This is a genomic window from Pseudoxanthomonas sp. J31 (assembly GCF_000510725.1).
Classification (GTDB): Bacteria; Pseudomonadota; Gammaproteobacteria; order Xanthomonadales; family Xanthomonadaceae; genus Pseudoxanthomonas.
This window is the reverse complement of sequence record NZ_KI783312.1, coordinates 238,961-285,253: the sequence shown is the minus strand read 5'-3', so window position 1 is coordinate 285,253 and position 46,293 is coordinate 238,961. Positions and strand designations below refer to the sequence as shown.

Genomic DNA, 46,293 nt, shown 5'->3' with positions numbered 1-46,293 from the left:
TTCTTCACCCGCGAGGTGCCGTGGCGGCCGATGTAGCGCGCGACCTCGCCACCGCCGGTGGAGAAGCCGACCAGGGTGGCGTCGCGCAGGTCCAGGGCCTCGATCACCGCGGCCAGGTCGTCGGCGTAGTGGTCCATGTCGTTGCCGTCCCACGGCTGGCTGGAACGGCCGTGGCCGCGGCGGTCATGGGCGACGACGCGGAAGCCGTGGTCGGCNAGGAACAGCATCTGCGCTTCCCAGCTNTCCGAACTCAGCGGCCAGCCGTGGCTGAAGGTGACGACCGGGCCGTCCTTCGGGCCCCAGTCCTTGTAGTAAAGGCGCACGCCGTCGGCGGTGACGACGTGGCTGCCCTCCACGGTCGCCTGGGGCGCGGGCACCGTGGCGGGGGTGGCGGCCTGGGCCGGGAGCGCGGCGTGGACGGCCAGGGCCAGCAGGCCGGCGGCAATCGGGCGGGTAATGGCATTCATGATCGTTCTCTCCTCTTCGGGGGATGGGGGGGTACCGCTGGGAGTAATGTGGATCCGCGGCTGCTACGATCGGCCGCGTAAAGTCCGGAAAATTTGACTGGGAGTACGAGATGGGCGACCGACTCGCCGTCCTGCTGGAGCGCTTCCCGGTAAGCGCACAGGTCTTCCACGCCGGCGCGCTGTGCGGCATCAACACCCTCGACGCCATTGACGGCATGGGCCAGCTGCACCTGATCCGGCGCGGTCCGCTGGACGTCAGCCATGGCGGCAGCACCGTGCAGGTCAGCGAGCCGAGCCTGCTGCTGTACCCGCGGCCGCTGCCGCACCGCTTTTCCAGCGATCCCCAGCGCGGCGCCGACATGGCCTGCGCCAACCTGCGCTTCGAGGGCGGCGCCGGCAATCCGCTGGTGGCGGCGCTGCCGTCCTTCGTGTGCCTGCCGCTGCAGTCGCTGCCGGGCGCGGGTCCGGTGCTGGACCTGCTGTTCGAGGAGGCGTTCGACCAGCGCTGCGGCCGCCAGGCCATGGTCGACCGCCTGTTCGAGGTGGTGATGATCCAGCTGTTGCGGCACCTGATGGAGCAGGGCGAGGTGCGCGGCGGGCTGCTGGCCGGCCTGGCGCACGCGCGCCTGCGCCATGCCCTGGTGGCGATGCACGAGGCGCCGGCGCGGGAATGGACCCTGGAGGAACTGGCCGCGGTGGCCGGCATGTCGCGCAGCGTGTTCGCCGAGACCTTCCGCGAAACGGTGGGGCTGACCCCGGGGCAGTACCTGCAGGGCTGGCGCGTGCGCCTGGCGCAGCAGGCGCTGCGCCGCGGGCGGCCGCTGAAGGTGGTCGCCTCGGAGGTCGGCTACGCCAGCGAGGCGGCGCTGTCGCGCGCGTTCAAGTCGCACGCCGGGGTCTCGCCCCGGGCGTGGAAGCGGCAGCAGGAGGTCGCGGCCTGATGCCGCCGGCCGCGACCGGGCCCCGCGAGCGGGTGCTGCTGGTGCACGGCCTCTGGAACTCGCCGTGGTGGCTGTTGCCGCTGGCACTGCGCCTGCGCCGGCTCGGCTTCGAGGTGGAGGACTTCGGCTATCCCAGCATCGTCGGCGGGCCGGAGCCGGCGATCGCCAACCTGGTCGAACGCCTGCGCGCCGGGCCGCCTTGCCATCTGGCCGGGCACAGCCTCGGTGGGCTGGTCGCGCTGGAGGCCCTGCGCCGGGCACCGGACCTGCCGGTGCGGCGCGTGGTCTGCCTGGGCTCGCCGCTGTGCGGCAGCGCCACCGCACGCCTGCTTGCCGCGCACCGGCGCCTGGCCTGGCTGCTGGGACGCAGCGCGCCGCTGCTGCTGTGCGGCTGCCAGCCCTGGTCCGGGCGGGCCGAACTGGGGGTGATCGCCGGCGAGGTGCCGCGCGGGGTGGGGCGCCTGCTGGCCGCGGTGGGGACTGATTCGGACGGCACCGTGGCCCTGGCCGAGACCCGCCTGCCCGGCGCCAGCGCCTACTGCCGGGTGCGCGCCAGCCATACCGGGCTGGTGTTCTCGGCCGAGGCCGCGCGGCAGGTGGCGGCGTTCCTGCGCGCTGGCGCGTTCCTGCCGCCGGCGCGCGCCGGCGGCGGCGCAGGGGAGGGCGGCGGGCCGCTATAATCCACCGCTTCGCAAACGCAGTACGGTACGCCCATGGGTCGTGGTCCCTCGATCGAAGCGCGCAAGAACGCCAGCGATGCCAAGCGCGGCAAGATCTTCACCAAGCTGATCCGCGAGATCAGCGTCGCCGCCCGCGCCGGCGGAGGCGAGCCGGCCAACAACCCGCGCCTGCGCGCGGCGATCGACAAGGCGCTGTCGTCGAACATGTCCAAGGACGTGATCGAGCGCGCGATCAAGAAGGCCACCGGCGAGCTGGAAGGCGTCGAGTACGAGGAAGTGCGCTACGAGGGCTACGCCCCCGGCGGCGTGGCGGTGATCGTCGACTGCCTGACCGACAACCGCGTGCGCACCGTGGCCGACGTGCGCCACGCCTTCTCCAAGTGCGGCGGCAACATGGGCACCGAGGGCTCGGTGGCCTTCATGTTCAAGCGCCTGGGCGTGCTCAGCTACGAGGGCGCCGACGAGGAGAAGGTGACCGAGGCGGCGATCGAGGCCGGTGCCGACGACGTGGTCGTGTACCCGGAGGACGGCGCGATCGACGTGATCACCGCGCCGGAGAACTTCGAGGCGGTGAAGCAGGCGATGGAGGCCGCCGGCCTGGCCCCGGGCTACGCCGAGGTGACGTTCCGCGCTGACAACGACATCGCCGTGTCCGGGGAGACCGCGCAGCAGGTGCAGAGGCTGCTGCACATGCTCGAGGACCTGGACGACGTGCAGAACGTCTATTCCAACGCCGACCTGGGCGAAGCCGGCTGAGCATGCGTCCGGCCCGGGGCGAACAGGCGGCGGGCCGGAAGGCGTGCGCGGTGGGCGCATGAACGCCGCGCGCGCGACCGCCGCCCCGGTGCGCATCCTCGGCATCGATCCGGGTTCGCAGCGTACCGGCGTGGGCATCATTGACGTGGACGGCGGCGGCCGCGTGCGCCACGTCCACCACCAGCCGCTGGTGCTGCTGGGCGAGGGCGGCTTCGCCGAGCGCCTGCGCCGGCTGCTGGACGGCCTGGCCGCGCTGATCGACGAATACCACCCGCAGGAAGTGGCGATCGAGCAGGTGTTCGTGGGCCGCAGCGCCGAATCGGCGCTCAAGCTGGGCCAGGCCCGCGGCGCGGCGATCAGCGCCGTGGTCCTGCGCGACCTGCCGGTAAGCGAGTACGCCGCGCGCGAGGTGAAGCTGGCCGTGGTCGGCACCGGCGCCGCCGACAAGGCCCAAGTCCAGCACATGGTCGCGGCCATGCTCGGCCTGCCCGGCAAGCTGCAGGCCGACGCCGCCGACGCCCTGGCCATCGCCCTGACCCACGCGCATGTACGGGCCACCGCACAGAGGCTGGGCGTCAGCACCAAGCTGGCCTGGAGGAAATAGAGCCGTGATTGGTGATTCGTCATTACCGGACGTGCGTCCGTTGAAAGCCGTGATTCGTGGAAAGCGCGGGCATCTTCCGGCCGTGCCGGCGCTTTCGCCTTTGCTTTCTCGAATCACCAATCACCAATCCCGAATCACGCTCCGTAGGAGCCCCCAATGATTGGAAGACTGCGTGGAACCCTGGTGCTGAAGCAGCCGCCGTGGCTGGTGGTCGACGTCAATGGCGTCGGCTACGAGCTGGAGGCGCCGATGAGCACCTTCTACGACCTGCCCGAGCTGGGCCGGGAAGTCTCGCTGTTCACCCATTACGCGCAGAAGGAGGACAGCGTGGCGCTGTACGGCTTCCTGCGCGAGTCGGAGCGGCGGCTGTTCCGCGACGTGCAGAAGGTCAGTGGCATCGGCGCCAAGATCGCGCTGGCGGTGCTTTCGGGGGTGAGCGTGGAGGAGTTCGCGCGGCTGGTGCAGGCCGGCGACATCACCGCGCTGACCCGGATCCCGGGGATCGGCAAGAAGACCGCCGAGCGCATGGTGGTCGAGCTGCGCGACCGCGCCGCCGACCTGGCCGGCGGCGGCGCCGTGGCCGGGATGACGGCGGTCCCGGGCGATCCGCTGGCCGACGCCGCCACCGCCCTGCAGCAGCTGGGCTACAAGCCGGCCGATGCGCAGCGCATGGCCCGCGACGCCGCCGCGCCCGGCGAGGACGCCGCGGCCATCATCCGCAAGGCCCTGCAGTCGGCCCTGCGCTGAGCGCGCGCTCGCGCCCCGCTCACGCCCGTCCGCGCTAAGGTTCGCCCGCCATGTCCGCAGCGTCATCGCCTTCCCACGCCGGCCACGGGCCCGCCGCCCACGGGCCCGGCGGCTCGCACCTGGCCCTGGTGCTGGGCGCCATCGGCGTGGTCTTCGGCGACATCGGCACCAGCCCGCTGTACACGCTCAAGGAAGCGTTCTCGCCGCACTACGGCCTGTCCAGCGACCACGACACCGTGCTGGGCGTGCTGTCGCTGGCGTTCTGGTCGCTGATGGTGGTGGTCACGCTGAAGTACGTGACCATCATCATGCGCGCCGACAACGACGGCGAGGGCGGCATCATGGCGCTGATGGCCCTGGCCCAGCGCACCCTGCGCAACGGTTCGCGCTCGGCCTACGTGGTCGGCATCCTCGGCATCTTCGGCGCCTCGCTGTTCTTCGGCGATGGCGTGATCACCCCGGCCATCTCCGTGCTCGGCGCGATGGAGGGCCTGGAAGTGGCCGCGCCGGGGCTGCACAACTTCATCGTCCCGCTGACCATCGTGGTGCTGGTGGTGCTGTTCGCCAGCCAGCGCTTCGGCACCGCCAAGGTCGGCAAGGTGTTCGGCCCGGTGACCATGGTCTGGTTCGTGGCCATCGCCGCGATCGGCGCCTGGAACATCATAAAGGCGCCGGAGGTGCTCAAGGCCTTCAATCCGTGGTGGGCGGTGCTGTTCTTCGCCGACCACGGCTGGCACGGCGTGTTCATCCTCGGCGCGGTGGTGCTGGCGGTGACCGGTGGCGAGGCGCTGTACGCGGACATGGGCCACTTCGGCGCGCGCCCGATCCGCCACGGCTGGTACTTCTTCGTCCTGCCCTGCCTGGTGCTCAACTACCTGGGGCAGGGCGCGCTGGTGCTGGAGCACCCGGAGCTGGTGCGCAACCCGTTCTACGAGTCGGTGCCGGGCTGGGCCCTGTACCCGATGATCGTGCTGGCGACGATGGCCGCGGTGATCGCCTCGCAGGCGGTGATCACCGGCGCGTTCTCGATCGGCCGCCAGGCCATGCAGCTGGGCTACATCCCGCGCATGCGCATCAAGCACACCTCCAGCGAGGCGATCGGCCAGATCTACGTGCCCGGCATCAACTGGATGCTGATGGTGATGGTGATCGGCCTGGTGCTGGTGTTCCGCAGTTCCTCCAACCTGGCCGTGGCCTACGGCATCTCGGTCTCGGCCACGATGCTGATCGACACCCTGCTGCTGGCGCTGGTGGCGCGCGCGCTGTGGCCTGCCGGGCGGCGCTGGATCCTGGCGCTGTGCGTGGCGTTCTTCTTCATCGACGTGGCCTTCGTGGTCGCCAACGGCGCCAAGCTGCTGCAGGGCGCCTGGTTCCCGGTGGTGCTGGGCCTGGTGCTGTTCACCCTGATGCGCACCTGGCGCCGCGGCCGCGCGCTGCTGCGCGAGGAGATCCGCAAGGACGGCATCCGGGTGGACACCTTCCTGCCCGGACTGATGCTGGCGCCGCCGGTGCGGGTGCCGGGCACGGCGATCTTCCTCACCGCCGATCCCGGGCTGGTGCCGCACGCGCTGCTGCACAACCTCAAGCACAACAAGGTGCTGCACGAGCGCAACGTGTTCCTGACCGTGGAGACCCTGCCGGTGCCGTACGCGCCGGTGGAGAAGCGGATCCGGGTGGACGCGATCGGCGACGACTTCTACCGGGTGCTGGTCCGCTTCGGCTTCATGGAAACCCCGGACGTGCCGCTGGCGCTGATGCGCGCCTGCGACCGCGACGGCCTGTCCATGGACCCGATGGACACCACCTACTTCGCCAGCCGCGAGAACGTGGTCGCCGGCGCCCGCCGCGGCATGCCGACCTGGCGCGACAAGCTGTTCGCCTTCATGCACCGCAACGCCGCCCCGGCCACCGGCTTCTTCCGCATCCCCGGCAACCGCCTGGTGGAGCTGGGCGCGCAGGTGGAGATCTGAGCCGGCGCGCCGGCGCGGACCGCCCGGGTCTCGGCACGCGCGACCGGCACCGGCCATAATCCCCGCATGAGCGAACACCGCAGCATCCTCGGCGCCGGCGCCACCCGCGAGGACGAGGCCCTTGAGGCCTCGATCCGGCCGCAGCGACTGGACGAATACCTGGGCCAGCAGCCGGTCCGCGAGCAGCTGGGCATCTACATCGAGGCCGCCCGCGCCCGCGGCGAGGCCCTGGACCACGTCCTGATCTTCGGCCCGCCGGGCCTGGGCAAGACCACGCTCAGCCACGTCATCGCCAACGAGCTGGGGGTGAACCTGCGGGTGACCTCCGGCCCGGTGATCGAGAAGGCCGGCGACCTGGCCGCGCTGCTGACCAACCTGCAGCCGCACGACGTGCTGTTCATCGACGAGATCCACCGCATGTCGCCAGTGGTCGAGGAAGTGCTCTATCCGGCGATGGAGGACTTCCAGATCGACATCATGATCGGCGAGGGCCCGGCCGCGCGCTCGATCAAGCTGGACCTGCCGCCGTTCACCCTGATCGGCGCCACCACCCGCGCCGGCCTGCTGACCGCGCCGCTGCGCGACCGCTTCGGCATCGTCCAGCGCCTGGAGTTCTATACGCCCGAGGAGCTGACGAAGATCGTGCGCCGCTCGGCGCGGATCCTGGGCATCGACTGCGAGCCGGAGGGCGCCGGCGAGATCGCGCGCCGCGCCCGCGGCACCCCGCGCATCGCCAACCGCCTGCTGCGCCGCGTGCGCGACTATGCCCAGGTCAAGGCCGGCGGACGCATCGACAAGGAAGTGGCGCAGGCGGCGATGGCCATGCTCAAGGTCGATCCGGAAGGCTTCGACGAGCTGGACCGGCGCCTGCTCAACACCATCATCGGCCACTTCGACGGCGGCCCGGTGGGCGTGGAATCGCTGGCCGCCTCGCTGTCGGAGGAGCGCGGCACCCTGGAGGACGTGATCGAGCCCTACCTGATCCAGCAGGGCTTCCTGGTGCGCACCGCGCGCGGGCGCATGGCCACGCCCAAGGCCTACCGCCACCTCGGGCTGACGGTGCCTGCGCGGGATACCGGCGAGCTGTTCTGACGCTGCGGCGCAAGCCCGTCGCCCGGACACGGGCGCAGGCCGCTTCCGGGACGGGCGCGTGACGCGGTCCGGCGGTGGATCCGCAGCGCGTGGCAATGCGCCGGGCCCGCCAGCGCCCGGGCACTGCCGCCGTGCGGCGCGCCTTGCCTACCCTGGCTACGGACTCTCCCCGGGAAAGGGGGACCTCAGCTTTGCTGCATCCGCTGCGCCGCCATCCGCGCGCAGGTGGCGACCGCGGCTTCCAGGCTGGAGGGATCGGCCAGGCCCTTGCCGGCCAGGTCCAGGGCGGTGCCGTGGTCGACGGCCACGCGCGGGTAGGGCAGGCCCAGGGTCAGGTTCACCGCGCGCTCGAAGCCGCTGTACTTGAGCACCGGCAGGCCCTGGTCGTGGTACATGGCCAGTACCGCGTCGAAGCCGCGCAGCTTGCCGGGCAGGAACGCGGTATCGGCCGGCAGCGGGCCGGCCAGGCGCATGCCCGCGGCGCGCAGCGACTCCAGCACCGGGGTGATGACCTCGATCTCCTCGCGCCCGAGGTGGCCGTCCTCGCCGGCGTGGGGGTTGAGTCCCAGCACCGCGATCACCGGCTCGGCGATGCCGAAATCCTCGCGCAGGGCCCGGTGCAGGATGCCGAGCCCCCGCCGCAGCAGGCCGGCGTCGATCGCGTTGGCGACCTCGCGCAGCGGCAGGTGGGTGGTGGCCAGTGCCACCCGCACGATGTCGTTGGCCAGCATCATCACCACCTCGCGGCCGGCATGGCCGGCCAGCAGCTCGGTGGTGCCGGTGTAGGGGATGCCGCCCTCGTTGATGGTCGCCTTCTGTACCGGCCCGGTGACCATGCCGTGGAAGCCGCCGCGCACGCAGCCTTCGGCGGCGCCCAGCAGGGCGTCGACGACGGCGCGGGCATTGCGCGGATCCGGGTGGCCGAACTGCACGGCAACCGCATTGCGGACCGGGTGCAGCGGCAGGTCGCCCGGGCGGCGGGCGACGGCGTCGGCGGGCAGGAGGTTCAGCGGCAGGCCCAGCGCCGCCGCGGCGGCCTGCAGGAGCCCAGGATCGGCGAGGGCGACCAGGCTGCAGTCGCGGCGCGGGGCCTGGGCCACGCGCACGCACAGTTCCGGGCCAACCCCGGCCGGTTCGCCGGGAACCAGCGCCAGCCGGGGCAGTGCCATGGCTCAGTTGGCGACGGGCTCGGCGCGGTCGCCGGCGCGGAACACGACGTACGCCTCGCCCCGCAGCTCCTGCAGGTAGCGCTCGTATTCCTCTTCCAGCTTGCGGCGGCCGATGGTGTCGCGGACCCGGGCGCGGCGGTTCTCGTCGGTCACGTCGGTCTCGCGCTGGGCCAGGCGCTCGATGATGTGCCAGCCGGCATCGGTGCGGAACGGCTGCGAAACCTGGCCATCCTCCAGCGCGGTCACCTGGCTGCCGAATTCCGGGCCGTAGGCATCGGCCGGGAACCAGCCCAGGTCGCCGCCCTGGCCGCGGGTGTTGTTGTCCTCGGAGGCCTCGCGCGCCACTTCCTGGAAGTCGGCGCCGCCGGCGATGCGCGCGCGCAGGGTGTCGATCTTGGCGCGCGCGGTGGCCTCGTCCTGGCGGTCGTTGACCCGCACCAGGATGTGGCGCACGTGGTACTCGGTGACGGTCTGCGCCGGCGCCTCGCTGCTGTCGCGCACCTCCGACAGGCGCAGCAGCTGGAAGCCGCTGGGGCCGCGGATCGGGCCGAGGATCTGGCCCGGCTGCAGGTTCACGATCTGCTGGGCGAAGGCCGTGGGGATCTCGTCCAGCGAGCGCCAGCCCAGGTCGCCGCCTTCCAGCGCGTTGGGGCTGTCCGAATAGCGCACGGCGGCGGCGGCGAAGTCCATCTCGCCCTTGTTGATGACGTTGAGGATGCCCTCGATCTTGCGCTGGCCGGTGGCGATCTGCTCCGGGGTGGCGCCGTCGGGCAGGGCGACCAGGATGTGCGCCAGGCGGTACTGGCGGCTGTTGCTCGCCTCGCGCTCCAGCGCGGCGTCGACCTCGGCCTCGCTGACGTTGATGCGCGAGATGAAGTTCTGGCGCAGGCGCTGGATGGTGATTTCCTCGGCCAGCGAGCGGCGGAACTCCTCGAAGGACAGGCCGTCGGCGGCCAGGCGCTGGCGCAGGCCGTCCAGGGTCAGGCCGTTCTGCTGGGCGATCGCGGCGACGGTCTGGTTCAGCTCCTGCTCGCTGACGCGCACGCCCTGCTGGCGCGCGCGGGCGACCTGCAGCTTGTTCAGCACCAGCCGCTCCAGCACCTGGCGCTCGAGCACCGGGCGCGGCGGCAGCTGGTTCTCGCGGCCGGCGTACTGCGCCAGGATGTTGCGCACCGCCAGGTCCAGCTCGCTCTGCAGGATCACGTCCTCGTCCACGATCGCGGCGATGCGCTCCACCGGCTGCAGCTGCTGCTGGGCCTCCTGGGCCACGCCGGCGACGGGGAGGGACAGCATGGCGGAAGCCGCCAGGAGAATCGCGGAAAGGCGTCGGCTCATGGACTCACGGGATGAGGTTCGGATCGTAGTCGTCCGGATCGGGCGTGGTGTTGCTGGGCGGGACCAGGTACAGGTCGTCGCGGTGGTAGCCGAGAATAGCACGGCGCAGGGTGCGCTCCGTGTCCTGGCCGGCCGAGCCCAGGCCCTTGAGCACGAATTCCACCTGCAGCGCGTTGTCCAGCTCGCCCTCGCGGTTGCGCACGTAGCGGCGGGCGATGGCGCGCACCGCGAAGCAGCAGCTGTCCCACTGCACGCCGGCGATCGCCTCCAGCAGCTTGTCGCTGGAGATGGAGTGGTAGTAGCGGCCGACCAGGCTCCAGGTCGGGTTGATCGGGTACAGGAACGAGAAGTCGGCCTGCTCCAGCAGCCCGCGGCGGTAGCGGTAGCCGAGGTTGACCACGCCGTCGTCCGGCCACAGGTAGCGGGCGCGGACGCTGGCCAGGTCCTCGCGGCGGAACTTCGGGTCCCACTGGTAGGAAGCGCCGAGGTTCCAGCGGTCGTTGATCATGTAGTTGGCGTCGGCCACCCAGGCCGACTTGCCCTGCGCCACCGGGGTCTCGTTCCTGAGCACCACCCGCGAGTCCTGGAAGTAGCGGATCTGGCCGAGGCTCAGCGACAGCTTCTCGCGGCCGTCGGACTGGCGGATCAGGCGCGAACTGAGGGCGATGGTCAGCTGGTTGGCGTCGGTCTGGCGGTCGGCGCCGGAATAGCGGTTGTCGCGGAACAGCTGGCCCCAGCTGAAGGTGAACGGCCGGGTGTCGAACACCGGCAGGTCGTCCTGGTCGCGGTACGGCGCGTACAGGTAGAACAGGCGCGGCTCCAGGGTGTGCAGGAAGCGCTCGCCGTCCCAGCTGGTCTCGCGGTCGAAGTACATGCCGGCGTCGAAGCTGGCGATGGGCAGGCTGCGGGTGGGGTCCTCCGCGCCGCGGAGGCCCTGGTCGGGGTCCAGCAGCACGCCTTCCTCCAGGCGGTAGGAGGTGTAGCGCCAGGCCAGGGTCGGGGTCGCGTACCAGGCCGGGCCGCCCAGGCGCGCGGACACGAACGGCTTCAGGTCCAGGCGCTCGCCGCCGCTGATCCGCGAGTCCGGGTGCGCGAAGTGCACCGCCTCGGCGTACATGCCCGCGTCGATCCAGCGGCCCAGCGGCTGCTGCCAGGTGCCGTAGATGCGCGGCAGGCGGCTGAAGGGCAGGTCGGCGTCGCGCAGGGTGTAGTCGGTGCGCTGGAAGTGCTCGACCATGGCGCCGGCGTTCCAGTGCTCGGCGGTGCCGAACACGCCGGCGGTGCTCTGCAGGTAGGACGCGGAGACGCCGGCCAGGCGGCTGGAGAAGTCCTCGACGAAGCGGTCGTCGCTGACCCAGGCGAGGTTGGCGCGCGCCTGCCAGTGGCGGTCGATGTTGTGGTAGCCGCTGAAGCGGAAGCGGCCGCGGTCGCGGTCGCGCAGGTCATCGTCGGGCAGGAAGCCGCCCTCGAGGATGCCGCGGCCGCCTTCGTAGAGGTAGCGGAACTCCGCGTCCAGCATCAGGCCGCGCTTGGTCATGATGCGCGGCGACAGGGTCGCGTCGTAGTTCGGCGCCAGGTTGAGGTAGATCGGCTGGCTGTAGTCGAAGCCGTCGCGGCCGGAATTGCTGACCGACGGGTACAGCAGGCCGGTGCGGCGGCGGTCGTCCACCGGGAACTTGATCCACGGCACGTACAGCACCGGGAAGCGGCCCATGCGCAGCACCGCGTTGCGGGCCACGCCGAAGCCCTCGTCGTTGTCCACGTCGATCCGCTGCGCGCGCAGCTCCCAGGCGCGCTGGTCCGGGTCGCAGGTGCTGTAGGTGGAGTGGTACATCTGCCCCACCGGGCCGCGCATGGCGATCGAGTCGGCGCCGCCGTTGCCGCGCCGGTCCACCAGCTGGTAGCGGATGTTGGTGATGACGTGGCTGTCCTCGTCCTGGTTGCCCTCGGCGCGGTCGGCCACGATGCGGATGCCGGAGTCCTGGTAGCGCACGTTGCCCTCGGCCACGTAGCGCCCGGTCTCGGTGTCGAAGCTCAGCTGGTCGGTGCCCAGGAACTGGTCGCCGCGGACCAGGGCGACGTTGCCCTGGTACTTCGGAGTGGTCTCGGTGCCGCTGAGTTCGTCGCCCTCGATGTCGGTCGGCTGCTCGTTGCGGGTCTGCGCCGCGGCCGGGTCCGGCGGCGGCGCCTCGCTGAACGGCGGCAGCACGTCGCCGACCGGGCACAGGCCCCAGTTGAGCGGCTTCTCGTCGGCCATGGCGGGCAGGGCCAGGGCTATGCCCAGGGCCAACGGCAGCAGGCGCAGGGAGGTTCGCAGGGGGCGTCGCACGAGGGAGGGGGCATCCGGGCCGGAAATCGGCGGTAGCTTGCCGGATGCGGGTGCATGCGGGCAATGAACGGCCGTCCCGCGGCCGGCCCGGGTTCAGCCGCCGAGGGCCTTGACATGGGCCACGCAGCACTCGGCCAGGGCGTCGAGGTTGTAGCCGCCCTCCAGCATCGACACCAGCCGGCCCTGGGCATGGCGCAGGGCGATGCCCAGCAGCTCGGTGCTCAGCCAGGCGAAGTCGTCCGCGTCCAGCATCAGGTCCGCCAGCGGGTCGGCCAGGTGCGCGTCGAAGCCGGCGGAGACCAGCAGCAGCTGCGGGCGGAAGTCGTCCAGCATCGGCAGCAGGTGGTCGGCCCAGGTGTTGCGGAAGCGGAAGCCGCCGCTGCCGGGCGGCAGCAGCACGTTGTGCAGGTTGCCGACCCCGCGCTCGCGGTTGTGGCCGGTGTGCGGGTACAGCCCGGACTGGTGGGTGCTGAAGTAGGCCACCGCCGGGTCTTCGCGGAAGATCGCCTGGGTGCCATTGCCGTGGTGCACGTCGAAATCGACGATGGCGATCCGCTCCAGGCCGTGGCGGTCGCGGGCGTAGGCCGCGGCCACGGCGATGTTGTTGAGCAGGCAGAAGCCCATCGGGGTGTCGGCGGTGGCGTGGTGGCCGGGCGGGCGCACCGCGCAGAACGCGACCCGCTCCGGGCCGGCCATCGCCGCGTCCACCGCGGCGATCCCGGCGCCGGCGGCGTGCACGGCCGCGCGCGCCGAGCCGGGCGAGACCACGGTCTCGGCATCGATGTGCTGGATCCCGGACACCACCGGCGCCAGCACCTGGTCGACCATCTCCGCCGCATGCACCCGGCATAGGTCGCCGCGCGCCGCCGCCGGGGCCTCGCGCCAGTCCAGGCCAGGGCAGTGGTGCTGCAGGGCCTCGATCACCACCTGCAGGCGGGCGGGCTGTTCCGGATGGTCCGGGCCGGTGTCGTGGGCCAGGCAGGCGGGATGGGTCCAGGCGAGCATGGGCCCACGCTACCGCGCGCCGCGGGCCGGCGCCATAGAACCTGTGGAGGGGTCAGGCCCCGGGATGGCGCCGCTCATGGCGCCACAGCACCTCGCCCTCGCCGGCGGCGCGCGCCAGCACCCGGGCCAGCACGAACAGCAGGTCGGACAGGCGGTTGAGGTAGCGCAGGGCCTCGCCGCGGACCGCCTCGGCGCGGGACAGCGCAACCGCCTCGCGCTCGGCGCGGCGGACGATGGTGCGGGCCAGGTGGCAGCGCGCCGCGGCCTCGCCGCCGGCCGGGAGGATGAAGTCCTTCAGCGGCGGCAGGGCCTCGTTGTAGCGGTCCAGGGCCTGCTCCAGGCCGGCCACGTCGGACTCGGCGATGGCGGCGTGGCCGGGGATGCACAGCTCGCCGCCGAGGTCGAACAGCTGGTGCTGGACCGTGGTCAGCAGCTGGCGCACGTCGTCCGGCACGTCCGGCGCGGCCAGGACCACGCCAATCGCGGAATTGGCCTCGTCCACGGTGCCGTAGGCGGCGACCCGCAGCGAGTCCTTGCCGGTGCGGCTGCCGTCACCCAGCCCGGTGCTGCCGTCGTCGCCGGTACGGGTGTAGATCTTCGACAGCCGGTTGCCCATGGCGCCTCAGCCGGCGGCCTGGCTGCGGTCCAGGCGCAGCGCCGGGGCGATGCGCTCGGCCGCCACCTGCAGCGCGGCGGCGATGGCGGTGTAGGTGGCGGCGGTGCCCACGTAACCGGGCAGCCAGTCCATGAAGTTCTTCCACCAGCCGGCCACGGTCGGCTCGGCGACCACGCCGCTGTACCAGTAGAAGGTGCCCTGGGCGACCAGCTGGCAGGCGACCACGGCGACCAGGAAGGCGCCGAGCAGGCGCCCGGCCTGGGCCAGGCTGGCCCCGTCGTAGCGGCGGCGCAGCCAGCTGCCGCCGGCCCACAGCGCGCCGTAGGCCGGGATCAGGCCCCAGTAGGCGGCCGAGACGCAGTAGTGGTCCCAGAACGAGGCGGCCTGGCGCGAGATCACCATCCAGTCCACGCCCATGGCCAGCGCCATCAGCACCGGGAAGACCCAGCGTCCCCAGCCGCGCAGGGCGAAGCCGGCCACGAAGAACACCGCCCAGCTGGCGTCCGGCGGCGAGAAGTGGTCGAACACGTGGGCGCGCGAGGCGGCCATCAGCAGGGCCAGGACGGACAGGACGAAGAGGCGTTGGCTGGTGGCGGTCATTGCACGGGGCCTGGTGGATAACGTGGCCGGCATTCTAGCCGAGGGCGTGGCGCCGCGTCGGCCGCCGCCGCGGCGCATGCACGGCGCCGCGTATCATGTGCCGATGATCCGAACGCATGATGTCGTGATCGTCGGTGGCGGCCTGGTCGGCGCCAGCCTGGCGATCGCCCTGGACGGGCTGGCGCTGGACGTGGCCCTGGTCGAGGCCACCCCGGCCGGCGAACTGCCGGCCGTGTTCGACCAGCGCAACCTGAGCCTGGCCCAGGCCTCGGTCAACGCGCTGCAGGCGCTGGGCGTGCTGTCCAGCCTGCAGGCGCCGGCCGGCCCGATCCGCCGCATCCACGTCAGCCGCGCCGGCGACTTCGGCCGGGTGCAGCTGGACGCGGCCGACTACGGACGCGAGGCCTTCGGGCAGGTGGTGGTGGCGCGCGACTTCGGCCAGGCGCTGGAGGCGCGGCTGTCCCGGGTCCAGGGCCTGGTGCGCTACCGCCCGGCGCGCTTCGCCGGTCTGGAGGAGGCCGGCGACGGCGTCCGCGGCCTGCGCCTGGAAACCGGCGAAGGCCCGCTGTCGCTGCGCACCCGCCTGCTGGTGGCGGCCGACGGCACCGGCAGCGCGGTGCGCGCGGCGCTGGGGATCGGCGTGCGCCGCCACGACTATGGCCAGACCCTGTTCGTGGCGCGCGTGCGCGGCGAGCGCCCGGCCGACGGCACCGCCTGGGAGCGTTTCACCGACAGCGGTCCCACCGCGCTGTTGCCGCGCGGCGACCGCGCCTTCGGCGTGGTCCACGGCGTGCCCTCCGCGCAGGCCGCGGAAGTGGCCGCGCTGGACGAGGCCGGCTGGCTGGCGCGGATCCAGTCCGCGTTTGGCTGGCGCGCCGGCCGCTTCCTCGCCGCCGGCGAGCGCAGCGCCTACCCGATCGCGCAGGTGCTGGCCGCCAGCCTGGTGGCGCCGCGCGCGGTGCTGCTGGGCAATGCCGCCCAGACCATCCACCCGGTGGGTGCGCAGGGCTTCAACCTGGGTCTGCGCGATGCCCTGACCCTGGCCGAGCTGCTGCGTGCTGCGCCGGCCGATCCGGGCGCCGAGGCGCTGCTGGCGCGCCATGCCGAACGCCGCCGCGAGGACCGCGAACGCACCCTGGCGTTCTCCGACGGGCTGGCGCGGCTGACCTCCAACCCCTCGCCGCTGCTGCGCCCGCTGCGTAGCCTGGGCCTGCTGGCCGCCGACCGCGCCGCCTGGCTGCAGGCCTGGCTGGTCGGCGGGGCCATGGGCTTCCGCGGCGACGTGCCGGAGCTGTGCCGATGAGCCGCGTGCGCCTGGACGTGGTGGTCGCCGGCGGCGGCGTGGTCGGTGCGGCCTGCGCCCTGGCCCTGGCGCGTGCCGGGCTGGAGGTGGCCCTGGTCGAGCCGCGCCCGGCGCCGCGCTGGTCGCGCGAACAGCCGGACCTGCGCGTGTACGCACTGGCGCCGGACAACGCCGCGCTGCTGCAGCGCCTGGGCGTGTGGCCGCAGGTGCTGGACGCGCGTGCCCAGCCCTACCGCCGCATGCGGGTATGGGACGCGGCCGGCGGCAACGAGCTGGTGTTCGATGCCGCCTCGATGGGCCGCCCGGAGCTGGGCTGGATCGTGGAAAACGACCTGCTGGCCGACCGCCTGTGGGCGGCCCTGGCCATTGCCGGCGTGCGTTGCCACACCCCGGCGCGGGTGGAGGCGATGGAGCAGGACCCGGCCGGCGTGCGCCTGCGCCTGGACGACGGCACCCGGCTGGAGTCGCGCCTGGCGGTGGCCGCCGATGGCGCCGCGTCGGCGCTGCGGCGCCTGGCCGGGCTGGAGGTCGACGCCCACGACTACGGCCAGCGCGGCGTGGTCGCCTACATCAGGACGGAGCAGTCGCACCAGGCCACCGCCTGGCAGCGCTTCCTGCCCACCGGCCCGCTGGCGCTGCTGCCGTTCACCGATGGCCTGGCGTCGATCGTGTGGAGCCTGCCGGATGCCGAGGCGGCGCGCGTGCTGGAACTGGACGAAGAGCGGTTCGCGATCGAGCTGGGTGATGCCTCGGCCGCTCGCCTGGGCAAGGTGGAACTGGCGTCGAAGCGCGCCGCCTTCCCGCTGCGCCGCCAGCTGGTGCGGCAACAGGTTGCCGGGCGCGTGCTGGTGCTGGGCGACGCGGCGCACGTGGTGCATCCGCTGGCCGGGCAGGGCGTGAACCTGGGCCTGCGCGACGTGGCGGCGCTGCAGGACGAAGTGGCCGCGGCGCTGCGCCGCGGCGCCGACTGGACCGCGCCACACCGGCTGCAGCGCTGGGAGCGGCGGCGCCTGAGCGACAACACGGTCTCCGCGCACGCGTTCGAGGCGATCAATACCGTGTTCTCCAACGCCCACCCGGTGCCCACCCTGCTGCGCGGGCACCTGCTGGGCCTGGCCGGTCGCCTGCCGCCGCTCAAGCGCGCGCTGTGGCGGCACGCCGCCGGGCTCTAGCTCAGCGGATCCAGCCGGACAGTTCCGCCCGGTCCAGGTGGCCGTCGCCGTTCTCGTCGACCGCGCGGAACTCCGCTTCCAGGGTGGGATTGGCCGCGGCCTCGCGGCGGTCGATGACGCCGTCGCCGTTGGCGTCCATGGCATCGAAGTCGATGCGGTACTCGCCGACCACGCTGTCCGGTTCGTAGGAACGGACGACGACGCGCTCGTCGTTGCCGCGCTCGATCACCACCATGCCGCTCTGCCGCTGCATGGGCGCGGCCGCCGGCGGCGGCGGATCGGGCGGCAGGGGCAGGGTGGCGGCCTGGGCCAGCGCGCCGCCGCTGGCGGCGGCCAACAGCAGCGCGGCGGCGAGGCGGGCAGGGGTCCGGCTCATGCTTGGCTCCTGGGTCCGGTGCGGGGGCCTGAGCCTGGAAGCAGCGCGGTGAAGCGCGGATTAACCGGCTACAGCACGATGCGGCGGCCGCCCTCGCGCGCGGAGGCGTAGACCGCGTCGACCACGCGCATGTCGCGCAGGCCTTCCTCGCCCGGAACCAGCGGCGGCCGGCCCTCGAGGATCGCCAGCGCGTCGTTGTCCATCTGCAGCGCCTGCTGGTGCGGCACGCCGCCGTCATCGAACAGCTGGCCGTCGCTGGTGCGGCCGGCCAGGCCGTTGTAGGTCTGGAACGGCTCCAGCTGGTACCAGCCGCGCTCGCAGTCGGCGCGCAGGAGGTTCATGTTGCGGCCGAAGCTGGTCGAGCACTCCGCCACCAGGCCATCGGCGAACTCCAGGGTGAAATGCGTGGTCTCGTCCACGCCCTCGAACAGGTGCGGGCGCGTGGTCCCGCTGCGCGCGCTCACCGCCACCGGCTCCTGGCCGGTGATGTAGCGCGCGCCCTGCAGCGAGTACACGCCCATGTCGTACATCGCGCCGCCGCCGTGCTGCGGCAGCAGGCGCCACGGCTTGTTGGCCGGGTCGACGTCGTCGTAGGCGTGGAAGCCGGCGTCGGCGCGCACCTTGAGGATGCGCCCGTACGGCTTCTCCTTCGCCATCGCGCGCAGGCGCAGGGTGCTGGGCTGGTGCTGCAGGCGGTAGCCGATGGCCAGCTGCACGCCGGCGGCGCGGCAGGCATCGATCATCTCCTGGGCCTCGGCGGCGTCCATCGCCATCGGCTTCTCGCACCACACGTGCTTGCCGGCGGCGGCCGCGCGCAGGGCCAGCGGCTTGTGCAGGTCGTTGGGAGTGACGATGTAGACCGCCTGGATGTCCGGGTTGCCGGCGATGCGGTCGAAGTCGTCGTAGCTGTAGACGTTGCGGTCGGGAATGCCGTACTTGCGCTGCCATTCCGGGATCTTGTCCGGCGAGCCGGTGACGATGCCGGCGAGGTGGCAGTTGCGGGTCAGCTGCAGCCCTGGGGCAAGCAGGTTGGTGGCGTAGTAGCCCAGCCCGACCAGGGCCACGCCGATCGAATCCGGGCGGCGGCCGGCGTGGGTGCCGCGGGCCGCGCCGGCGACCGGGCGCGGCGCGGCCGAGGCGGGCAGGGCGGCGCCGATGCCGGCGCCGGCCATGGCGGCCAGCAGGTGGCGGCGGGTCAGTCCGGTGTCGAGCATGGTCCCTCCATATAGATGGTGTGCGTCGTGCGGATGGTCGCCGGCTGGCGGACGGCACACGATGCCACAGGCCGGGCGGACGCCGCGACGCCGGCGTATGCCGCCGTGCCATCCTTGCGCCTGCCGGCGCGAAGGGGGACGGAGGTTGCAAGCGCATCCCAGCCCCTGCGACCGGCGCCGGCGATACTGCGGCACCGGAGGAGGCCAATCCCATGCAGCAGCTCGAACTCAAAGACCCGGCGGCGTTCGCCTCCGAATTCCTGCGCCAGACGCAGCTGCAGGGCTTCGGCGCGCTCAGCAAGCGCGACCTGGAACTGCTGGTGTTCGTGCTGCTGGAGCGCGACGGCGCGATCGACCGCAACGCCAGCAACCACGCCGCCGCGGCGCAGCTGCGGGTGACCCCGGCCAAGCTGCGCGCGCTGCGCCGCGACGGCTACGCGCGCTGGCGGCAGCTGGTGGCCGAGCCGGCGGACGAAGCCCTGCGCCGCATCCTCGGCCACGTCCTGGGCGAGGCCAACCTGCGCGCCGGCGCCAGCCACGTCAGCGAGCGCAGCCGCAATGAGGGTTTCCTCGCGGTGCGCATCGAGCACCCGGACGACCGCCAGCAGTTCGAGCAGGCCATCCTCGATGCCGGCGGCCTGCCGGTCTACGAGCGCAACCGCGAGGTGCTGGCCGTGCGCTTCGACACCCTGGTGGCCCTGGCCGAGCGCAGCGGCTTCCTGCAGCCGGATACCGAAGTGGTGGTGGCGCGCCTGCGCGCGCTGGCGCCCGCCTCCCAGGAGCTGGCCGAGCTGCTGCGCAAGGACGTGTCCAGCCTGCGCTGGCAGGACGTGCGCAATGCGATCAACAGCCTCGGTGCCAGGGCCGTGGCCGCCAGCGCCGAGGGTGCCCTGCGCGGCGTGCTTAAGCTGGTTTTCCCGTTCCTGCCCTGAGCCGTGCCGCCCCGGGGGGCGGGGCTGGCGCCACGCGCAATGCTTGAGTTGCGGAGTGGCAGCCCGGCTTTGCGGAGATTTGTGTTGCGACGCAGCAGTATGTCCGTCGCTGTCGTTTGCGCCGGACGCTTACGTCCGACCGGTATGCAAGTAATGCTTGCATTTCCGTACCTGCGCGGACGGAAATTCCGTGTACACGTTTCCATTCCGCAATGCCTTGATTGGTATGGCACTTTCAAAAGTGCGGTCGCGTATTAAGGCGGAATCGGCCGAACGTGCCAGGAATATTGGCCCGCGGTGTCATGTTCCAGTTGTTTAGTGCGCGTGAATGTTCCCGCCGAAACAGTAAAAAAACTGTTGCGCTGCACTGTGGACACCCTGGAAAACAGCTGTTATCCATTCGCCCCGCGTTAACTGGTACCGCTAACTGCTGCACCTGGAGTTCACAGTTTGCGGCCAGCGCGTGGGAGGCGTGGAACGCGCCTTTCTTCCAGATTCGCCGGTGAGGCGTTCGAGCCGGCACACACCCGGGCAATGCGATCCGGGGGAAAAGCAGGTAACGCCTGCGTCTAAAAGGCGGAAGGAACCACCATTTCGAACCAGAGAGAGGGGAGGTTTAACAGGATGTACACGTATCTCCGATGTCCAGCGCTGTCTATCGGCGTGACTGCGGCCGGGTTCCGGTCGGGCACGCGCCAGCGCACGCCGACGGCTGTCAATTCCCAGTGCTGAGGACCTACTGATGAACCACAAGAAGCTGAAGAAGCTCCGCTCGCGGGCGATGTTCACCATCGTCGGCGGCATGATCGTCATCAATCCCGCGTTCGCGCAGGACTCGCGGGAGGCGACCCAGCTGGACACCGTGACGGTGACCGGCCTGCGCAGCTCCCTCGACCACGCGATGAACATCAAGCGCGACACGCCCGGCGTGGTCGACGCGATCAGCGCCGAGGACATCGGTAAGTTCCCCGACACCAACCTCGCCGAGTCGCTGCAGCGCATCACCGGCATCTCGATCGAGCGCCGCGACGGCGAAGGCGCCCAGGTCACCGCGCGCGGCTTCGGCCCCGGCTACAACCTGGTCACCCTCAACGGCCGCCAGATCCCGGGCGCCGACGGCTTCGGCGGCGGCGGCCTGGAGGTCGGCGGCATCGGTTCCGGTACCCGCGGCTTCAACTTCGCCCAGCTCGCCTCCGAGGCGATCAACGGCGTGACCGTGTACAAGACCGGCCGCGCCTCGCAGCCGTCCGGCGGCATCGGCGCCACGATCGACATCCTGACCGCGCGCCCGTTCAACAACCGTGGCGGCGAAGTGGTCGCCAGCGCCGGCGTCAAGGCGGTGAAGGACGAGTCGCAGACCATCGGCAGCGACATCACCCCCGAGATCTCGGGCATCTTCAGCTACGCCAACCCGGACAAGACCTGGGGCGTGAGCCTGAACGCCAGCTACCAGAAGCGCCACGGCGGTTCGGCCCAGGCCACCGAGAACGGCTGGAACGTGGCCCGCTGGACCGGCACCGACAGCAAGTTCCGTTCCGACGCGGTGATCGAGAACGCGCCGGAGATCGGCCAGCTTTACTCCATGCCGAACGACGTGCGCTACGCGTACCAGAACTTCGAGCGCGAGCGCACCAACGCCCAGGGCGTGCTGCAGTTCGCCCCGACCGACGCGCTGACCTTCACCCTCGACTACACCTACTCGACCAACGAGATCGCGCAGGACCGTGGCGAGCAGACCATGTGGCTGCAGAACAACCTGACCCACGTCACCTTCGACGGTGACAAGAAGGTTGCGACCCCGGTCTACATCCGCGACCTGGCCGGCGGCGGCAAGGACTTCGGCTTCGAGCAGCAGCGCGACGAGCAGAAGTACGAGCTCGACTCGATCGGCCTGAATGTGAAGTGGGACGTCAACGACCGCCTGAGCCTGACCTTCGACGCCCACAACACCAAGGTCAACAGCCGCCCGAACGACCCGGTCACCGGCGGCAGCTCCACCGCGTTCAGCTTCGGCGGCTTCGCGCCCGACCCGAGCACCAACAACTGGACCCAGGAGTACCGCTTCAGCAACGGCCTGCCGGTGATGTGGCGCACGCTGTACCCGACCACCGCCGACGCCCTGGCCAACACCAACGGCGTGGTCAACTCCGACTTTGCGCCGGAGACCCTGGGCAGCCAGATCATGCGCATCTGGTCGACCCGCCAGGACAGCGAGGTCAAGGAAGGCCGCATCGACGGCGAGTTCTCCTTCGACAACGGCCGCTTCCTGTTCGGCGTCAACTCCAGCGACAGCAAGATGCGCCGCCTGAACGTCGACGGCCATGCCCACCTGATGACCCTGGGCGACTGGACCTCGACCGACCGCGGCCAGATCGCGGACATTGCCAACCACCTGCGCAAGTTCAGCATCACCAGGCTGTTCGAGGACTTCAACACCAACGGCGCCGACTCCAACGTGTGGATCGGCAACGCCACCGGCCTGGCGCAGTGGGCCGAGGGCCTGTGCGCCGCGGGCAACGCGCCGGCCGCCTGGAACGCGCAGAACCGCTGCGACGAGATCAAGGCGAGCGTGTACCCGGCGTACGACGCCGACAACCTGGTCCAGGAGAAGACCAAGTCGATCTACATCCAGTGGGAGCAGGACGGCATGCTGGGCGACTTCCCGACCTACATGGTCGCCGGCGTCCGCTACGAGAAGACCGACGTGAAGTCGACCTCGGTCATCCAGGTCCCGTCGGGCATGGCCTGGCTGTCGAACAACGACTTCCAGATCCGCAACTCGCCCGAGGCGATGCCGTTCTCCGAGACGGCCAGCTACAGCTACGTGCTGCCGAACCTGGACTTCAGCATCGACTTCACCGCCGACCTGAAGGGCCGCGCGTCGTTCAGCAAGACCATCGCCCGCGCCCCGTACGGCAACCTGTACGCCGGCCCGAACCCGGGAATCCCGAGCGGCTCGATCCTGTACGGCGAGCAATACCGCGCCACCGGCAACGCGCAGACCCCGAGCCTGCTGCCGCTTGAGTCGGACAACGTCGACATCGGCCTGGAGTGGTACTTCGCCCCGTCCAGCTTCATCGGCGTGACCTACTGGAACAAGCGGGTCAAGAACTTCATCGGCAACACCGTGGTCCGCGAGAACCTGTACGGCCTGGCCGACCCGACCTCGGGCCCGGACGCGCAGGCGGCCAACGCCTTCCTGGGCAGCTCGCAGTGTATTGCCCAGGTGACCGCGGCCGGCAACGACCCGTCCGAGGGCTGCAAGCAGGACTACACCACCCTGTTCGCCGCCACCGCGCTGCTGCGCTACGCCGACCAGACCGGTGGCCTGTCCGCGTACAACGGTTCCAACGCCCAGGTGCTGGAGCTGGAGGCCCTGTACGACGTGATCGGCGACGCCAGCCGCGGCGACCCGCTGTACGAGTTCGACGTCAACCGCCCGGTGAACCAGCGCGGGGCCACGCTGCATGGCTGGGAGATCGGTGGCCAGTACTTCTTCGGCGACACCGGCTTCGGCGTCCTGGCGAACTACACCATCGTCGAAGGCGACGTGGGCGTGGACCGCGCGGCCGACCCGAGCACCGACGTGTTCGCCCTGACCGGCCTGTCCGACACCGCCAACCTCGTGCTGATGTACGAGAAGTACGGCTGGTCGGCGCGCCTGGCCTGGAACTGGCGCGACGAGTACCTGCTGGCCGCCAACCAGAACGGCAACAACCGCAACCCGTACTTCGTCGAGGAGTACGACCAGATCGACCTGAGCGTGAGCTACAAGCTGACCGAGAACCTGTCGGTGTCGGCCGAGGCCATCAACCTCACCGGCGAGGACGTGCGCTGGCACGCCCGTTCCAGCCGCCAGTTCGTGCGCCTGGTCGACCAGTCCCCGCGTTACATGGTGGGCCTGCGCTACACCTTCTGACGTGGGAACGACGTAGCTGTAACCGCTGCAAGGACAGGGACCGTCGCTCCGGCGACGGTCCCTTTTTTTCGCGGCCTGCAGCCGCGCCAAAGTCCGCTTGCGGGCCGTGCGCGGTGCCGATATGGTCAATCGGGGAAGCGCAGCTTCCGGGGAAAGGACCCCCTGCGGTCCGCACCAACCTGCTGGAGCCAAGATGGCCCGTTACGAACTGCTCAACAACGTCGCGCACAGCCACCTGCGCGTGTCCGCGCGCTTCAGTGCCGACTACGGCGATGCCGTCGGCATGGTCGAGGCGTTCCCGACCGAGTTCGCCGAGATGCAGCGCGAATACCCGATCTTCCTGCGCAGGGACCCGGACGGGTCCTGGCACGCGGTGGCGCTGCTGGGCTTCGGCCCGAGCGAGAACCTGTACCTGCGCGACGGCGCCTGGCACGCCAACTACCTGCCGGCGGTGATCGCGCGCGGCCCGTTCCTGATCGGCTTCCAGGAGCAGATGGTCGATGGTCAGCTGCGCAACGAGCCGGTGATCCACGTGGACCTTGACCACCCGCGCCTGCGCGACGGCCACGGCCACCCGGTGTTCGCGCCGCACGGCGGCAACAGCCCGTACCTGGAGAAGGTGATCCGCGTGCTGCACGGCATCCACGTCGGCGTCGAGGGCGCGCGCCGGATGTATCCGGAGCTGGACCGGCTGGGCCTGATCCAGCCGGTGACCCTGGACGTCAGGGTCGACGAAGGGCACCAGTTCAACCTGACCGGGCTGTACGGGATCGACCGCGAGCGCCTGGCGGCGCTGGACGCCGAACAGCTGCATGCACTGCACCGCGAGGGCTGGCTGGAGGGCGTGTACCTGATCCTGGCCTCGCTGAACAACGTGTCGCGCCTGATCGCCGAGAAGCAGCGGCGCCTGCGCGAGGAAGCCGAGGGGAAGGCGGCCTGAGCATGTTCGACCGGCTCGCGAAAGTGCGCGTGCTCGAGGGCTGCACGCCGGAGACGCTGCCGCTGGAACGGCTGCTCGCCGAGGCCACGCCCACCGTGCTGCCGGGGCTGGCGCGCGACTGGAGCCTGGTCAGGGCCGGGCTGGAATCGTCGCAGGCCGCGCGCGAGCTGCTGCGCAGCCACTACAACGGCCGCCCGCTGCAATACAACTGGGGCGAGCCGTCGACGGCGGGACGGCCGTTCTACAACGAGGATTTCACCCGCCTCAACTGCGAGGTGCGGCGCGGCACCCTGGACCAGGTGCTGGACGAGCTGGCCGCCTGCGAGGACGACCCGGCGCCGCCGACCTACTACGTGGCCTCGCTGCTGGTCGACTACTGCCTGCCCAGCCTGCGCGGGCACAACGACCTTGGCCTGGAGCGGCACGGCGTGTCCGCGCCGCCGAGCATCTGGATCGGCAACCGGGTGACCGCGTCCTGCCACTACGACGCGCCCAACAACATCGCCTGCTGCGCGGTGGGCCGGCGCCGCTTCACCCTGTTCCCGCCGGAGCAGGTGCACAACCTCTATCCCGGCCCGTTGCATCCCACGCCGGGCGGGCAGGCGGTGAGCGTGGTCGACTTCGAGGCCCCGGACCTGGAGCGTTACCCGCGCTTCGCCGAGGCGATCAAGGCCGGGCAGACGGTGGTGCTGGAGCCGGGCGACGCGATCTTCATCCCCAGCATGTGGTGGCACCACGTGCAGGGCCTGGATCCATTCACCGTGCTGGTCAACTACTGGTGGAGCAGCATGCCGGCCTGGATCCCCACGCCGATGCACGCGCTCAACCTGGCGATGTGGTCGATCCGCGACCGCCCGGAGCAGGAAAAGCGCGCCTGGCGCGAGCTGTTCGAGTACTACGTGTTCGGCCCGGCCGGGCGCGCCGGCGAGCACCTGCCCGAGCAGGCGCGGGGCGAGCTGGCGCCGTTCGACGAAACCTCCGCCCGCCGCATGCGGGCGGCCCTGATCAACAAACTCAACCGCTGACCGCGGCGGGTCGGCGGATCCGGGCGCCACGGGATGGCGCACGCATCCGCCCATCGCGGCCCGGGCGGCCATCGCAATGGAGGGGGACTGTCTTGGACAACAACCGGATCCGCAAGGTGGTGATCGCTGGCGGCGGGACCGCAGGCTGGGTGGCGGCCTGCGCGCTGACCCACCAGTTCCGCGACCTGCTGGAGATCACCCTGGTCGAATCGGAGGAGATCGGTACCGTGGGCGTGGGCGAGTCCACCATCCCCACGATCCGCACCTTCCACCGCCTGCTGCAGATCGACGAGCGCGAGTTCATGAAGGCGGTGGCCGGCAGCTTCAAGCTCGCCATCTCCTTCGAGAACTGGAAGCGGCCTGGCGAACGCTACTTCCACCCGTTCGGCACCACCGGCGTGAACACCTGGTCGTGCGATTTCCACCAGTTCTGGCTCGAGAGCCGCAGGCGCGGCATCCACTCCGACCTGGGCGACTACTGCCTGGAGACGGCGGCCGCGCGCCTGGACCGGTTCGCGCTGTTCGACGCCAACGACAGCGCCCAGCAGTGGTCGATGCGCTGGACCAAGGCCGCCACCCGCCTTGAGCGCTCGGACGTCAGCTATGCCTACCACTTCGACGCGGCGCTGTACGCGGCGTTCATGCGCGCCAAGTGCGAAGGCCGCGGCCTGAAGCGGGTCGAGGGCAAGATCGCCCAGGTCCGGCAGGATCCCGGAAGCGGCTACGTGCAGGCGCTGGTGCTGGAGGATGGCCAGGTGCTCGAGGGCGACCTGTTCATCGACTGCACCGGCTTCCGCGGCCTGCTGATCGAGCAGACGCTGAAGACCGGCTACGAGGACTGGAACAACTGGCTGCCGTGCAACCGCGCGGTGGCCATGCAGGTGGAGTCGGACGTGCCGCCGGTGCCGTACACCCGGGCGATCGCGCACGAGGCCGGCTGGCGCTGGCACATCGCCTTGCAGCACCGGGTCGGCTGCGGCTGGGTGTTCTCCAGCGAGCACATGTCCGACGACGAGGCCGCGGCCAGGCTGCGCGCCGCCTATCCCGACGACAGGCTGGTGCGCGAGCCGTGGGTGGTGCCGTTCCGCACCGGGCGCCGCCGCCAGGCCTGGAACAAGAACGTGGTCTCGCTGGGCCTGGCCAGCAGCTTCATCGAACCGCTGGAATCCACCAGCATCCACCTGACCCTCAGCGCGGTGACGCGGCTGGTGCAGCTGTTCCCGTTCGAGGGCATCAGCCAGGCGGTGGTGGACCGTTACAACAAGGTCAGCCGCGACGAGCTGGAGCACATCCGCAACTTCATCATCCTGCACTACCACCTCAACCAGCGCGACGAGCCGATGTGGAAGCAGTGCCGCGAGATGCAGCTGCCGCCGGAGCTGGCCGAGCGCATCCAGGTGTTCCGCGACACCGCCTACGCCTGGCAGGGCGAGGACGAGCTGTTCCGCCTGGATTCGTGGACCCACTGCATGCTGGGGCAGGGCGTGGTGCCCAAGGACCACCATCCGCTCACCCGCGGCCTGAGCGACGCGGACATGCAGACCCTGCTGCAGGGCGTGCGCCGCCCGATCGAGCGCGCGGTGCAGGCGATGCCGCAGCACCACGAGTTCCTCAAGCGCTATTGCCCGGCCGACCCGTCGGTGTGGCACAACCGGCGCCGTTCGACCGTGGGCTGAGCCAAGGCATGATCATCGACCTCAGCCCGCAGCTGCGCGTCCAGCGCCTTTCCATCGGCCGCGAAGGCGCGCCGCTGCTGGTCGTGGACCAGCTGGTGGCCGATCCGGAGCGGCTGGTGCGCAAGGCCGCGCGCCTGGACTTCACGCCGCAGGGCGCGTTCTTCCCGGGCATCCGCGCGCGCGCGCCGGCGTCCTACGAAGTGCTGCTGGAGCGCCTGGCGCAGCCGCTGCTGGAGGAGTTCTTCGGGATCGGGCCGGGCCGGCTGCGCGCGACCTCGCATTACTCGCTGATCACCCGGGCGCCGGAGCAGCTGATGTTCCTGCAGCGCATCCCGCACATCGACGCGGTCTCGCGCCAGGGCCTGGCCGCGGTGCACTACCTGTTCCGCGGCAACTGGGGCGGCACCGCGTTCTACCGCCACCGCGCCACCGGCTTCGAGTACGTGGACGAGACCCGGCACGAGGCCTATTACCGCAAGCTGGACGAAGAAGCCCAGGGACCGGACGCGCCCGGCCCGGGTTACATCGGCGAGGACACGCCGATGTTCGAGCGCATCGGCCAGGTCGAGGGCGTGTTCAACCGCCTGGTGATGTACCGGCGCAATTCGCTGCATTCGGCCACGATCGACAACCACAACGTGCCGCCGCCCGATCCGCTCAACGGGCGGCTGTCGATCAATACCTTCATCGACGTGATCCAGTAGTCCCCGCGGCGCACTTGCCCCCCGCCCGCGTTGCTTCGCGGGTGGGGTGGCCGCGTGCGCGCGTGGCCACCGCGACGCGGATGCCCTGCGTTGCGGCCAGCATCGCCGGCGCGCATGGCACTGCGCCGCGACGCTACCCGCGGAGAGTCGTGCTGCGGCGCACAACGAGCGGCATCGCGTCCGCCGAGTCACGGATCGATCGGGAAATCCGCGTGCGTGGCACTGCAAGCAATGATGACGCGCGGCAGCAGCGGCGTGCACACACATGCGTATTCCGCAATGCGCTGATTGCCATGTCGTTTTGAAATGCCGCGGCGCCGGCAGCAAGCGTCCGCATGGCGGGCGCTCGCAAGCATCGCTTGCAGCGCCGAACCGCAGGCTCGTGCTTCCGTGCGGATGCCGCGATAGCAAGTGTCAATAACGCCGCGCCGTGCTTGGACACACTGCAGGACAGCTGTTATCCCTTCGCCCCGCGTTGACAGGCGCCCGCCGCGCAGGTCGATCGAAAGGCACCTGTCAGCGCAGTGGCGCGCGGAAGAATGCGCCCATCCCGATCGCCGACCAGGCAGTCCGTCCCGCAGCTGGCGAGCCAGCACGGCCGGCACGCGCCGTCCGGACCGGAGCCGGAGGTCGAAGGACACCACCCGTTCGCAAGCCCGAGAGATGGAGGTACCAGGATGTACATGCGTTCCCGATGTCCAGCGCTGTCTATCGGCGTAACGGCGGCCACCCCCGGTCCGCACGCGCCAGCGCACGCCGGATAGCCGCCAACCCCCCAGTGCCAAGGACTCCCCCCAATGAACCATAAGCTGAAGAAGTTCCGCTCGCGGGCGATGTTCACCGTCGTCGGCGGCATGATCGTGGTCAACCCGGCGTTCGCGCAGGACGCGCAGGATGCAACCCAGCTCGACGCCGTGCAGGTCACCGGCCTGCGCAGCAGCCTCGACCAGGCGATGAACATCAAGCGAGATTCCGCGGGCATCGTGGACGCGGTCAGCGCCGAGGACATCGGCAAGTTCCCCGACACCAACCTTGCAGAGTCCCTGCAACGCATCACCGGCATCTCGATCGAGCGCCGCGACGGCGAAGGCGCCCAGGTCACCGCGCGCGGCTTCGGCCCGCAGTTCAACATGGTCACCCTCAACGGCCGCCAGGTCCCCGGCGCGGACGCGTTCGGATCGCCCGGGCAGGTGGCAGTGGGCGGCGTGGACGGTGGTACCCGCGCGTTCAACTTCGCGCAGCTGGCGTCGGAGGCGGTCAGCGGCCTGGAGGTCTACAAGACCGGCCAGGCGCATGTTCCCTCCGGCGGCATCGGCGCCACCATCAACATCCTCACCGCGCGTCCGTTCAACAACCGCGGCGGCGAGGTGGTCGCCAGCGCCGGCGTCAAGGGCGTCTACGACAAGTCGCAGCCGTTCGGCACCGACATCACCCCGGAAGTGTCCGGCATCTTCAGCTACGCCAATCCGGACAAGGCCTGGGGCATCAGCCTGAGCGCCAGCCAGCAGAAGCGCCGCGCCGGCTCGACCCAAGCCACCGAGAACGCATGGAACGTGCAGGAATGGACCGGCTCGATGCCCGGCAACCCCGCCGTGGTCAACGCCCCGGAGGTGGGTGAGCTGTACGCGCGGCCGAACGACATCCGCTACGCGTTCTCGGACTTCCAGCGCGAGCGCGTCAACGCGCAGGCCGTGCTGCAGTTCGCGCCCAATGACGACGTCGTGTTCACCCTGGACTACACCCACTCGACCAACGAGATCACCGAAAAGCGCGGCGAGATGGGCATGTGGCTGCAGAACGACGCCTACACGCACGTCGAGTTCGACCGCAGCGGCGCGATCGCCACCCCGGTCTACATCCGCGAGATCTCCACCGCCGGCTCCTCGCCGTTCAAGGACTTCGGCATGGAGCAGCAGCGCAACGCGCAGAAGTACGAGTTCAACCAGATCGGCCTCAACGTCGACTGGCGGGTCAACGACAGCCTGCGCCTGAGCTTCGACGCCCACAACTCCAAGACCGAGAGCAAGCCGAACGACCCGCTGACCGGCGGCGGCGCGCTGTACGTCAGCGTGGCCGGCACCAACAACTGCGTCGGCACCGGTGCACCCAACTGCGGCGGCCACTATGCCCAGGAGTTGCGGTTCAACAACGGCCTGCCGATCGGCACGCGTACCTGGTACCCGACCCTGGCCGACGCCCAGGCCGGCACCAACGGCCAGGTCAACCCGCCCTGGCAGGAGGGCCAGGTCGGCTCCCAGGTCCTGCGCATCAACGCCCAGCGCCAGGAGTCGGAGATCAAGCAGGGCCGCATCGACGGCGAATGGGTGTTCGACGACGGCCGCTTCCAGTTCGGCGTGGACAGCTCCACGGTCACCCTGCGCCAGCAGAACAATTCCGAGAACTTCAACACGCTCGGCAACTGGAGCGTGGACAACGTCGCCAGCGACGTGCAGAACGGGCTGATGGGCCTGCTGACCCCGTACGACGTGGTCGGCATGTTCGACGACTTCAGCGCCCCGGGCGCGTTCCGCAGCGGCTTCCGCGGGAATGCCGGCGGGCTGGCGGAGTGGGCACGGGACGTCTACGGCTCGGACATCGGGCTCAACCCGATCCTCAACACCAACAGCATGGTTGAGGAGAAGACCCACGCGGCGTATTTCCAGGTGGACCTGGAGGGCCAGCTCGCCGGCCGGCCGGTGAACACCCGGCTCGGCCTGCGCTACGAGACCACCGACGTGGAGGCGGTCAACGTGGTGGCCAACCGCGCGGCCATCAACTGGCAGTCCAACAACGACTTCCAGATCAAGGACGGCGCTCCGGGCGACGCGACGGTGTACAGGGACACGAACAGCTACAGCTACATCCTGCCGAACCTGGATTTCTCGATCGACTTCACCGATACCCTGAAGGGCCGCGCCTCCTTCGGCCGCACCATCGCCCGCGCGCCGTTCACCAGCCTGGCCGCCGGCCCCGGCAACGTGAACCGCCCGAATGGCTCGGTGCTGCTGAACGAATCCAGCCGTGGCTCGGCCGACGCACAGAACACCAAGCTGCGGCCGCTGGAGTCCAACAACGTCGACCTGGCCCTGGAGTGGTACTTCGCCGATGCCAGCTACCTGAGCGCGACCTACTGGAACAAGTCGGTCAACAACTTCCTGGGTACCGCGGTCGAGAGGGGCACGATGTACGACCTGACCGACCCGACCTCGGGCCCGGATGCGCTGGCGGCGCTGGCGTTCCTGGACAGCGCGGACTGCGTGGCCCAGGTGCAGGCGGCCGGCGGCAATCCCGACAGCGCCTGCGCGGCCAGCGACACCAACCTGTTCACCGCCCTGGCCATGCTGCGCAACGCCACCGAGACCGGGGGGCTGGCGGCCTACAACGGCAGCCAGGCGCTGGAGATGGAAAGCCGCTACGACATCGAGGGCCTGCCGACCGACCCGCTGTACGAGTTCAACATCAGCCGGCCGGTCAACCAGCACACCGCCAAGCTCAACGGCTGGGAACTGGCCGGCCAGTACTTCTTCGGCGACACCGGCTTCGGCATCTACGCCAACTACACCATCGTCAACGGCGACGTCGGCTTCAACAACGCGTCCATCGCCGAGCAGTTCGCCCTGCTGGGCCTCAGCGACACCGCCAACCTGATGCTGATGTACGAGAAGTACGGGTGGTCGGCCCGCCTGGCGTGGAACTGGCGCGACGAGTACCTGATCCTCAGCAACCAGGACGACGCCTCGCACAACCCGTACTACGTGGAGGAGTACGACCAGATCGACCTGAGCGTCACCTACCAGCTCGACGACCAGTGGGCCTTCAGCCTGGAGGCGATCAACCTGACCGGCGAGGACGTGCGCTGGCACGGCCGTACTGGCAGCCAGATCGTGCGCCTGGTCGACCAGGCACCGCGCTACATGCTGGGCGTGCGCTACAAGTTCTGATCCTGGCGGGTGAGCGCCGGTTTGGCGCGGGGGCCGCTGCGCGGGCAGCGGCCCCCTGCACGGGCGCGGACCGGAGGGCGGGGCGCCCGTGCCGGTTCCGGCGTGGACGAAGGGCAGGAGGGGGAATGGCGCGTTACGAGCTGCTGGACAAACGAGGCCCACCGCGACCTCAGGGTGGCGCTGGGGCACGGCCCGCAGTTCGGTGATGCGGTGGGCGCGGTCCCGGCGTTCCCCACAGAGTTCGCCGAACTGCTGCGGGATTACCCGATCCTGCTCAAGCGCAATGCCGACGACTCCGGGTGGGAGGCGTTCGCCCTGCTCGGATTCGACCGGGACGAGAACCTGTTGCTGCAGGATGGATGCTGGGAAGCGGCCTACCTGCCCGGTTACGTCGCCAAGGGCCCGTTCCTGATCGGGTTCCAGCCGCGGGTCGAGCACGGCCGGGAAATCCTCGAGCCGGTGGTCCACGTCGACCTGGACCACCCGCGGGTGGGCGCGCCGGATGGCGTGCCCGTGTTCCTGCCGCAGGGCGGGCAGAGCCCGTACCTGGAGTACGTCATCCGGGTGCTGCGCGGGATCCACGACGGGGTGCAGGCGGCGTGGCGGATGTACGCCGAGTTCGACCGGCTCGGACTGATCCAGCCGGTGGAGCTGGAACTGCAGTTCGACGCCACCACGTCCGGGCGGCTGACCGGCTTCCACGCGATCGACCGCGCGCGGCTGGCGACGCTGCCGACGCAGAGGTGGCGTCGCTGCACCGCAGCGGCTGGCTGGAGGGCGCCTATCTGATGCTGGCCTCGCTGCACAACGTCGGCCGCCTGGTGGCGCGCAAGCGGGCACGGCTGGCGGCACAGGCGTGACGGAGGCGGCGGGATGCCTGGTGCGCAAGCGCGCGCACCGGACTCCGGCGCGAAGGAGGCCCGGCCATCCCGCGACGGGCCCCGGCTCAGGCCAGCGCGTAGCGCAGCGCGAACAAGCCGGCCACCAGCCACACCGCCGGATGCACCTCGCGCCAGCGGCCGGTACCGGCCTTCAGCACCGCGTAGGCGATGAAGCCGAAGGCCAGGCCGTTGGCGATGGAGTAGGTGAAGGGCATGGCCAGCGCGCACAGCGCCGCCGGCACCGCCTCGGTCAGCTCGCTCCACTCGATCTCCACCAGCTCGCGCAGCATCAGCCCGGCCACGTAAAGCAGCGCCGGCGCGGTGGCGTAGGGGGGCACCATCGCCGCCAGCGGCGAGAACAGCAGTGCCGCCAGGAACAGTGCCGCCACCACCAGGGCGACCAGGCCGGTGCGGCCGCCGACCTGCACGCCGGAGGCGCTCTCGGCGTAGGCGGTGGTGGAACTGGTGCCCAGCAGCGAACCGGCCAGGATCGCGGTGCTGTCGGCCAGCAGTGCACGGCCGAAGCGCTTCTGCCCGTCCGCCAGCTTCAGCAGGCCGGCGCGGCTGGTCACGCCGTACAGGGTGCCGGTGGCGTCGAACACCTCCACCAGCACGAACACCAGCACCACCTGCAGCAGCACCGACCAGCCGGCGCCTTCCTCCCAGTGCAGCAGGCCGGGCAGGTCGAGCTTGAGGAAGGTCGGCTCCAGGCTCGGGGGCAGCGAGACCAGGCCGTTCCATTGCACCAGGCCCATGGCCCATGCGGTGGCGGTGACGGCGAGGATGCCGATGAGGATGGCGCCGCGGACCCGGCGTGCCTCGAGGACGGCGATCAGCAGGAAGCCGCCGAGTGCCAGCAGCGGTTCCGGCTCGGTCATCGGCCCCAGCCGCACCAGGGTGTCGGCGTCGCCGATCACCACGTCGGACTTCTGCAAGGCGATGATCGCCAGGAACAGGCCGATGCCGGCCACGATCGCGCTGCGCAGCGACACCGGGATGCCGTCCACCAGCCAGCGGCGCACCCCGGTCACGGTCAGCAGCAGGAACACGATGCCCGACAGCAGCACCGCCGCCAGCGCCTGCTCCCAGGGCAGGCCGGCGGCGCCGACCACGGTGAAGGCGAAGAACGCGTTCAGGCCCATGCCCGGGGCCATGCCCACCGGGAAATTGGCCGCCAGCGCCATCACCGCCGAACCCAGCGCCGCGGCCAGGCAGGTGGCCACGAACACCGCGCCCGGGTCCATGCCCGTGGTGGCCAGGATCGCCGGGTTGACGAAGACGATGTAGGACATCGTCAGGAAGGTGGTCAGGCCGGCCAGCACCTCGGTGCGCGTGCTGGTGCCGTGCTCGCTCAGCTTGAACAGGCGTTCGGGCAGGGACATGGGCAGGCTCCGGCCTGGCGGGGGCTGGAAAAGGCACCGGCCGCGCGGGGCGGCCGGTGGAAGCTTACTTCAGGGCCTTGAAGCGCAGGCGCTTGGGGCCGGCATCGTCGCCGAGGCGGCGCTTCTTGTCCTCCTCGTACTCGCGGTAGTTGCCCTGGAAGAACTCCACGTGCGAGTCGCCCTCGAAGGCGAGGATGTGGGTGGCGATGCGGTCCAGGAACCAGCGGTCGTGGGAGATCACGAAGGCGTTGCCCGGGAACTCAAGCAGCGCGTCTTCCAGCGCACGCAGGGTCTCGATGTCCAGGTCGTTGGACGGCTCGTCCAGCAGCAGCACGTTGCCGCCCTGCAGCAGGGTCTTGGCCATGTGCAGGCGGCCGCGCTCGCCGCCGGACAGCGAGCCGACCCGCTTCTGCTGGTCCTGGCCCTTGAAGTTGAAGCGGCCGATGTAGGCGCGCGACTGGATCTCCACGCCGTTGATGTTGAGGATGTCCAGCCCGCCGGACACTTCCTCGAACACGGTCTTGTCCGGGTCCAGCGCGTCGCGGCTCTGGTCCACGTAGGCCAGGTTCACGGTCGGGCCGATGATGATCTGGCCCGAATCCGGCTGCTCCTGCCCGGTGATCATCTTGAACAGGGTCGACTTGCCGGCGCCGTTGGGGCCGATGATGCCGACGATCGCGCCCGGCGGCACGATGAAGCTCAGGTCGTCGATCAGCAGGCGGTCGCCGAAGCGCTTGGAGACGTTGCGGAACTCGATGACGTTGTTGCCCAGGCGCTCGCCCGGCGGGATGAAGATCTCGTTGGTCTCGTTGCGCTTCTGGTACTCGACCGACTGCAGCTCCTCCAGGCGGGCCAGGCGCGCCTTGCCCTTGGAGCGGCCGCCCTTGGCGTTCTGGCGCGCCCACTCCAGCTCCTTGGCGATCGCCTTCTGGCGCGCCTTCTCCTGGTTCTCTTCCTGCTTGAGCCGCTCTTCCTTCTGCTGCAGCCACTCGGTGTAGTTGCCCTTCCACGGGATGCCGCGGCCGCGGTCCAGCTCGAGGATCCACTCGGCGGCGTTGTCGAGGAAGTAGCGGTCGTGGGTCACGGCCACCACGGTGCCGGTGTAGCGCTGCAGGAACTGCTCCAGCCACTCCACCGACTCGGCGTCCAGGTGGTTGGTCGGCTCGTCCAGCAGCAGCATGTCCGGCTTCTGCAGCAGCAGGCGGCACAGGGCCACGCGGCGCTTCTCGCCGCCGGACAGGTTGCCGATCTTCGCGTCCCACGGCGGCAGGCGCAGGGCGTCGGCGGCCACTTCCAGCTGCTGCTCCAGGGTGTGGGCGTCGCCGCTGGCGAGGATCGCCTCCAGGCGCTCCTGCTCCTTGGCCAGGGCGTCGAAGTCGGCGCCTTCCTCGGCGTAGGCGGCGTAGACCTCGTCCAGGCGCTTCTGCGCCTGCAGGATCTCGCCCACGCCTTCCTCGACCGCCTCGCGCACGGTGTGCTCCGGATCCAGCTGCGGCTCCTGCGGCAGGTAGCCGACCTTGATCCCCGGCTGCGGGCGGGCCTCGCCCTCGTAATCGGTGTCCACGCCGGCCATGATCCGCAGCACGGTGGACTTGCCGGCGCCGTTGAGGCCCAACAGGCCGATCTTGGCCCCCGGGAAGAAGCTCAGCGAGATGTCCTTGATGATCTGCCGCTTGGGCGGGACCACCTTGCTGACCCGGTTCATGGTGTAGATGTACTGCGAGGACATGGTCTCTCCGTGCGCAATCCGCCTGGCCCGGCGGGCAGGCGGCGTAGGAATCTGGGGAATCGCGAATTATAGCCCGCCGCCGGGGCGCCTGCCGGGCGCCGCCGGCGGCTGGCTGGATCCTGAACGCGCGCGGCGCGGACCCGGCTGGAACCGGTTTCGCGGGGCGATCCGTTCAGGCGGCGTGAGCAAGATGGAGGCGTCACCACAGCGGGAGAGCCGCCCCATGAAGCGCACCCACCTGATCGCCCTGACCGTCGCGGCCGTGCTGGGCCTCGGCGCAGCGGTCCCCCAGGCCGAAGCGGCCGGTGACCGCCACCATGACCGCCATGGCTGGAACCGGGGCCACGACCGAGGCCCGGCGCACCACCGCCGCGACAACCGTTCCCATTACCGCCCCGGGCACCACCACGCGCCGCCGCGGGTCGTGGTCCACCACCGCCCGGCGCCGCCCCCGCCGCCGCGCCACGTCTGGGCCCGCGGCCAGCGCTTCCACGACCACTACCACGGCCCGGTCTACGTGGTGCACGACTACTCCCACTACCACCTGCGCCCGCCGCCGCACGGCCACCACTGGGTGCGCGACGACCACGGCAACATGCTCCTGGTGGCGATCGCCACCGGCATCATCGCCGACCTGATCCTGCACCATTGAGCCATGCCCCCGGAGGGGCGCATGGACCGCCAGCCGGCCACCCTCGGGTGGCCGGTTGCGTTTGCGGCCGCCGCGTCCGCCGCGGTACGGGCGCCGGGGCGGCGGCCGGCATACAATTGGCCGGCCTTTCCCCTTTTTCCTGCCTGCTGGAGCCGCCGATGTACTCGCGTGATGCCCGTATTGCGTCCTACGACCCCGAACTGGCCCAGGCCATCGCCGACGAGGCCCGCCGCCAGGAGGACCATGTCGAGCTGATCGCCAGCGAGAACTACGCCAGCCCGCGCGTGCTGGAGGCCCAGGGCAGCGTGCTGACCAACAAGTACGCCGAGGGCTATCCGCACAAGCGCTACTACGGCGGCTGCGAGTACGTCGACGTGGCCGAGCAGCTGGCCATCGACCGCGCCAGGCAGCTGTTCGGCGCCGACTACGCCAACGTGCAGCCGCACAGCGGCTCGCAGGCCAACCAGGCGGTTTACTTCGCCCTCCTGCAGCCGGGCGACACCATCCTGGGGATGTCGCTGGCCCATGGCGGCCACCTGACCCACGGTGCCAAGGTCAACGCCTCCGGCAAGATCTTCAACGCCATCCAGTACGGCGTGGACGACCAGGGCCTGATCGACTACGACGAGGTCGAGCGCCTGGCCGTGGAGCACAAGCCGAAGATGGTGGTGGCCGGCTTCTCCGCCTATTCGCAGGTGGTCGACTGGGCGCGCTTCCGCGCCATCGCCGACAAGGTCGGCGCCTACCTGTTCGTGGACATGGCCCACGTCGCCGGCCTGGTCGCCGCCGGCGTGTACCCGAACCCGCTGCCGCACGCGCACGTGGTCACCTCGACCACCCACAAGACCCTGCGCGGCCCGCGCGGCGGCATCATCCTGGCCTCCGCCGGGGGCGCGGGCGACAAGTTCGAGGACATCTCCAAGAAGCTGCAGTCGATCGTGTTCCCGGGCATCCAGGGCGGTCCGCTGATGCACGTGATCGCGGCCAAGGCCGTGGCGTTCAAGGAAGCGCTGGAGCCGGAGTTCAAGGCCTACCAGCAGCAGGTGGTGAAGAACGCCCAGGCCATGGCCAACACCCTGATCGCGCGCGGCTACAAGATCGTCTCCGGCGGCACCCAGAACCACCTGATGCTGGTGGACATGATCGGCAAGGACGTGTCCGGCAAGGACGCGGAGGCCGCGCTGGGCCGCGCCCACATCACCGTCAACAAGAACTCGGTGCCCAACGACCCGCGCTCGCCGTTCGTGACCTCGGGCCTGCGCCTGGGCACCCCGGCGGTGACCACCCGCGGCTACACCGAGCAGGATTGCATCGACCTGGCCAACTGGATCGCCGACGTGCTCGACGCGCCGAACGACGACAGCGTGATCGAAGCCGTCAAGGCGAAGGTCACCGAGCAGTGCCGCAAGTACCCGGTCTACGGCTGAACCGCGGCCGGTCCCGGGCGGTCGCCGCCCGGGACCCGGCGATGCCCGTGGCGGCGGCCGCCGCGGCCGGCGCGCCCATGGCCAGCAAGCCGCGCGCGGGCCGCGCCCGCTGAGGAACACCCATGCATTGCCCCTTCTGCCAGCACAACGACACCCGCGTGATCGACTCGCGCGTGTCCGAGGACGGCGCCACCATCCGCCGCCGCCGCGAATGCGAGGCCTGCGGAGAGCGCTTCTCCACCCTGGAAACGGTCGAGCTGAAGCTGCCGTCGATCATCAAGAGCGACGGCCGCCGCGAGCAGTTCGACGCCAAGAAGCTGCGCCAGGGCTTCGACCGCGCGCTGCAGAAGCGCCCGGTGGCCGAGGAGCAGGTCGAGGCCGCGGTGCGCGCCGTGGTGCATGCGGTGCGCATGAGCGGCGAGCGCGAGCTGCCGTCGCGGCGCATCGGCGAATTCGTGATGGACGAGCTGCGCAAGCTCGACCACGTGGCCTACGTGCGCTTCGCCTCGGTGTACCGAAGCTTCCAGGACGTGGCCGATTTCCGCGAGGAGATCGAGAAGCTGGAGCGCGGGCTGCCGTCGAGCGAGCAGCTGCCGTTGCTGGAAGCGGCGGGCGTGGTCCCGCCGGGCCACGGGCGCGTCGCCGAGCGGGCGAAGAAGCGCTGAGCACGCCGGTGCGCATCGACTGGCTCAGCGCGCATCCAGGGCATGCCGCCGGGCTGGCGGCGGCCCACGTGCAGGCCTTCGGCGCGCTGCTGCCGGACTGGACGGTGGAGGAGGCGCTGGTCGAGCTGCGTTCGCACGACCGCGCCGCGACCATCCCCTCGACCCTGGTCGCCCTGGACGAGGCTGGCGACTGGTTGGGCTCGGTGAGCCTGCTGGCCGAGGACCATCCGGACATCCCGCAGTATTCGCCCTGGCTGGCCAGCCTGTACGTGCGCCCGGAGGCGCGTGCCCGTGGCGTCGGCCGCGCGCTGGTGGCGCGCGCCGTGGCCGAGGCCGGCGCGCTCGGTACGCCGGTCCTGTACCTGTACTGCAGGCCCGACGTCGCCGGCTGGTACCGCACGCTGGGCTGGCGCGACCACGACCTGCTGCGGCTGGGCCCCCTGGAGGTGCATGTGCTTGCGATCGACTGCGGGAACCACCGATGAGCGATGTCTTCGACGCCTTCGACCACGCCTGCATGGCGCGCGCACTGCGGTTGGCCGAGCGCGGGCTGTACACCGCGCGGCCGAACCCGGTGGTCGGCTGCGTGATCGCACAGGGCGGGGAAATCGTCGGCGAGGGCTGGCATCCGCGTGCCGGCGAACCACACGCGGAGGTGTTCGCGCTGCGCGAGGCCGGCGAGCACGCGCGCGGCGGCACCGCCTACGTGACCCTGGAACCCTGCGCCCACCATGGCCGCACGCCGCCGTGTGCCGAGGCCCTGGTCGCCGCCGGCGTGGCACGGGTGGTGGCGGCCATGCGCGATCCGTTCCCGCGGGTCGATGGCGCCGGTTTCGCCCGGTTGCAGGCCGCCGGCATCGCGGTGGCATCCGGGCTGCTGGAGCGGCAGGCGCGCGAACTCAACCTCGGCTTCCTGTCGCGCTTCACCCGTGGTCGGCCATGGGTGCGCGTGAAGCTTGCCGCCAGCCTCGACGGACGCACCGCGATGGCCAGCGGCGAGTCCAAGTGGATCACCGGCGAGGCCGCGCGCGCGGACGTGCAGCGCTGGCGGGCGCGCAGCGGCGCGATCCTGACCGGCGCCGACACCGTGCTGGCCGACGACCCGGCGCTGACCGTGCGCCTGGGCGACGACACCGCGTTCCAGCCGCCGCTGCGGGTGGTGCTCGACAGCCGCCTGCGCAGCCTGGCCATGCCCAGGGTGCGCGACGGCTCGGCGCCCACGCTTTACCTGCACGGCCCGGACGCGGTGCCGCCGCCGGGCCTGGACGCGGAGTTCGCCGCGGTGCCGCTGCGTGATGGCCGCCAGGACCTGGAGGCCGCGCTGCGGCTGCTGGCGGCGCGCGACATCAACGAGGTCCAGGTCGAGGCAGGCCCGGCCCTGTGCGGGGCGCTGCTGCGCGCCGGCCTGGTCGACGAGCTGCTGCTGTACCAGGCACCGCTGCTCCTGGGCGATACCGCGCGGCCGCTGTTCGCGGGGCTGGGGATCGAGGCCATGGCCCAGCGCCTGCGCCTGCAACTGGTCGAGTCGGTGATGGTGGGCGAGGACCGCCGCCTGCTGCTGCGCCCGGCCCGGGACTGAGCGCGCCGCGGCGCTGCGTCCCGCCGTTGCCGCGGGGCCTGGCGGGCAGGGTGGTAGAATCCCGCCGCCGGCCTGGCCGGCAGCCAGTACAGAACCAAACGTCTTCAGGGCGGGGTGGAATTCCCCACCGGCGGTAGGCGCCGTTCCCGGCAACGGGACAGGCGCGAGCCCGCGAGCGCCTCCGGCCATCCGGAGGGTCAGCAGATCCGGTCCAATGCCGGAGCCGACGGTTGTGGCGCGCAGGTCGCGCCCTAGAGTCCGGATGAGAGAAGACGCCGCGCCCGGCCGCAAGGACCGGGTGTGCGTGCTTTTTGCCCCTGGACGTTTTTCGCCATCGAACGCGGGAGACGCTCCATGCTGCAACCGACCACCCTCCTCCATGCCGCGCCGGCGCGCGCGCGTCGCCACGGAGGAGTGCACTGATGTTCACCGGGATCATCGAGGGCGTGGGCCGCCTGGCCGCGCGCGAGCCGCGCGGCGGCGACGTCCGCTTCAGCTTCGCCACCGGCACCCTGCCGTGGCTCGGCTCCGGCGGCGGCGACGTGCGCCTGGGCGAGAGCATCGCGGTCAACGGCGTGTGCCTGACCGTGGTCGCGTTCGACGCGCAGGGCTTCCAGGCCGACGCTTCCACCGAAACACTGTCCCTGACCACCCTGGGCGAGCTGCCCGTGGGCGCGGCGCTGAACCTGGAGCGGGCCATGCGCCCGTCCGACCGCCTGGGCGGGCACCTGGTCAGCGGCCACGTCGACGGCATCGGGCGGGTGGTGTCGGTGCACGAGGACGCGCGCGCCCAGCGCTGGCGCTTCGCCGCGCCCGCGCCCCTGCTGAGGTACGTCGCGAAGAAGGGTTCGATCTGCGTCGACGGCGTCAGCCTGACCGTCAACGAGGTCGACGGCGAGGGCTTCGAGGTGGCGCTGATCCCGCACACCGTGGCCCATACCCGCTTCGCCGAAACGCGGGTGGGCGAGGCGGTGAACCTGGAGATCGACCTGGTGGCGCGCTACGTCGAGCGCCTGCTGGGCGCGCGCGGGGAGCCGGCATGAACTTCGCCACGATCCCCGAGCTGCTGGAGGAGATCCGCGCCGGGCGCATGGTGGTCATCGTCGACGACGAGGACCGCGAGAACGAGGGCGACCTGATCATGGCCGCCGAGCTGGTGCGCCCGGCCGACATCAACTTCATGGTCACCCATGCCCGCGGCCTGGTGTGCCTGTCGCTGACCCGCGAGCGCTGCGCGCAGCTGGGCCTGGCGCCGATGGTCCAGCGCAACACCGCGCAGTTCCATACCAACTTCACGGTCAGCATCGAGGCGGCCGAGGGCGTGACCACCGGCATCTCCGCCTACGACCGCGCCCACACCATCCGCACCGCGGTGCGCCCGGACGCCAAGCCCTCGGACCTGAGCCAGCCGGGCCACGTGTTCCCGCTGATCGCCCAGCCCGGCGGCGTGCTCACCCGCGCCGGCCACACGGAGGCGGCCAGCGACCTGCCGATGCTGGCCGGGCTGGAGCCGGCCGGCGTGCTGGTGGAGATCATGAACGCCGACGGCACCATGGCCCGGCGCCCGCAGCTGGAGGAGTTCGCGCGCCAGCACGGGCTGAAGATCGGCTCGATCGCCGACCTGATCGCCTGGCGCCTGGCCAACGAGCACACGGTCGAGCGGGTGGACGAGCGCGACATCGACACCGAGTTCGGTCCGTTCCGCCTGGTCACCTACCGCGACCGCATCGCCCACGAACTGCACTTCGCCCTGGTCCGCGGCACGCCGGACCGCCACACCCCGACCCTGGTGCGCGTGCAGGTGGAGAACCCGCTGGCCGACCTGCTGCACTGGCGGCGCGAGGACTTCGGCGTGGCCGGCACCGACGCCCTGCGCGCGATCGCCGCCGAGGGGCAGGGGGTGATGGTGGTGCTGTCGGCCCCGCGCGATCCCGAGGCCCTGCTGGCGCGGTTGCGCGCCGAGCCGGAGGCCCGCCGCGATCCCAGGGACGTGGGCCAGTGGCGGCGCAACGGCGCCGGCGCCCAGATCCTGGCCGACCTCGGCCTGGGCCGGTTGCGCGTGCTGGGCACCCCGCGCCGCCAGGTGGGCCTGGCCGGCTACGGCCTGGAAGTCGTCGAGTACCTGTCCCCCTAGCGCCAATGCGGCCGCCCGCGGCCCCGGGCGGCCATGTCCGGTAAACTGTGCGACCCCTGAGGATCCCCGAACCATGACCCTGTACGAAGGCGACCTGCGCGTGCCTGCCGGCGCCCACTTCGCGATCCTGGCCAGCCGCTGGAATGCGCGCATCACCGACGCCCTGGTGGCCGGTGCCCGCCGCAGCCTGGCCGACAATGGCGTGCCCGAGGACGCGGTGGATGTGGTCCGCCTGCCCGGCGCCTGGGAACTGCCCATGGCCGCGCGCAAGCTGGCCAACGCCGGCACCCACGCCGCGATCATCGCCCTGGGCTGCGTGGTCCGCGGCGATACCCGCCACTACGAGCACGTCGCCGACCTGTGCGCCGAGGGCCTGATGCGCGTGGCCCTGGACACCGGCGTGCCGGTGCTCAACGGCGTGCTGGCGGTGGAGCGGTTCGAGGATGCCGAGGCCCGCGCCGGCGGCAGCCACGGCAACAAGGGTGAGGAAGCGGCGATGGCCGCGCTGGAAATGGTCAACCTGCTGGAGCGCCTGCCATGAACCGTCCGTTCCGTTCCCGCACCGGCGTCGATCCGGTCCTGCGCGCGCGCGCGCGCCGCCGTGCGCTGCAGGCCATCTATGCCTGGCAGATCTCCGGCGGCAATGCGCAGCAGGTGATTGCCCAGTTCGCCCACGAGCAGGCGCACGAGATCGCCGACCTGGCCTATTTCGAGGACCTGGTCACCGGCGTGCTCGCGCACCGCGCCAGCCTGGACGAGGCCCTGGCCCCGCACCTGGACCGCGGCGTGGAGGAAGTGGACGCGATCGAGCGCGCCGTGCTGCGCCTGGCCGCGTACGAGCTGCTGCACCGCCAGGACGTGCCGTACCGGGTGGTGATCAACGAGGCGATCGAGATCGCCAAGCGCTTCGGTTCCGAGCACGGCCACACCTACGTCAACGGCGTGCTCGACCGCGCCAGCGCGCAGTGGCGCGCGGCCGAAGTGCAGGCCTCGCGCGGCGGCCGCTGAGCCATTCCCGGTGCGCGCCGCCGGCGGCGCGCCCGTCCTGCACGCCGGAGCCGCCATGGCCGAGTTCGACCTGATCGGGCTGATCCGCGAGCGCGCCGCCACGCGCGCCGACGTGCTGCTGGGCATCGGCGACGATGCCGCGCTGCTGCAGCCGCCGCCGGGCCATGCCCTGGTGGTGACTGCCGATACCCTCAACGAGGGCGTGCATTTCCCGGCCGGGACCGCGGCCGCCGATATCGGCTGGAAGGCCCTGGCGGTGAACCTGTCCGACCTGGCCGCGATGGGGGCGAAGCCGGCGTGGTGCACGCTTTCGCTCTCGCTGCCGCGTGCAGACGTCGCGTGGGTCGGGGCCTTTGTCGACGGATTCCTGGACCTGGCCGGTCGCCATGGCATCGCCCTGGTCGGCGGCGACACCACCCGCGGCCCGCTGTCGATCGGCGTGACCGCGATGGGCCTGGTCGAGCAGGGCGCCGCCCTGCGCCGCGACCGCGCGCGGGTGGGGGACGATATCTGGGTCACCGGCACGCCTGGCGAGGCCGCCGGGGCGCTGGTGCTGGGCGGGCATGTCCCGGGACCGGCGCCTGCCGGCGAGGTGGCATCAAGCGCGCGTGCGGCGCTCGATTCGCGCCTGGCGCGGCCCACGCCGCGGGTGGAAGCCGGCCGCGCCCTGCTGGGCCTGGCCCATGCCTGCGTCGATATCTCCGATGGGCTGCTGGCCGACCTGGGCCATGTCTGCGCGCGCAGTGGCGTCGGCGCCGAGGTGCGGCTGGATGCGCTGCCCGCATCGGCCGCGCTGCGCGAAGTTTTCGGCGACGCTTCACGGGTGCTGCAGGCCACCGGCGGCGACGATTACGAGCTTTGCTTCACCGCGCCGGCGAACCTGTGCGAACAGGTCCAGCTGGCGCTGGAGCAGGTGGGCGTCGACGCCAGCCGCATCGGCCGCATCGTCGCCGGCCAGGGCGTGCGCGCGCTGGATGCGCAAGGCCAGCCGTGGCAGCCGCCACGCGCCGGCTACGAGCATTTCGGCTGAGCGGCCTCAGCCGCGTGCATCCACCGCTGCGGCCATGCGCCGCACGGCTTCCTCCAGCAATGGGCGGGGCATGGCGAAGTTGAGCCGCACATGGCCTTCGCCGCCTGCGCCGCATTCGGCGCCATCGGTCAGCGCGACCTGGGCGTGGCGGCGGAAGAACTGCGCCGGTGGCTGGTCCAGGCCCAGCGCGCGGCAGTCCAGCCAGGCCAGGTAGGTGCCCTGCGGGGCGATGTAGCCGACCCGCGGCAGCAGTTGGGCCAGCAGCCGGCCCAGCAGGTCGCGGTTGCCGCGCAGGTAGTCCAGCACCGCCAGCCGCCAGGGATCGCCCTCGCGCCAGGCCGCGGTGTGCGCGACCACGCCCAGGGTGGCGGTGCTGTTGCCGGCGAAGTGGCCGATGCGCCGCCACACCTCCAGGTCGGCAGGGTTGGTGAACACCAGTTGCGCGCATTTCATCCCGGCCAGGTTCCAGGCCTTGGACGCGGAAACAGCGGTGATCGCCTGGCGTGCGGCTTCCCCGCCGAGCGAGGCATAGGGCACGTGCTGCGCGCCGGGATACACCAGTGGCGCATGGATCTCGTCGGCGAACACGCGCGCGTCGTGGCGGGCGACGACCGCGGCGATGCGCTCCAGCTCCTTGCGCGGGTAGACCTTGCCGATCGGGTTGTGCGGATTGCACAGCAGCAGCATGCGCGCGCCGCCGGCCAGCGCGGCCTCCAGCGCGTCCTCGTCCAGCGTCCACTCGTCCCGGCCGCGGTGCATGGGCACCGGCACCACCGGGTTGCCGAGCAGCTCCAGCAGCGGCACGAACGGCATGTAGCACGGCATCGGCAACGCCACCGGCGCGCCCGCCGGCAGGAAGTGGCGCAGCGTGATCTCCAGCGCGGCCAGCACGTCCGGTGCCGCGCGCACCTGCGCAGGCTCCACCTCCCAGCCATGGTGTGCGCGCTGCCACTGCGCGCAGGCTTCGGCCAGGGCGCGCACCGGCGCGGCGGAGAGGTAGCCGAGCTGGCCGGCTTCCACCGCATCGTGTAGCGCCTGGCGGATCGGCGCGGCCACGCCGAAGTCCATTTCCGCGACGAAGGCGCCGATGCAGTCGGGGAAGGCGCGCCACTTCAGGCCGCCGGCCTGGCGCAACTGCCCGATGGTGATGCGGTCGAACTGGCTGGTGTCCACGCGTGCTCCTTGCCGGCCAACGATTGCGGGTGCTGTTTCAGCCGTGCGCCGGAGGCAGCACCTTGCCCGGGTTGAGGATGCCATCCGGATCCAGCGCCGCCTTCACTGCGCGCATCGCCGCCAGGGTGGCCGCGTCGAAGGCGCGGTCCATCCAGTCGCGCTTGGCCACGCCGATGCCGTGCTCGCCCGACAGCGTGCCGCCCAGGGCGATCACCTGCGCGAACAGCGCCTCCAGCGCCGCATGCGCGCGCGCGTCCTCGTCCGGGTCCTCCGGGTGGTACATGATGTTGACGTGCAGGTTGCCGTTGCCGGCATGGCCGAAGGCCACGATCGGCAGCGCATGCTCCGCCGACAGCGCCTCGACCGCGGCGACCAGGTCGGGGATGCGCGACACCGGCACCACCACGTCCTCGTTGATCTTGCCCGGCGCGATGCTGCGCAGCGCCGGGGAGAGCGCGCGCCGCGCGGCCCACAGGCGGTCGCGTGCGGCGCCGTCCATGGCCACGTCCAGCGACAGCAGGCCTTCGCCTCCGGCGGCATCGGCCAGCGCCTGCAATGCAAGCGGCAGGGTGTCCTCGTCGCCGTCGGCCTCGACCAGCAGCATGGCGCCCGCGTCCGGCACGTCCGTGCCGTTGCGGCGGAGCAGGGCGATCGCACTGCGGTCCATGAACTCGAGCATCGCCGGCACCTGCGGCTGGCGCATCAGCCGCGAGACCGCCGCGGCGGCGCCGGCCGCGTCGCGGTAGAACACGCGCAGGCCGGCCTGCGCCTTCGGTCGCGGCAGCAGGCGCAGGGTGGCTTCGACGATCAGGGCCAGGGTGCCTTCGCTGCCGACGATCAGGTGGGTGAGGTCGTAGCCGGTGGCGTCCTTGGTCCAGGGGCCGCCGCAGCGGATGACCTCGCCGGTGCCGGTCACCGCCGCCAGGCCCAGCACGTTGTCGCGGGTGGTGCCGTATTTCACCGCGCGCGGGCCGCCGGCATTGCAGGCGAGGTTGCCGCCGATGGTGCAACGCTCGGCGCTGGAGGGATCCGGCGCCCAGAACAGGCCGTGCGGCTGCAGTGCCTGCTGCAGGTCGCCGTTGAGCACGCCGGGCTGGACCACCGCGCAGCGGTCGTCGGG

39 protein-coding genes, 1 pseudogene and 1 riboswitch (1 of these 41 running past the window's edge) are annotated in these 46,293 nt (G+C 71.2%); of the genes and pseudogenes, 27 read left to right on the top strand and 13 right to left on the bottom strand.

What is annotated here, in order from left to right; genetic code table 11:
* A partial coding sequence (locus PSEJ31_RS0115435) for an alpha/beta hydrolase (RefSeq protein WP_028915973.1) occupies window positions 1-467 on the bottom strand: 467 nt, incomplete at its 3' end.
* Window positions 468-577: 110 nt separating this feature from the next.
* On the opposite strand from PSEJ31_RS0115435, the gene PSEJ31_RS0115430 reads away from it, so the two are divergent.
* From PSEJ31_RS0115430 to ruvB, 7 genes are all read left to right on the top strand, one after another.
* The gene (locus PSEJ31_RS0115430) at window positions 578-1,408 is read left to right on the top strand and encodes an AraC family transcriptional regulator (protein WP_019398267.1); all 831 of its coding nucleotides are present in this window, start codon (window positions 578-580) and stop codon (window positions 1,406-1,408) included.
* Window positions 1,408-2,088: an alpha/beta hydrolase gene (locus tag PSEJ31_RS0115425; protein ID WP_028915972.1), complete on the top strand. Its 681-nt coding sequence runs from the start codon at window positions 1,408-1,410 to the stop codon at window positions 2,086-2,088. The genes PSEJ31_RS0115430 and PSEJ31_RS0115425 overlap by 1 nt, the downstream gene beginning before the upstream one ends.
* 33 nt (window positions 2,089-2,121) lie before the next feature.
* Window positions 2,122-2,844, top strand: coding sequence for a YebC/PmpR family DNA-binding transcriptional regulator (locus PSEJ31_RS0115420; protein WP_028915971.1), 723 nt, complete (start codon window positions 2,122-2,124; stop codon window positions 2,842-2,844).
* A 58-nt stretch (window positions 2,845-2,902) separates the two neighbouring features.
* Window positions 2,903-3,448 carry a crossover junction endodeoxyribonuclease RuvC gene (gene ruvC, locus PSEJ31_RS0115415; protein ID WP_028915970.1) on the top strand — a complete coding sequence of 182 codons (546 nt, stop codon included), beginning with the start codon at window positions 2,903-2,905 and terminating at the stop codon, window positions 3,446-3,448.
* Between the two features lie 156 nt (window positions 3,449-3,604).
* On the top strand, window positions 3,605-4,195 hold the full coding sequence (gene ruvA / locus PSEJ31_RS0115410) for a Holliday junction branch migration protein RuvA (protein ID WP_026010450.1): 591 nt from the start codon (window positions 3,605-3,607) through the stop codon (window positions 4,193-4,195).
* A gap of 50 nt (window positions 4,196-4,245) precedes the next feature.
* Window positions 4,246-6,165 carry a potassium transporter Kup gene (locus PSEJ31_RS0115405; protein WP_028915969.1) on the top strand — a complete coding sequence of 640 codons (1,920 nt, stop codon included), beginning with the start codon at window positions 4,246-4,248 and terminating at the stop codon, window positions 6,163-6,165.
* A gap of 66 nt (window positions 6,166-6,231) precedes the next feature.
* Complete coding sequence (gene ruvB, locus PSEJ31_RS0115400; RefSeq protein WP_019398273.1) at window positions 6,232-7,257, top strand: Holliday junction branch migration DNA helicase RuvB; 1,026 nt, start codon at window positions 6,232-6,234, stop codon at window positions 7,255-7,257.
* 185 nt (window positions 7,258-7,442) lie between these two features.
* On the opposite strand, the gene pdxA is transcribed toward ruvB, so the two are convergent.
* The 6 genes from pdxA to PSEJ31_RS0115370 all read right to left on the bottom strand — a co-directional run bounded on the left by pdxA (window position 7,443) and on the right by PSEJ31_RS0115370 (window position 14,311).
* A complete protein-coding gene (pdxA, locus tag PSEJ31_RS0115395) occupies window positions 7,443-8,426 on the bottom strand; it encodes a 4-hydroxythreonine-4-phosphate dehydrogenase PdxA (RefSeq protein WP_019398274.1) in 984 nt (327 codons plus the stop codon).
* 3 nt (window positions 8,427-8,429) lie between these two features.
* Complete coding sequence (locus PSEJ31_RS0115390) at window positions 8,430-9,761, bottom strand: peptidylprolyl isomerase (protein WP_028915968.1); 1,332 nt, start codon at window positions 9,759-9,761, stop codon at window positions 8,430-8,432.
* A gap of 4 nt (window positions 9,762-9,765) precedes the next feature.
* Window positions 9,766-12,078 (bottom strand): LPS assembly protein LptD, encoded by a 2,313-nt coding sequence (lptD, locus tag PSEJ31_RS0115385; RefSeq protein ID WP_083852408.1) that lies wholly within the window; start codon window positions 12,076-12,078, stop codon window positions 9,766-9,768.
* Window positions 12,079-12,183: 105 nt separating this feature from the next.
* Window positions 12,184-13,095, bottom strand: a complete 912-nt coding sequence (locus PSEJ31_RS0115380; protein ID WP_028915967.1) for a histone deacetylase family protein — start codon at window positions 13,093-13,095, stop codon at window positions 12,184-12,186.
* 52 nt (window positions 13,096-13,147) lie between these two features.
* A complete protein-coding gene (locus PSEJ31_RS0115375; RefSeq protein WP_019398278.1) occupies window positions 13,148-13,711 on the bottom strand; it encodes a cob(I)yrinic acid a,c-diamide adenosyltransferase in 564 nt (187 codons plus the stop codon).
* Window positions 13,712-13,717: 6 nt separating this feature from the next.
* Entirely contained in the window at window positions 13,718-14,311 is a 594-nt protein-coding gene (locus PSEJ31_RS0115370) for a hypothetical protein (protein WP_019398279.1), read from the bottom strand.
* 103 nt (window positions 14,312-14,414) lie between these two features.
* On the opposite strand from PSEJ31_RS0115370, the gene ubiH reads away from it, so the two are divergent.
* Together ubiH and PSEJ31_RS0115360 are read left to right on the top strand one after the other, a co-directional pair.
* Window positions 14,415-15,614 carry a 2-octaprenyl-6-methoxyphenyl hydroxylase gene (gene ubiH / locus PSEJ31_RS0115365; protein ID WP_026010453.1) on the top strand — a complete coding sequence of 400 codons (1,200 nt, stop codon included), beginning with the start codon at window positions 14,415-14,417 and terminating at the stop codon, window positions 15,612-15,614.
* The gene (locus PSEJ31_RS0115360; RefSeq protein ID WP_028915966.1) at window positions 15,611-16,786 is read left to right on the top strand and encodes a UbiH/UbiF family hydroxylase; all 1,176 of its coding nucleotides are present in this window, start codon (window positions 15,611-15,613) and stop codon (window positions 16,784-16,786) included. Before ubiH ends, PSEJ31_RS0115360 begins: the two co-directional genes overlap by 4 nt.
* A gap of 1 nt (window position 16,787) precedes the next feature.
* Here the strand turns inward: PSEJ31_RS0115360 and PSEJ31_RS0115355 are convergent, their stop codons facing one another.
* Together PSEJ31_RS0115355 and PSEJ31_RS0115350 are read right to left on the bottom strand one after the other, a co-directional pair.
* Window positions 16,788-17,162 carry a hypothetical protein gene (locus PSEJ31_RS0115355; RefSeq protein ID WP_028915965.1) on the bottom strand — a complete coding sequence of 125 codons (375 nt, stop codon included), beginning with the start codon at window positions 17,160-17,162 and terminating at the stop codon, window positions 16,788-16,790.
* Window positions 17,163-17,230: 68 nt separating this feature from the next.
* Window positions 17,231-18,376 (bottom strand): Gfo/Idh/MocA family oxidoreductase, encoded by a 1,146-nt coding sequence (locus tag PSEJ31_RS0115350; protein WP_028915964.1) that lies wholly within the window; start codon window positions 18,374-18,376, stop codon window positions 17,231-17,233.
* A 212-nt stretch (window positions 18,377-18,588) separates the two neighbouring features.
* Here PSEJ31_RS0115350 and PSEJ31_RS0115345 point away from each other — a divergent pair, with 212 nt between their 5' ends.
* The 8 genes and pseudogenes from PSEJ31_RS0115345 (at window position 18,589) to PSEJ31_RS16240 (ending at window position 32,373) form a co-directional block, all read left to right on the top strand.
* Entirely contained in the window at window positions 18,589-19,308 is a 720-nt protein-coding gene (locus PSEJ31_RS0115345; RefSeq protein ID WP_019398284.1) for a hypothetical protein, read from the top strand.
* A 742-nt stretch (window positions 19,309-20,050) separates the two neighbouring features.
* On the top strand, window positions 20,051-23,227 hold the full coding sequence (locus tag PSEJ31_RS0115340; protein WP_028915963.1) for a TonB-dependent receptor: 3,177 nt from the start codon (window positions 20,051-20,053) through the stop codon (window positions 23,225-23,227).
* A 193-nt stretch (window positions 23,228-23,420) separates the two neighbouring features.
* Window positions 23,421-24,167 carry a SapC family protein gene (locus PSEJ31_RS0115335; RefSeq protein WP_028915962.1) on the top strand — a complete coding sequence of 249 codons (747 nt, stop codon included), beginning with the start codon at window positions 23,421-23,423 and terminating at the stop codon, window positions 24,165-24,167.
* Window positions 24,168-24,169: 2 nt separating this feature from the next.
* A complete protein-coding gene (locus PSEJ31_RS0115330) occupies window positions 24,170-25,192 on the top strand; it encodes a cupin-like domain-containing protein (protein ID WP_019398287.1) in 1,023 nt (340 codons plus the stop codon).
* Between the two features lie 92 nt (window positions 25,193-25,284).
* Window positions 25,285-26,868 carry a tryptophan halogenase family protein gene (locus tag PSEJ31_RS0115325; RefSeq protein ID WP_028915961.1) on the top strand — a complete coding sequence of 528 codons (1,584 nt, stop codon included), beginning with the start codon at window positions 25,285-25,287 and terminating at the stop codon, window positions 26,866-26,868.
* An 8-nt stretch (window positions 26,869-26,876) separates the two neighbouring features.
* Window positions 26,877-27,572: a DUF6445 family protein gene (locus PSEJ31_RS0115320; RefSeq protein ID WP_028915960.1), complete on the top strand. Its 696-nt coding sequence runs from the start codon at window positions 26,877-26,879 to the stop codon at window positions 27,570-27,572.
* 797 nt (window positions 27,573-28,369) lie between these two features.
* Window positions 28,370-31,513, top strand: a complete 3,144-nt coding sequence (locus tag PSEJ31_RS0115315; protein WP_028915959.1) for a TonB-dependent receptor — start codon at window positions 28,370-28,372, stop codon at window positions 31,511-31,513.
* Window positions 31,514-31,638: 125 nt separating this feature from the next.
* Window positions 31,639-32,373: pseudogene (locus PSEJ31_RS16240) on the top strand (SapC family protein).
* An 86-nt stretch (window positions 32,374-32,459) separates the two neighbouring features.
* Here PSEJ31_RS16240 and PSEJ31_RS0115305 read toward each other — a convergent pair.
* Together PSEJ31_RS0115305 and ettA are read right to left on the bottom strand one after the other, a co-directional pair.
* Window positions 32,460-33,776, bottom strand: a complete 1,317-nt coding sequence (locus PSEJ31_RS0115305; RefSeq protein ID WP_019398293.1) for an NCS2 family permease — start codon at window positions 33,774-33,776, stop codon at window positions 32,460-32,462.
* A gap of 64 nt (window positions 33,777-33,840) precedes the next feature.
* Window positions 33,841-35,505: an energy-dependent translational throttle protein EttA gene (gene ettA, locus PSEJ31_RS0115300; RefSeq protein WP_019398294.1), complete on the bottom strand. Its 1,665-nt coding sequence runs from the start codon at window positions 35,503-35,505 to the stop codon at window positions 33,841-33,843.
* A 223-nt stretch (window positions 35,506-35,728) separates the two neighbouring features.
* Between ettA and PSEJ31_RS0115295 the strand changes: the two genes are divergently transcribed.
* The 10 genes from PSEJ31_RS0115295 (at window position 35,729) to thiL (ending at window position 44,000) form a co-directional block, all read left to right on the top strand.
* Window positions 35,729-36,157 (top strand): RcnB family protein, encoded by a 429-nt coding sequence (locus PSEJ31_RS0115295; RefSeq protein ID WP_019398295.1) that lies wholly within the window; start codon window positions 35,729-35,731, stop codon window positions 36,155-36,157.
* Window positions 36,158-36,315: 158 nt separating this feature from the next.
* On the top strand, window positions 36,316-37,584 hold the full coding sequence (gene glyA, locus PSEJ31_RS0115290) for a serine hydroxymethyltransferase (RefSeq protein WP_028915958.1): 1,269 nt from the start codon (window positions 36,316-36,318) through the stop codon (window positions 37,582-37,584).
* Window positions 37,585-37,706: 122 nt separating this feature from the next.
* A complete protein-coding gene (nrdR, locus tag PSEJ31_RS0115285) occupies window positions 37,707-38,249 on the top strand; it encodes a transcriptional regulator NrdR (RefSeq protein WP_028915957.1) in 543 nt (180 codons plus the stop codon).
* Between the two features lie 8 nt (window positions 38,250-38,257).
* Complete coding sequence (locus PSEJ31_RS0115280) at window positions 38,258-38,734, top strand: GNAT family N-acetyltransferase (RefSeq protein WP_028915956.1); 477 nt, start codon at window positions 38,258-38,260, stop codon at window positions 38,732-38,734.
* Entirely contained in the window at window positions 38,731-39,828 is a 1,098-nt protein-coding gene (gene ribD, locus PSEJ31_RS0115275) for a bifunctional diaminohydroxyphosphoribosylaminopyrimidine deaminase/5-amino-6-(5-phosphoribosylamino)uracil reductase RibD (protein ID WP_028915955.1), read from the top strand. Before PSEJ31_RS0115280 ends, ribD begins: the two co-directional genes overlap by 4 nt.
* Before the next feature lie 96 nt (window positions 39,829-39,924).
* A riboswitch (FMN riboswitch) is annotated at window positions 39,925-40,106 on the top strand.
* A gap of 144 nt (window positions 40,107-40,250) precedes the next feature.
* Window positions 40,251-40,871, top strand: coding sequence for a riboflavin synthase (locus PSEJ31_RS0115270; protein ID WP_019397187.1), 621 nt, complete (start codon window positions 40,251-40,253; stop codon window positions 40,869-40,871).
* Complete coding sequence (ribB, locus tag PSEJ31_RS0115265) at window positions 40,868-41,962, top strand: 3,4-dihydroxy-2-butanone-4-phosphate synthase (protein WP_028915954.1); 1,095 nt, start codon at window positions 40,868-40,870, stop codon at window positions 41,960-41,962. The genes PSEJ31_RS0115270 and ribB overlap by 4 nt, the downstream gene beginning before the upstream one ends.
* 73 nt (window positions 41,963-42,035) lie before the next feature.
* A complete protein-coding gene (gene ribH / locus PSEJ31_RS0115260; protein ID WP_028915953.1) occupies window positions 42,036-42,503 on the top strand; it encodes a 6,7-dimethyl-8-ribityllumazine synthase in 468 nt (155 codons plus the stop codon).
* A complete protein-coding gene (nusB, locus tag PSEJ31_RS0115255; RefSeq protein WP_019397184.1) occupies window positions 42,500-42,970 on the top strand; it encodes a transcription antitermination factor NusB in 471 nt (156 codons plus the stop codon). The genes ribH and nusB overlap by 4 nt, the downstream gene beginning before the upstream one ends.
* A gap of 55 nt (window positions 42,971-43,025) precedes the next feature.
* Window positions 43,026-44,000: a thiamine-phosphate kinase gene (thiL, locus tag PSEJ31_RS0115250; RefSeq protein WP_028915952.1), complete on the top strand. Its 975-nt coding sequence runs from the start codon at window positions 43,026-43,028 to the stop codon at window positions 43,998-44,000.
* A 6-nt stretch (window positions 44,001-44,006) separates the two neighbouring features.
* Here thiL and PSEJ31_RS0115245 read toward each other — a convergent pair whose 3' ends face one another.
* Both PSEJ31_RS0115245 and PSEJ31_RS0115240 read right to left on the bottom strand, forming a co-directional pair.
* Window positions 44,007-45,173: an aminotransferase class I/II-fold pyridoxal phosphate-dependent enzyme gene (locus PSEJ31_RS0115245; RefSeq protein WP_028915951.1), complete on the bottom strand. Its 1,167-nt coding sequence runs from the start codon at window positions 45,171-45,173 to the stop codon at window positions 44,007-44,009.
* A gap of 37 nt (window positions 45,174-45,210) precedes the next feature.
* Window positions 45,211-46,293 carry the 3' portion of an FAD-linked oxidase C-terminal domain-containing protein gene (locus tag PSEJ31_RS0115240; protein ID WP_028915950.1) on the bottom strand. Its footprint extends 309 nt past the window's final position, so 1,083 of the gene's 1,392 nt are visible here — the last part of the coding sequence; the start codon falls outside the window, past its right edge; its stop codon occupies window positions 45,211-45,213.

What these genes read in the sequence shown, in the direction of transcription:
- PSEJ31_RS0115430 (WP_019398267.1), top strand. Translation starts at nt 578, where the DNA reads ATGGGCGACCGACTCGCCGTCCTGCTGGAGCGCTTCCCGGTAAGCGCA.
- PSEJ31_RS0115425 (WP_028915972.1), top strand. Translation starts at nt 1,408, where the DNA reads ATGCCGCCGGCCGCGACCGGGCCCCGCGAGCGGGTGCTGCTGGTGCAC.
- PSEJ31_RS0115420 (WP_028915971.1), top strand. Translation starts at nt 2,122, where the DNA reads ATGGGTCGTGGTCCCTCGATCGAAGCGCGCAAGAACGCCAGCGATGCC.
- ruvC (WP_028915970.1), top strand. Translation starts at nt 2,903, where the DNA reads ATGAACGCCGCGCGCGCGACCGCCGCCCCGGTGCGCATCCTCGGCATC.
- ruvA (WP_026010450.1), top strand. Translation starts at nt 3,605, where the DNA reads ATGATTGGAAGACTGCGTGGAACCCTGGTGCTGAAGCAGCCGCCGTGG.
- PSEJ31_RS0115405 (WP_028915969.1), top strand. Translation starts at nt 4,246, where the DNA reads ATGTCCGCAGCGTCATCGCCTTCCCACGCCGGCCACGGGCCCGCCGCC.
- ruvB (WP_019398273.1), top strand. Translation starts at nt 6,232, where the DNA reads ATGAGCGAACACCGCAGCATCCTCGGCGCCGGCGCCACCCGCGAGGAC.
- pdxA (WP_019398274.1), bottom strand. Translation starts at nt 8,426, where the DNA reads ATGGCACTGCCCCGGCTGGCGCTGGTTCCCGGCGAACCGGCCGGGGTT.
- PSEJ31_RS0115390 (WP_028915968.1), bottom strand. Translation starts at nt 9,761, where the DNA reads ATGAGCCGACGCCTTTCCGCGATTCTCCTGGCGGCTTCCGCCATGCTG.
- PSEJ31_RS0115380 (WP_028915967.1), bottom strand. Translation starts at nt 13,095, where the DNA reads ATGCTCGCCTGGACCCATCCCGCCTGCCTGGCCCACGACACCGGCCCG.
- PSEJ31_RS0115375 (WP_019398278.1), bottom strand. Translation starts at nt 13,711, where the DNA reads ATGGGCAACCGGCTGTCGAAGATCTACACCCGTACCGGCGACGACGGC.
- PSEJ31_RS0115370 (WP_019398279.1), bottom strand. Translation starts at nt 14,311, where the DNA reads ATGACCGCCACCAGCCAACGCCTCTTCGTCCTGTCCGTCCTGGCCCTG.
- ubiH (WP_026010453.1), top strand. Translation starts at nt 14,415, where the DNA reads ATGATCCGAACGCATGATGTCGTGATCGTCGGTGGCGGCCTGGTCGGC.
- PSEJ31_RS0115360 (WP_028915966.1), top strand. Translation starts at nt 15,611, where the DNA reads ATGAGCCGCGTGCGCCTGGACGTGGTGGTCGCCGGCGGCGGCGTGGTC.
- PSEJ31_RS0115355 (WP_028915965.1), bottom strand. Translation starts at nt 17,162, where the DNA reads ATGAGCCGGACCCCTGCCCGCCTCGCCGCCGCGCTGCTGTTGGCCGCC.
- PSEJ31_RS0115350 (WP_028915964.1), bottom strand. Translation starts at nt 18,376, where the DNA reads ATGCTCGACACCGGACTGACCCGCCGCCACCTGCTGGCCGCCATGGCC.
- PSEJ31_RS0115345 (WP_019398284.1), top strand. Translation starts at nt 18,589, where the DNA reads ATGCAGCAGCTCGAACTCAAAGACCCGGCGGCGTTCGCCTCCGAATTC.
- PSEJ31_RS0115340 (WP_028915963.1), top strand. Translation starts at nt 20,051, where the DNA reads ATGAACCACAAGAAGCTGAAGAAGCTCCGCTCGCGGGCGATGTTCACC.
- PSEJ31_RS0115335 (WP_028915962.1), top strand. Translation starts at nt 23,421, where the DNA reads ATGGCCCGTTACGAACTGCTCAACAACGTCGCGCACAGCCACCTGCGC.
- PSEJ31_RS0115330 (WP_019398287.1), top strand. Translation starts at nt 24,170, where the DNA reads ATGTTCGACCGGCTCGCGAAAGTGCGCGTGCTCGAGGGCTGCACGCCG.
- PSEJ31_RS0115320 (WP_028915960.1), top strand. Translation starts at nt 26,877, where the DNA reads ATGATCATCGACCTCAGCCCGCAGCTGCGCGTCCAGCGCCTTTCCATC.
- PSEJ31_RS0115315 (WP_028915959.1), top strand. Translation starts at nt 28,370, where the DNA reads ATGAACCATAAGCTGAAGAAGTTCCGCTCGCGGGCGATGTTCACCGTC.
- PSEJ31_RS0115305 (WP_019398293.1), bottom strand. Translation starts at nt 33,776, where the DNA reads ATGTCCCTGCCCGAACGCCTGTTCAAGCTGAGCGAGCACGGCACCAGC.
- ettA (WP_019398294.1), bottom strand. Translation starts at nt 35,505, where the DNA reads ATGTCCTCGCAGTACATCTACACCATGAACCGGGTCAGCAAGGTGGTC.
- PSEJ31_RS0115295 (WP_019398295.1), top strand. Translation starts at nt 35,729, where the DNA reads ATGAAGCGCACCCACCTGATCGCCCTGACCGTCGCGGCCGTGCTGGGC.
- glyA (WP_028915958.1), top strand. Translation starts at nt 36,316, where the DNA reads ATGTACTCGCGTGATGCCCGTATTGCGTCCTACGACCCCGAACTGGCC.
- nrdR (WP_028915957.1), top strand. Translation starts at nt 37,707, where the DNA reads ATGCATTGCCCCTTCTGCCAGCACAACGACACCCGCGTGATCGACTCG.
- ribD (WP_028915955.1), top strand. Translation starts at nt 38,731, where the DNA reads ATGAGCGATGTCTTCGACGCCTTCGACCACGCCTGCATGGCGCGCGCA.
- PSEJ31_RS0115270 (WP_019397187.1), top strand. Translation starts at nt 40,251, where the DNA reads ATGTTCACCGGGATCATCGAGGGCGTGGGCCGCCTGGCCGCGCGCGAG.
- ribB (WP_028915954.1), top strand. Translation starts at nt 40,868, where the DNA reads ATGAACTTCGCCACGATCCCCGAGCTGCTGGAGGAGATCCGCGCCGGG.
- ribH (WP_028915953.1), top strand. Translation starts at nt 42,036, where the DNA reads ATGACCCTGTACGAAGGCGACCTGCGCGTGCCTGCCGGCGCCCACTTC.
- nusB (WP_019397184.1), top strand. Translation starts at nt 42,500, where the DNA reads ATGAACCGTCCGTTCCGTTCCCGCACCGGCGTCGATCCGGTCCTGCGC.
- thiL (WP_028915952.1), top strand. Translation starts at nt 43,026, where the DNA reads ATGGCCGAGTTCGACCTGATCGGGCTGATCCGCGAGCGCGCCGCCACG.